Raw genomic sequence first — 57,671 nt, 5'->3', positions numbered from 1 at the left:
CGCCGGGCATGAGCCTCATGCGCATGCCGCTGTTCGCCTGGGCGATGCTCGTCACCGGATTGATGATCGTGTTCGCCTTCCCCGCGATCATCGCCGGGACCATCCTGCTGGAGATGGAACGCGCGTTCGACTGGCCCTTCTTCATCCCGGCGCGCGGCGGCGACCCGCTGCTGTGGCAGCACCTGTTCTGGTTCTTCGGGCACCCCGAGGTCTACATCATCTTCCTGCCGGCGGCGGGCATGGTCTCGATGCTGGTGCCCGCGATGGCGCGCACGCCGCTGGTGGGACACTCCGCCGCCGCCTGGGCCCTCGTGGGCGTGGGCGCGGTGAGCTTCCTGCTGTGGATCCACCACATGTTCACGGCGGGACTCGGGCCGCTCGCGCTGTATCTCACCTCGGCGGCCAGCTTCCTCGTCTCCATCCCGAGCGCGGTGCAGGTGTTCGCCTGGATCGCCACCTTCTGGAAGGGACGCGTGGGCCTGGAGTCGCCGACGCTGTTCCTGCTCGGCTTCCACTTCATCTTCGTCCTGGGCGGGCTCACGGGCGTGATGGTCGCCGTGCTGCCCTTCGACTGGCAGGTGCACGACAGCTACTTCGTCGTCGCGCACCTGCACTACGTGCTGATCGGGGGCATGGTGTTTCCGCTGTTCGCCGGCCTCTATTACTGGGCGCCGGTCGTCAACGGCCACCGGCTCTCCGAACGCGTCGGCCGCTGGAGCGCGGGACTGATGTTCGCGGGCTTCAACCTCGCCTTCTTCCCGATGCACATCGCCGGACTGGCGGGCATGCCGCGGCGTATCTACACCTACGACGCGGGACTCGGGTGGACGGCGTGGAACCTGCTGTCCACGGTCGGCGCTTATGTGTTCGCCGCCGGCGCCGTGCTGACGCTGGTGCACTTCGCGCGCAGCGCACGCAAGCCCGAACGCGAGCACGGCGATCCCTGGCAGGCGCACTCGCTCGAATGGCTGCCGGCGCAGGATTACGGCGTGCGCAGCATCCCGCAGGTGACCACCCGCTATCCGCTGTGGGAACAGCCGGGACTCGCGCAGGAGATCGTGCAGGGCCGGCACTGGCTGCCCGGCACCGCCTTCGGCGGGCGCGAGACGCTGGTGACGAGCCTGCGGCGGGCCGAGATCCGCTCGCTGTTCCGCATCGCCGGCGACGGCTGGCTGCATTTCGTCGCGGCGATGGCGACGGCGGGCTTCTTCCTCGCGCTCACCGTGTCCTGGATGCTGCCCGCCATGGCCTGCGGCCTCGTCGCCATCGCCGCCATCCTCGGCTGGCTGTGGCAACTCGACGAGCCACCCCCGCGCGCCACCGCGCAGATCGGCGACGGCGTGAGCGTGCCGGCCATCGCGCGCGGCCGCGGCTCGCCCTCGTGGTGGGCGATGGTGGTGCTGGCCGCCGTGGACGCGACGGTGTTCGCCTCGCTCGCCTTCGCGCATTTGCACGTGTCGATGAAGCTCGATGTCTGTCCGCCACCGGGCACGCAACTGGCCGGCGGCGGCGGGTGGGCCGCCGGCCTGCTCGTCGCGGCTTCGCTGCTGGTCTTCGCGGCCGGACGGCTCGTGCAGCGCCAGGGTTGGCTGCAGACAGCCATGCTGCTCGCGACGGCCTGTGGCCTCGCCGGTTTCGGCGTCGACCTCGGCGCGCACCTGCAGGCGGGACTGGCGCCGCGCGAACACGCGTGGGGCGCCACGGTCGCGGCGCTGCTCGCCTGGCAGGGACTGCACGTCGTGGTGCTGCTCTTCATGGGCCCCTATGTCCTCGCGCGATCGCTGGCCGGCAAGCTGCGCCCCGATGCGCGCGCGACGCTGGACAACAGCGCCTTCTTCTTCCACTACACCGTCGCGCAGGGCATCGCCACCATCGCGCTGGTGCGGCTGCTGCCGCAGTGGATGAACGCCTGAGCTGGCGCCCGCGTTTCGCGGCGCCCGCCTACAACACGCCTGGCGCGACGGCGGAAACTTCGAACATGAAGAACGCGAATCCCTACCTCCTGCTGCCCGTCGTCGCCGTCGCCGTGCTGACGGCCTGCGCCGCGGGCGTCATCGCGCAATCGGCGCTGTCCGGCACCGGGCCGAATCCGCCGCTGCCCGAACCGCACAAAAGCTGGCTGCCCACCGTGAGCGTCGCGCCGGCCAAGGGCTGGCCGGATGGCGCCGCGCCGCGCGCACCGGCGGGCTTTCGCGTGACCGCCTTCGCGAAAGGCCTCGATCATCCGCGCTGGGTCTACACGCTGCCCAATGGCGACGTGCTGGTGGCCGAAAGCAACAAGCCGGAGCCCGAGCCCGGCACGCGGAACGTGCATGCCGAGGGCATCAAGGGCAAGGCGATGAGCTTCTTCATGAAGCGCGCCGGCGCCGGCGTGCCCAGCGCCAACCGCATCACCCTGCTGCGCGATGCCGACGGCGACGGCGTGGCCGAAGTCCGCACCGTGTTCCTCGCCAACCTGGTGTCGCCTTTCGGCATGGTGCTGGTGGGCAACGAGCTCTTCATCGCCAATGCGAACGCCATCGTGAAGGTTCCCTACCAGCCGGGGCAGACCGCGATCCAGGCCACGCCGGTGAAAGTGACCGACCTGCCGGCCGGCACCAACCACCACTGGACGAAGAACATCATTGCCAGCGCCGACGGCAGCAAGCTGTATGCGACCGTCGGCTCCAACAGCAACGTGGGCGACAACGGCCTGGAAGCCGAACAGGGCCGCGCGGCGATCTGGGAGGTGGACCGCGCCACCGGCAACAAGCGCCTGTACGCCACGGGGCTGCGCAACCCCAACGGGCTCGGCTGGGAACCCCAGACCAGGACGTTGTGGACGGTGGTGAACGAACGCGACGAACTCGGCGACAACCTGGTGCCCGACTACCTCACGTCGGTGAAGGACGGCGCGTTCTACGGCTGGCCGTGGAGCTACTGGGGCCAGCACGTGGACGACCGGGCGCAGCCGGCGAACCCGGCGATGGTCGCCAAGGCGGTCGTGCCCGACTTCGGCCTCGGTTCGCACGTCGCACCGCTGGGCCTGACCTTCTCCGATGCGCGCATGCCGCCGAACTACGCCAGCGGCGCCTTCGTCGGCCAGCACGGCTCCTGGAACCGAAGGCCGCGCGCCGGCTATAACGTGGTGTTCATCCCCTTCGCGAACGGCAAGCCGGCCGGCCAGCCGATGGAATTCCTCGGAGGGTTCCTGGGCGACAACGGCGATGCGTATGGGCGGCCGGTGGGCGTGACGCTGGATGGCAAGGGCGCGTTGTTGGTGGCGGATGACGTGGGGAACACGGTGTGGCGGGTGGCGGCGGCACGATAGGGCGTCGTGCGTCGGGGTTCGGCGCTTCGCGCGCTCACCGCCGACCTACGGGGATCGAACCCGGTGGTTTTCGTAGGTCGGGGTGAGCCCGCAGGCGAACCCCGACGATCGGCCCACGAAGCCGAGCCATCCTGTCCTACACCCGTCGCATCACAAGGCCGACTTGGACACGTTTACAGACGATCGACAGTGTGCGGTAGTTGACAACATCCGCAACGGGAGATCACCAAATGCCCACCCAAGTCACCGAATGGAGCGACGCGATGTTCACGTCGCTGGCCGCGGCCATGGCGCTGCTGTTCTCGGCGATCCCGAAAATCATCGGCTTCCTGCTGATCATCGTCGCCGGCTGGTTCATCGCCTCGCTGATCGAACGCGGTCTCGCGGCAGTGCTGCGCTCCATCAAGTTCAACGACCTGTCCGAGCGCGCGGGCCTGAGCGACTTCATCCGCAAGATGGGCATGAACACCGATGCCTCCGGGATGATCGGCCTGGTGGTGAAGTGGTTCGTGCGGCTGATCGCGCTGGTGGTGGCCTTCGATGCGCTGGGCCTGCCGGCGGTGTCGGAGGTGCTGCGGCAACTGCTGCTGTGGCTGCCCAACGTGGTGGTGGCGCTGGTGGTGCTCGTCATCGGCGGACTGGCGGCCCGTGCGCTGAGCAACGTGGTGCGCGGCGCGGCCAACGAAGCGGGCCTCACGAACGCCAACTTCCTGTCCAAGGCCGCGGCGACGGTGGTGTGGGCCTTCGCGATCGTGGTGGCCGTCAACCAGCTGGGCATCGCGACCGAACTGGTGAACACGCTGTTCATGGCGGTGGTGGGCGCCCTCGCCCTGGGCCTGGGCCTTGCCTTCGGGCTGGGTGGCCGCGAGACGGCGGCCGAGATCCTGAGCAAGTGGTATTCGAAGGCGCAGGAGAAGTCGGGCGAGATGAAGCAGCTGGCGGAGAACATGGGCGACCGGATGCACGGCAACGAGCAGGCCAAGCCTGGCCAGTGGCCCACCGGCGGCTATCCGCAAGGCGGCGGTTCGCAGGGCGGGCCGGTGCCGGCCGACAAGCGCCACGACGCCGAAGGCGGCTGAGCACGCCGCGTCTTCCGCAGCAGGGCCCCGCACGGGGCCCTTTTTCTTTGCCACACTGGGACATGGCGTTCGAACCCGTGGTCCAGAGCCTGCTGGACACCGACCTCTACAAGTTCACGATGTGGCAGCCGCTGCTGCATCGGCACGCGCAGAACCAGGCCGCCTACCGCTTCGTGCTGCGCAACGAACCGCTGTATCCGCTGGCCGAACTCGTGGACGCCGTTAACGCGCAACTGGACCACCTGTGCCGCCTCTCCTTCACCGGCGACGAGCTGGACTTCCTGGCTGGCCTGCGCTTCATGCGCAGCGACTTCATCGACTTCCTGCGCATCTTCCGTTTCCAGCGCGACTTCGTCCGTGCCTGGGCGGAAGGCGACGCGCTGCGCATCGAGGCGCGCGGGCCGCAGGTGCACGTGATGGGCTTCGAGATCTTCGTGCTGGCGATCGTCAACGAGCTGTACTTCCGCCGCTTCGACCGTGACGCCGCCTGGACGGAGGGCCGGCGCCGCCTGAATGACAAGGTAGCGCAGCTACGCGCCTTCGGCGAGGAGCCACCGCTCGCGCATCCCTTCGAGTTCTTCGACTTCGGCGTGCGGCGCCGCTACAGCCGCGACTGGCAGCGCGAGGTGATCGCCACGCTCGCGAAGGAGTTGCCGCAATTCTTCAAGGGCACCTCCAACGTGCTGCTCGCGCGCGACCTCGACATCGTTCCGATCGGCACCATGGGCCACGAGTACCTGCAGACCTTCCAGGGCGTGGGCGTGCGGCTGCGCGACTTCCAGCGCGCGGCGCTGGAGGAATGGGTGCAGGAATACCGCGGAGACCTCGGCATCGCGCTCACCGACACGGTGGGCATGGACGCGTTCCTCGCCGACTTCGACCTCTACTTCGCCAAGCTGTTCGACGGCCTGCGGCACGACTCCGGCGACCCGGTCGCCTGGGGCGAGAAGGCACTGGCCCACTACGCCGCGCTACGGATCGACGCCCATTCCAAACGGCTGGTGTTCTCCGACAGCCTGGACGTCGACAAGGCGATCGCGCTGTACCGCCACTTCGGCGACCGCGTGCAGTTGGGATTCGGCATCGGCACCGGCCTCACCAACGACGTCGGCCTGAAGCCCCTCAACATCGTGATGAAGCTGGTGGAATGCAACGGCCAGCCGGTGGCCAAGCTGTCCGACGCGCCGGGCAAGACGCTGGCGACGGACGAGACTTTTTTGGCCTATCTGCGGCAGGTGTTCAAGGTGACCTGAATTTCGTCGTCCCCGAATGCGGAAGCCCTGGATTCCCGCCTACGCGGGAATGACACGGTACTCGTCATCCCCGCGCAGGCGGGGACCCAGAGCATTCAAGCGCCCGAAGGGCGCTCCACCGACACCGGCTTCGCAACGCCACGCCCCAAGTGCTCCCGCACCCTGTCGGCCTCGTCTCCAACCGCCGCCACCGCCTCCTTCACGTGCCTCTGGCTCACATTGAAATGCCGCGCCCAGGCGCACACGGCGTAATCATGGGTGATGTCGATGCGCTCTCTGCGCGGCGACTGCTGCTTCGTCTGCAGGGTGTGCATGGTGCTTCCGTCTGTTTTCGATACGAAGCGTCGATGCTAGGCAGCGCCCGCCGCCGCCGGTGTAGGACTTGGCGCAGCGCACCTGACGGTGCCGCATGCCCTGGCTCAGCAACGGCACCGAAATGCCCGCATTCCTGCAGCCCTCCCCCCGACCCGGGATAATGTCGTCCCCGGCTCCCCGAGCCGCGGCCCTGGCGCCCCCGGGCATTGCGCCCGCGACCGCCACCCCACGATCGCTCCCAGCATGGACACCCGTCAGGCACTCGTTCTCTTTTCCGGCGGGCAGGATTCCACCACCTGCCTGGCCTGGGCCCTGGACCGCTTCTCCCGCGTGGAGACGGTCGGCTTCGACTATGGCCAGCGCCATCGCATCGAGCTGGATTGCCGCGCCACCGTGCGCGAGCGCATCGCCGCCGCCTTCCCGGCCTGGGGCGAGCGCCTGGGCGACGACCACCTGCTGGAAATCGACGTGCTGGGGCGCATCAGCGACACCGCGCTCACTCGCGACGCCGAGATCGCGCTGCAGGCCGACGGCCTGCCGAACACCTTCGTCCCCGGCCGCAACCTGCTGTTCCTGACGCTGGCGGCCGCCCTCGCCTACCGGCGCGGCATGTCGGTGCTGGTGGGCGGCATGTGCGAGACCGATTACTCCGGCTACCCCGACTGCCGCGACAACACGATGAAGGCGATGCAGCAGGCGCTGACCCTCGGCACCGACCGCCCCTTCGAGATCGCGACGCCGCTGATGTGGCTGGACAAGGCCGCGACCTGGGAGCTGGCGCGGCGCCTCGGCGGCGACACGCTGGTGGACGTCATCCGCCAGGACACGCACACCTGCTACCTCGGCGAGCGCGGTGCACTGCATGCCTGGGGCCATGGCTGCGGACATTGCCCCGCGTGCGAGTTGCGCGCCCGGGGCTACGAAGCCTGGATGACGGGGAAGCAGCGATGACGTACGCCGTGAAGGAGATCTTCTACACGCTGCAAGGCGAAGGCGGCAACGCCGGCCGCGCGGCGGTGTTCTGCCGCTTCGCCGGCTGCAACCTGTGGTCCGGCCGCGAGAGCGACCGCGCCACGGCGCAGTGCCGCTTCTGCGACACCGACTTCGTCGGCACCGACGGCAGCGGCGGCGGCAAGTTCGCGAGCGCGGCGCAGCTGGCCGAGACGGTCGCCTCGCACTGGCCGGCCGGCACGCGCGGCCGCCGCCTGGTGGTGCTGACCGGGGGCGAGCCGCTGCTGCAGGTGGATGCGGCCCTGGTCGATGCGCTGCATGCGCAGGGCTTCGAGATCGCCATCGAGACCAACGGCACGCTGGAGCCGCCGCCGGGGCTGGACTGGATCTGCGTGAGCCCCAAGGCGGGCACCGAGCTGCGCATCCGCGCCGGCCACGAACTGAAGGTGGTGGTGCCGCAGGACGGCCTAGACCTGGAAGAACTGGCCGGCCTCGACTTCGCCCAGCACCTGCTGCAGCCCATGGACGGGCCGCTGCTGCGCGAGAACACGCAATGGGCGATCGCGCGCTGCCTGCAGGACCCGCGCTGGCGCCTGAGCGTGCAGACGCACAAGGTGGTGGGCATCCGATGAAGTACGAGATCTCGCAGCGCTTCTTCTTCGACGCCGCGCACACGCTGGAACGCAGGATCGAAACCGAGGGCAGCGCGCGCGTCCACGGCCACACCTACCAGGGCGAAGTGGCGGTGGCCGGCGAGCCGGACGCGAGCGGGATGGTGGTCGACCTCGGCCACCTGCGCCGCGCACTGGGCGAGCTGCGCGACAAGCTCGATCACCAGCTGCTGGACGACGTGCCGGGCCTGGGCAAGCCTACGCTGGAAAACCTGTGCCGCTTCGTGGCGGACCATGCGCGGGCGGCGGGCTTCCCGGTGAGCCGGGTGTCGATCTGGCGCGAGGGAATCGGGGATCGCTGCGACCTGCGGCTGGCCTGAGGCCAGCGAGGTGCTTGAGCGGGCGATGGGAATCGAACCCACGTCTTGAGCTTGGGAAGCTCAGGTCCTGCCATTGAACGACGCCCGCGGGACGGTGGGGATTCTACGCGGGATTGGCCGGCTGCTTTTAGGCGCCGGATACAGTCAAGGCGCTCTCGCGGATGCTTCGGAGCGCCGTGCTCAGGGTCCGATTCTGGCCGGGAGCGGACTTCCGCTCGGTTGCAACTGGGGCAGCAACGGCCTCTGGCTACCGCTTCTAACGGCCGGCAAGATCGACTGCTTTGCAGCGGTTGCGGTCGGTCGACGTTGGAAGGCTAGTTCACGATCTCTGCTCAAATGCGGTCATTGAGCCGCCCAGCGAGGCGCCGCCGACGTCGTCGTTGCTCGCAGGTGCAGCGGCTGTCAACTCGTGCCGCTATCCTAGAGTCGCAGCGGAGCCTACTGGCTCGACGGTGCTCATGGCGTAGCGTTGCTCCGTTGAAGGCGCAGCTTGATAGATGAACCAGTCTCGAGGCGACAGTAAAACTGAGGTGGTTGGAACCCAGGCATCGCCGTACGGAGGGCCTCAAGCGATACAGGCCTCGTCAGTTTCCTCGAGCCAGATAGAGCCATTACCGACGCCGAAGCGGCGCCGGCAAAGTAGCTCATAAATTCGGACTTACTGAGACCCGAGACACGCCCGTATTTGCGCCATACGGTACTTGGCGCGGCCGCATAGGTCGCTCCGACTGTCGCGAAACCAACCACTGCTCCGATCGGCTTTTTAACGTAGAGCCAAACGGTTGAGCCGGGTTCAACATGCATAGTTCTGCGTCTGAGCTCCACTTGCTTGCTACCTGCGAGGATGTTGGTTGCATGGCGCTCGTCAAGTGAAATGAGCACATGCTGGGTCGATTGCATCAAAGGCCCTTCTCTAGGATCGCCTGGACTTGTCCAGACGACAGTCGTTGGCTGGTAATGAGTTGGTGGGGCTCGCCGCACCCCATGCTTCTGAGTTCGCGCAGCGGAACAGGTCTCGGCAAGCGCAGCACATTGTCGAAGACGGTGATGGTCTTTGTTTTCGAGACCCCAATGCTTGAAAGTTGGCTGCTATCCAGCACAGAAGGGGCCAAGTCTCCAGCGTGCATCGCAGACTCGTCACGAAGGTAGGCGCGCAGTACACGCCCAACCGCGACGACGGCGCCGGCCCCCTTATTTTTTACGGATTCATAGAAGAACATCAGATCGCCGCGAGCAAAGTTCTTCAATGTCTTCTTGTCGCTCAAGTAGTGGCGCAAAGGAGCCAACTGGGCCTTTCCCCGAGGGAGGAGAGAGTCCTGGGGCGAGTCCGCCAAGAGGTGCTCTTCAAAGTGCTTGCGGATAGGGACCAATACGCCCTCTCGGCCCGGCAGGCAGAGGAGTATTGGTGCCAGCAGGGACTCCAACTTGTACAGAGGGACCAGCACCCTTTGGCCATCCGGTCGGATGACTGGAATTTGCTGATCCACATGTCGGAACACAGGGAGCGCATCGGGCAAACCGAGTTTGCCCACAGCTGCAAGCGAATCGCGGCCGGCAGTCCAGTTCCCTTCGGTCAAGCGCCTCTTGGCAACAATCTTCTGCAGGTCATTCGAACTCGATGGTGACGCGACATAGCCAAACGTGGCCGCCACTTCTCGCAGTGAGGCTTGGCGCGGTGGACAACTCAACCGTACATGGGCGACTTCGCCAGTCGTCACGATGCTCAGAATGTGCCGGAGCAATGACTGCGCTGTCTCACGCGCGTCTCTCTGGTTTTCGGCGACGGCGGCATAAGCGCGAATTTCATGACCTCGAATGTTCGCTGGCAATACAAGGTAGCCGGAAACCACACCGTTGCATCGCACCACGTATCGAAGGCACGCCGAACTGCCTGCGTCGGTTGCTGACCACTCGTTGACTTGAGTGGCCGTGTCGATGTTTAAGGCCGTCAGCACCCCCCGAATGGCCGCAGTGTCGCCATGCGACGCGGCTTGCATTTCAATGATGTCGGTGCTATGCGCTTCGTGAACTACTGGGTCTGTCGTGTGATCCGGCTCGACTTGAAACAGTTCTGGCGATATGGCGTCCACGCCGAACCGCTGTCTGAGCTCAGGCGCCCGCTCGAGGATTCGTCCATCGCTTGTTATAAGGCCTGGCAGGCCATGGTGAATGGCGGTTGCAAGATGCATCAAGTCAGATTTGTCGTTGTCCGAGAGGGAGCCCTGTCGCTCGGGAAACACTAGCGAGGCAAGCATCGGAGATAAACGAGCCCAATCCTCATCGGGCGGACTTGGGAACTTCGCGAGAGTTCCCGCCAAAGAGAGCATTGGATCCGTCTTGCCGCCGTGTGCAGTACGGTTCAACTCCGTTTCGATCTCGCTACTGACAGCAAGTGAGCAGGCCCGCATTCGTTCTGCTCTAAAGACGCTCATGGCCAGTTCATGTCGGGGCCGACGGGGGCCTAGGTCGAAAAGTACATTCAGATCCAGGAGATAAAGCGGTTTGGCCGCTCCTTCCATAGCATCCAAGCCAAGTGGATCTGCGGCGGTAATTCCGCTCGAACCAAAAAGTTGCGGCGTGTCGAGCTCATGGGCTCTAACCACGATCATGCGATTGCGGCTGGCCCCGCCCACGGTAACCCGTTGCGCATAAAACCCCTGCGCCTCCCAGAACATGTTGGCATCTCTTAAATCTTCAGCGACGCGTGCATGAATTGAAATGAACTGCCCCTCGGTAAGCATGTTCTTCATGGCGTTCAGCAGCGTCCTCCCGATGCTCCGCCCCCGATGTGCCCTCGAAACATAAATCTGCCGTACATGCGCCTTGGGGAAGCGAAGGTCAAACAAAAGGTGGCCCGCATAGAACTCGCCGGTACTGCCTGACGCCAGCGCTACAAACAATTGCCCCCTGCGGCAGAAGTCTGCATAGACGCTACGCGAGAAGAAGCCGAGGGCATCCCTTTCGCTGTCTGCGGCCTGCACCACCTCATTCAAGAATGCCGAGACGGAGCTTGGCTCCGTGAGCACCCTGGTCGGGCCTCCGTTAGTTGTCATGACTCCCTCCAGAACTATTGACAACTTTAACTGCAGATGTGGTCGAGGGCCTATGCGTGAAAAGAGGATTGGCGCACGGATTGGCCGCTCCACGTAGTGCCGACCATACAGGGTGCAGCGCGGTGTCGGAACAGTCCATCTTCACATTCGACGTCGCAGATCTGCCGCTCGAGCGATGCTCGAAGAAAGAGTCGGGGATGATTGGCGGGCTCTGCCGGCCGAAACCTAGGGTCACCATGGACGCCAGATTCCCGTGTTCAATCTGTGACTGCCTTTTTTCACCGACAGTCTGCGGCGAATTTCGACCGGCAGCATCCATTCTTGACCGATCCTTCCTCCCGCCTGCGCAAAGTACCGTTCATGACGTGGGCCGTTAGTTAGAACGCTCGCTCCGAACCTGAGCTCCATGGCCAGCCTTCGGCATCGCGCCGCGTGTGGTTGATAGTGGCACACCAACGGCCGACAAGCGCAATCTGGATGGCCCTGAACTCGATGGGAGACCATCATGGAAACCGAACGCAATGCCACTCATCGCGAGCCGTGGAACAAGGGCAGGATCGCCGGCCAGAAGGCGCCCTTCAAGCTGAAGGACATCTGGGCTCTGCGCGTCCGCTTGCAGATGGAAGGGCGGGTGCGAGAGCTCGCGCTCTTCAACTTGGGTATCGACAGCAAGCTTCGCGGATGCGACCTCGTCGCCCTCAAAGTCAGAGACGTGTGCCATGGCGATCAGGTGGCGCCACGCGCTATAGTCATGCAACACAAGACCCAGCGTCCGGTGCAGTTCGAGATCACAGCAGTGACCCGGGACGCCGTACAGGTGTGGATCAAGCATGCTGGGCTGAAGCCGGAGAACTTCCTGTTCCCTAGTAGGCTGCACGACTCGCCCCATCTCGGCACCCGGCAGTACGCACGGATCCTCCAACATTGGGTTGAGGATCTGGGCCTGGACCGTGCTGACTATGGCACGCACTCGATGCGCAGGACGAAGGCGACGCTGATCTATCGGCGCACCAAGAACCTTCGCGCTGTGCAACTGCTTCTCGGACACTCCAAGCTGGAGTCGACCGTGAGGTATCTCGGCATCGATGTCGATGACGCTCTCGAGATCTCCGAGCAGACGGAAATCTGAGGATGTCGCACGCGACCGCGGCGGACATACCGGAGCGGTCCCTCTCGACGGCTATCTGGCGTTAGAAGATTGGGCCCCCCGCCATCAACGGGCGTGGTCCAGGTCGACGAGCGTCAGGGTGCCGATGCCGCTGCGCGCCAGCGCCTCAGCGGCCCAGGAGCCGACGCCCCCCACGCCCACCACAACCACGTGCGCGCGCCGGACGGCGGCGGCCAGGGGCCAAGTCCATGAGACCGACCGGTCAAGGCGGGGTGCTGGCCGGCGGGTTTCAGCTCCGAATATTAGATGCAGCGGGTGCTGTCTGTCGCCGCGACTGTTCAATGGACGCCTTGCAGTCATAGGCCCGGCCTCGTTTGCTCCTGCACGGTTACGCTCTTGGACTCGCAAATCACCAGCCGAGGTACCACCGGCATTTGCTGGCGATGCCCTTGACGCAGGCCGGATCGCGGCGGCAGTGAACGCCCCAAACGATGACGCCGCGCGAGGAGTTCACAAACCCAAAGATCGCTTTGCACAGGGTCTTGCTGTTTTCATCGGAAAGCACGCGACGAGCTGTCGTCGGGTGATCGATTGAGGTGCAGGAACAGCGACTCTAGCTCACGGTCAACGATGAGGTCGTTAAACGCAGCCAGCCCCCGCCTGCGAAACTTTTCGAAGATGTCTTTCGCGCAAGACGTGCAGATCAGGTCGGCGCCACGGTGTAGCGGTCGACGATTTGCGCAGCATCGAGTCCGAAGTGCACCAGCGCTTCCACAAATCTGACGGCTGGCGCGAAGGTGGTGTCCCCGTAGACGACGGCCTTGGCGAATCCGTCGATGGCAACCTTCAGCTTCTGCAGCGACGCGACGTCCATGACACGCATGTTCGCGGCCGCAGATGCAGCCGGTCCGAACTTGCTGGACGGATGGACCAGGATGAGGTCGGCGATGACGCTGCCTTCGTACCGAGTCTTGAACCAGGACTCGGACCCCAAGAGCTGGTTACAAAAATCCTTCGAGATTGGCTTTGTCGGGTCGACGACCCCACTCTTGCATTCGATCACGGCAAACCGGGTGCCGCTCAGCGCCCACAGGTTGTCCGGGCCACCGTCCTTATAGCTCTTGTCAGGGCGTTGAGAACCAAACCCGAGGAAGTGGCCGAGGTCCTGCATCGCCGCCTCGAATTTGTCGGTCTTGTCCGGATCCCACGAAAGATCAGCGAGCAGCGCCTTGGCCCACAAGACAAGCGCGTTAGGATCGATAAAGCGCCCCCTGACGAAGTCTTCTGACGATTCTCCCTGGCTGCGCGTCGCCGTCGGGATACGCTTGTACGTTATGCCTTGGAGTGGCCTCAGGATTCGCGGGTTGTCGGCGATGCCGGCCAGCAGTAGCTTCTGAGCCTCGACAGGACTGTCGTGGTGCGTGAGCTCGGCGAGTTGCTGCTTGAGGTAGCCGCGGACGATGGGATCGTTCTCCGCGTGGATGGCCGGCTGCAGCGCGGCGGCGGCCGCAGACCATTGGCCCACCGAAGCATGGTCAAAGGCCTCGCGAGCGAGAGGAATCGATATGTCCACATGACTCGCAGCGCCCTCAGGGGCTTTTGCGACCCACTGGCGTCCCGCCAGCCACCACTTTGCGTCTTTGTTGATGCAGAGTTCAAGGGTGGGCCGCAGATCCTCGATCGGCTTGCCTTTGAGCTGCTTGGTGACCGCCTTGCCAAGGTCAATTTGTGCGAGCGTCGCTGCGGTAAACATTCGCCGAGCTTCAGGCATGTTAATGCGCTGGGCTAATCGAGCGCCGAGCAGCAGCACCGCACAGCGGTCCTCGCTCGAACGGACGCCACGGCCCATGCCCTGCTCGATGCGTTGAATCTGGCGAAGCAACAATAGCTCCGTGCCATCGAGAGTCAACGCTTCCAGCCGCTCGACTAGGTCGTGCACCTCGGGGATACCATCGACGATGAGCAATCGGCAGGCATTCTCCGGCAGATCTACGCCGTCGTACCGATTGACCAAGACGGTCAGCCCCATGTGCTTGTTTTTGAGCGCGGCCACTCCCTCGGCGATTGAGTCCTTGCTCAACGTCTGGTTCGCAACCGGCGCCCAGAAAGCGGCCCGCGCGAACGATGGCACCAAAACTACAACGTTATGTTGGACCGAGATAGACTTCGCCAGCGTCCTGACGTCTTCGTCGGTAATCTCAGGGTTAACCTCCTGAGGCACAACGATCATGCGGTCACCAATCTCGCCAGCGCCCTTGGGCTTGATCGGATCCGCGATCGCAGCCGGGTCCGCGTCGAGGTGGGTGATCAGGATGCCATCGTCCGCTAGCGTTGCGGTCATATAGATCCGCCGCTTTGCGCGGTCGAAAGCAGGAATCTGCGCGATGGGAAGGCAGCGGGGCTTGATCTGAAGCGCGTTCGCTCCGAACACGCAGGTGCACAACGGGATTACGCCCTTGAGCAACGGCCAGCTAAACTTCAGCTCATTCGATTCACGGTGCGCATCGAGGACCTCTAGCACCTGCTGGCTCTTATCCTGCCATGCCCAGAACGGTACGGCGATCAAGGCCTGAATGTCGTTGCGATCGAGCTCTATCCAGCCAACCATGGAGTACTGCTTCAGGTCGTCTTCGAATAGCTTGAGCAGCGCGGTGTGGGCGGCGTGCCCAGTGGGAATGTCAATGCTGAACTGGTCGGCCACAGCATCGAGACAAGCATGCGCATCGTCGATGACGACGCTGCCCAGCGGGACACGGACGTTTCCGGCGCCGACACCGAACTGCGACTTCCCATTGACCAGTTTGTCGATATTGGCGACCAAGATCGCCTGCCCGGCTAGGAAACCAACATGGTTGAGGTCGTTAGTGGCAGGGATGCCCAGGTCTTGCGCTTCCTTGAGCACCTGGGTCACCAAGTAGTTGTCCGGTGTGACGTAAATGGCCGGCCCGACCTTCTCATTCAGGCAGCTCTGTAACGCCAGCAGGCCCACCAGCATCTTGCCGGAGCCGGTGTTCATTTTGATTGTGTTGTCACGCCGTGCACGCTTCTCGTACCACTTGTCCAAGACCTCGCCTTGGTTGGCCGAGGGGAATTTGAACCGTGGATGGCGCGCCAACGTCGTAAAAATCTGCCGCGGCTCAACGATCTCCGTGGTGCCGCTGATTGCGCCACTCAGCGCATCAAAATCCAGCATCTCCCTCTCCCTATGGTGGGCTGCCGCCCATAACCTTCTCCAATATACTCGCACGACAGGCCAGCGGAGAACTTGGACGGGTCAAACAGTGATTCCCAGGCTCGCGTTAAGCTCGGCGGGGACGGGAAGCCGAGCGCGGTACTGATCCTTGCGTAAGTGCCGAGAGAGATGCGTTGGTCGCTGCCCCCTTGCATTCAATGATCGCTCCTCGTAGATGCTGCCGTTCGAGCGCAGGGTACTGGACGACGCACATCAGTCTCAAGCAGTCGCAGAGAGACGGCCGCTGCGCAGCGATTGCAGACCGTTGTTCCGGAGGCGTGGACTTACGCTAACCGCCATCATGGGACCATCAGCCCGGCCACGGAGTAGTGGCGGCGCCTGTTCTACGTGGCTCTCACGCGAGCGCGGAAGACCGTGACCCTCCAGACGCAGGTCGGGCGCGAGTCCACTTTCATCACTGAGCTACTGCAGGACTTCAAGGTGCCGGTGACGAACTTCCAAGGGGAGTCGACAAACCTGGAGGTGTGCCCTGGCTGTGGGCGAGGCTCGCTCGTGCAGCGGCGCGGCCGGGGGGCCATTCCTTGGCTGCAGCACTTAACCGGCCTGCGATTACACCCGCAACTCGGGGGATGAACAGGCCCCCGCTGCACCGCGAGTGACCCGCCGGCGCCGACGCTGATGACCTGCAGCGCTACGGCACGCTTGCAATGCCGGCGAACGCCTAGGCCGCCTGCGCCTGCGCGGCTTTGAAGCCGTACTTCGCGCGGTACACGTCGATGAAATCAGCGTCCAGGCACAAGCACGCTGGGGACTGGGTCTTCAACCGAGTCGTCCCGGGCTGCTCCGGGAATGTGTCCAGGAGGTCGAACTGGGTCATGGCGTGCGGCAGCCAGTTCGGGCGAGCCAACTCAGCTGCGAGCAGGATGCCCGCCAGCGCTGACTGGAACGCCATTGGCACTTCCGCATTGGCCTGGAGCGCAGCCTGGTGGAACTCCATGACCCTGCCGCCGCAAACGCCTTCGACATAGAGGTCGCGCAGTGGCCGGTTCTCGAACGGCAGGAGCTTCTCGATTTCAACCCCGGCTGCCGCCGCGACTCGCTCCAGGAACGCACGGTCAGTCGGCTCGTTCTTCTGCAGGCGCCGACGCACGTCTTCGATGACCGGCTTGTCGACCGGCAACTTCAGGGCTCGCACCACGAGCTCGTCCTCGTTCATGGGCGCTGCCTTCTTCGGCAGGTACAGGCATGCGAGGCAGGCCATATTGCCCAGGAACTGGTGCCTCGATACGCCTGCCACACTGAGCTGCGTCCAGGCGTTGAAGATGGTCCGGGGCAAGCTCGATTGAATCTCGATACGGGCTTTGGCCGTGTCCACGGCACTCAGGACGGTGTCCACCTTGTAGTCGGGGACAGTAGCGACGTGGTCCGCCCACTTCGACACGTGCCCTTCAACGGTGACGTCCTTGCGCACGGGGAACCAGCTCTTGGCCAGCGCAGCCTTTTCCGCGTCACGATTGGCGGCTTCGAGCATCACGTAGCGCTGCAGGTTGCTGTCCGTCACCTTCTCGTGGTCGACCACGTGCAACTGGCCGGTGCACTGCATCCGGCTGAGCGCCCAGAGGACGCCATTGCCGATGGCGCCGGCGCCGACCAGGTGAACGTCGTCAAGGTGGACCGTCCCGAGCGCCGGACTTTCCCCGCCGCCAAACGGTCGCATGGTCAGGAGCGAGAACGAGACCTCGTCATCCAGCTTGCCGCCTCCGAGCTCGGCTGCGAACACCGCCCTGAACACGTTCGCGGTGGCAACGCAGGCGGCGGCGCCTGCCCCAAGCGGATTCGCAGTCTTCCCGGAGCCTACAGGCGCTTTTCGCGACAGCTTCAGCACCCAGTTGTCCGACCCGACGTACCACGTGAAGCCCTGCGCCTTGGACTTGCCCTTGAAGGGGGTGGCACCAAAGACCAGCATCTTGGTCACCGCGTCCGGTGCGCTGACCAAGTCAATCTTCGGGTTGATGGCAGAGGCGAGCTTGCCTAGCGAGGAGACGAATGCCTTGCTCACACCCGCACCCGCGACGATGGCCAGCGTGGGATACAGGCGAGCGAGCATGCGCACCGTGAGGTCGACGGCGTGCTGCGCCTCGGGGCTATCCAGCACCGACTTGTCCACGATGATTCCAACGACTTCATTCTCGAGTCGAGCCGCGAGGGCGGTTGCATCGAAACCCTGAATCAGCGAGGCCGCTGCCTGGGCGTTGCGCGCGTAGTAATCAGGGAGTGCCATGGTCAGGTGACTGTGATGCGGTTGGGCTGCGCGCTTTCGTCGACTTCGTTCCAGATGCCGTTGGCATCGAGCCGGTACACAGCGCACTCGGAGAGCGCGTAGTCGATGACCGCAAAGTTCGGCACAACGATGGAGAACGAGCCGATGGTCGTCGCGATGGCGTACTGGTCGTCCGTGGTGGAGTGATAGGCCTCGGTCGGGTGGGTGTGGACCTGCGCGATGAGCTCCAGCGAATTGCGGTACAGGTACATGTTGAGCCGGCGCAGTTCGTCACCCTCCACGATGGCGCACACGCCGTCGGGCGTGCGCAGCCCCTTCTGCTTCGGCACGATGAGTTCCGTGACCGTGAAGCCCTGCCCGGCCTGAACACCTGCCCACAGGACCATTCCCTCCAGCTTCACCTTGCCGGCGCTGCGCATGAACTCGTAGCCGTCCAGCAGCACCTTGCCAGGCACCTGAATCTCGGTTGCTTGAGAGAGCTCCATCAGGCGAAGTTTAGGTTCGGCTGGATGAGGAACTCCCGGAACCCGAACGCCTGGTAGCTCATGTCCACAATCTGCTCGGTCCCGTACTTCGACAGCGTGTTGAGCAAGGTGACGATGCGCCCGGCGCCCATCGCGCGGTGGAGCCACCAGGAGTCGCTCGTGTGCCCAGGGTTGTCGTGGTACTCGCGCACGCCAGCAAGGCAGATGAACGGGTGGTCGTCGGCGGGACCCCAGAACTGCAGCAGATTGCCGGCAGGGCGCAATTGAACTTGAAACCCCTGCGGGGCAGCAGGCGGCTGCTCTGCCGCAGGCTCACCTGCGGGCGGCCTTTGGACCTGCACCGGAGCCTTGCTGACGACTTCGTACCGCGGGAACGCGTAATTCAACTCCGCGGCCGTCAGAGGCGCGCGGGTGAACGGGTTGACGAAGCGAATGGACGGCGGCTCCACGTCGTAGTTGCGCAGGTCCAAGAGGACGCCGTACGGCGCGACAGCCGGCTTGGTCTTCGGTGAGGCGAACGCAACGAGGAGCTCCGGGAAGATGTACTCCAGGACCCAGATGCCACGTGCGCGGTACTGGTCGATGTGCTCGACGTACTCCTTGAGCTCGCGCTCGACCTTGCGGCGCACAACAGCGGGGTCAGCGTACATCTGCCTGCCTCAGCCCACCACGCCCGCGTCCAGGGTCAACGCGATTTCCTCGTTCTTCTGGAAGCCGAAGCTGCCCACGGGCTTGTTCTTGTCCAGCGTCGCGCCTGCAGCGTTGGTGAAATTCCAGCGGTCCGGGTCGTTGCCGATGGCGACGTTCGCCTTCTCCAGCGTGAGCGCCACCAGCGCGCCCAGCAGGAGGTCCGGCGCTGCCTTCATGGACACGCCCTTGCCGTTGACCACCACCTTCAGGTGGATGTCCTTGTCGTCCTTGTCGTCGTTCTTGGCCATGCGAGGCTCCTTTAAATAAGTCGTTGAGTTGAGGCGTCGGGCAGAAGCTCTTCCAAATGCGTTCGCCTTCGTTGCCGGCCGGCGCCATGTACACGCCCGAGGCGGTCAGCAAGCCATAGAGCACAGTAACCGGAGCTTAGTGCTCGCACGTCCCCCAAGCAGGGGCAATCAAAAGTAGTCGCATCCTCGGACTGGCGTGCTTGAACGTCGGCTGCAACGTGGGGCAGATAGTGGCTGCTCCCGGCGAATGGAGGTCCATCGCGGCGCAAGTCCGGTCAAGTTCAGGTCTCGGCGCCAGCGGTCATCGGGCGACCAAACCCGACCGACCGCTCCCAGTCTGAAGCGGTCATCCACCGTCGCTGCATCTGGTCTGAAAGGATCCACCGGCGCAGTAGCGGCGTGATGGCTGCTTTCTACCCAAAGCAGTCATCCTGTTCAGACCAAGAGCCGGCCCTCCATCCCATTTCGCTGCGCGGCGGCGCGAAGGCCGTGGCCCGCGACGAACGCCGCGGGCCAATCCATGAGCAATCAGCTGTGGTCTGAAGCGTTGCCGCCTACTGCACGTTCGCACTCACAGACGCACTCCCATTAACCGTAAACGTACACGTCCTGGCCTTGTTGCCCCCACTGGAGCACGCCCCCGACCAAATCGCATCGCGCCCATTCGAGACGCTCAACACGAGCGAGGTCCCCGTGTTGAACGAGGCCGACCCGCTGCTGCCGACGCTGACATTGATGCCGGCCGGACTCGATGTCACCCGCTCGCCGCTGCGCCCCGTCGCCGTCACCGTCACCGTGGCTGTCTGCGCCGCAGGCGTCACCGTCAGGGACGCGGTTCGCGTCACCCCCGCGGCGCTCGCGGTGAGCGTCACCGGGGTCGGGAACGTGACGGTGCTGGTCCCGATCGTGAAGCTTGCGGTCGCCGACCCTTGCGCCACCGACACGCTGGCCGGCACCGTCGCCGCAATGTTGTTGCTCGAGAGCGAGACCGCGAACCCGCCCGCGGGCGCCGCCGACGTCAGGCCGACCGTGCCTTGCGAAGAGGTGCCGCCGGTCACGGTGGTCGGGTTCACTGTCAGCGTTGACAGCAACGGCGGCGCGGCGGTGCCGAGCACGGTGAGCGTTGCCGTCCGCGAGACACCGTTGGCCGTGGCGGTGATGGTCGTCGTCCTGTTCGTCGGGGCGGCCAGGGTCGTGATCGGGAAGGTACCGCTGCTCAGGAAGATGGTCGTCGTCGCCGGCACGGTGGCCGCGGTGGTGTCCGAGCTCGTGAGCGCGACGACCAGGCCGCCGGTGGGCGCCCCCGCCGACAGGAAGATCGTGCCGACCACGCTCGCGCCGCCCTCGACCGTCGCCGGGGACACGGACAGGGACGACGGAGTCACCGGCGGTGGCGGTGGCGGCGGTGGCGTCACGGTCAGCGATGCGCTGCGGGTGTTCCCACCGAAGGCCCCGGTGATGGTCACCAGGGTCGGCGCGGGGACCGGCGCCGTGCTGACCGTGAACGTCACGCTGGTGGCACCCGCCGCCACGGTGGCGCTTGCGGGAAGCGTGGCCACGCCCAGGTTGCTGCTTGACAGCGTCACGACCGCGCCGCCGGGGGGCGCAGCGGCCGTCAGCGTCGCGGTTGCCTGCGCGGTGTTGCCGCCTGCGACGCTCGTCGGGTTGAGCGCGATCGCCGAGAGCGTCGCCGGGACGGGCGCCGCGGCCTGCGGCGTGAAGCGCCGTGCGGCGGAGAACGGCCCGAACACGCCGGCCGAATTGCGCGCCCGCACCCGCCACCACAGGCGTTGCGCGGGCAGGCCGCCGATGCTCACCTGGGAAACGCCGACGGTCTGGTTCGCCCTGAACGGCGCTGCGAAGGTCGAACTGTCGTCCACCTGGATCTCGTAGCTCGTTGCGTTGGCCACATCGGTCCAGTCGAAAGCCACCGGTTGCCCCGGCGTTGCATCGTTGGCCGGGGAGAGCAGCGTCGGCGCCGCGGGCGTCGGAGGCGGTGGGACGCCCGTGGTGTTGATCAAGACCAGCAAGCCTGGGAAGGCGCCCGACTGGCCCAGCACGATGTCCGGCTTGCCGTCGCCGTTGAGGTCCGCTGCCACGATGTCGGCCCCACCGGCACTCGACATCGGGCCCGGTACTTGGTGGGCCACCGGCGCCTGGAACGTGCCGTCGCCGTTGCCGTTGCGGATGTTCATCAACCCTTGCAGGCCGTTGCCCATGCTGAGCGCCAGGTCCAGGAATCCGTCGCCGTTGTAATCGGCGACCGCCTGGTACTGGGGGATGTTGAGATTGGGATCGGTGAGGATCAAGGGTGTGCGGAACGTGCCGTCGCCGTTGCCGTTGCCGATCAGGATGGCCGTGCGGCTGCCATTGGTGGCGATGGCCACCACCAGGTCCTCGATGCCGTCGCGGTTGAAGTCGGCGACATCGATGTCCGTGCCGAGGACGAAGCCGGGGTCGGCGAGCAGCGTCAACGTCGGTTGCTGGATGAAGGTCCCGTCGCCGACGCCGAAAAGGCGGAAGACCCGCGCATCGCTGCCGGCGATCGCCAGGTCCTTGAAGCCGTCGCGGTTGAAGTCGCCGACGGCGATGGGGCCCGTGCCCCGGCCGACGACGATCTCGCGCGCAGGCTGGAAGGTGCCGTTGCCGTTCCCGAGCATCACCGAAATCGTTTCGGCGATGACGCACGGTGCGGTGAAGCAGGCGGCATTGTGGGAGAGGACGAGATCGAGCTTGCCGTCGTTGTTGAGGTCCGCGGCAACGACGTCCGGCGAGTCGAAACCGGAGGTGTTCGGGAGGCTCACCGGCGCGGCGAAGGTGCCGTCGCCCCTGCCCGTCAACAAGGAGACGCTGATGGTCGGGTCGTTGTGGGTGACGACGAGATCCAGCCTGCCATCGCCGGTGAAGTCACCCGCCACGATGTCCTGGGCGGCAACGGGCAAGGGGTACTCGACCAGCGCGCCGAACGTCCCGTTGTTGTTGTTCAACCGGACCGCGACGGCCTGCACCAGATGGGCTTGCCCCGCCAGGTCGGGAAATCCGTCGCCGTTGAAGTCCCCGACGACCTGGTGCCCGATGAAGGGGTAGTCGCTTCTTGCGAACGTCGGCGATTGGGCAAGGGCGCTGGCAAGCGCCAGCGACATGGCCAGGAAGGTGAACAGTGCGCGCAGGCGCACCCAGCCGGTGCGGTTCCCGAGGGTCATGATGGCCAAGCTCCTTCCCGTGTCTGGAGGACATCGCTTCTCCCATCCCGACCCGGGCGCAAAGTTGTCTTGCCGCTTGACCGCGGTGGAACTGTCGCCGCCACGAGGGTGTCGGCGCCCGCTCAGGCGTCGATTGTGTCACTCGTCGAACCGACGAGCAGAGCCGGCAAACGTTTTGTCGACTTGCTTTCCTTTCCCCGCCCGCGCCGATACACCACCCGCCCCGATCGCGCCTAGAGTGAGCCGCGATCCGGCTTGGCGAAGGGGGTGTCCCTTGATCTCCATCCAGAACACGCGGCACTGGCTCGCGCTGTCCGCGGCCGTCGTCCTGGCACTGTTGCTGCCGCCGATCGCGGCGGCCGGCAACGATGCGCAGCGCGCGCAGGTACTCGACGCCTACGGCAAGCTGCCCCTGACTTTCGTGGAGAACCAGGGCCAGGCGGATTCGCGGGTGCAGTTCTACGCGCGTGGCGCGCGCCATGCCCTCTTCTTCACCCGCCAGGAGATCGTGCTGTCCCTGGCCCAGGAGGGCTCCCTCGCGCTGCGCTTCGTCGGGGCCAACCCGCAAGCCGCCGTCGAAGGCGAGGAGCCGGCAGCCGCCCAGACCCACTACTTCCGCGGCAACGACCCGGCGCAATGGAAGACGGGCCTGCGGGGCTATGCGCAGGTCGTCTACCGCGACCTGTGGCCGGGCGTGGATCTCGCGCTGCGCGGACGGGCAGGCCAGCTGAAGTACGAGTTCCGCGTGCGCCCCGGAGCGCGCCCCGCGGACATCCGCCTCGCCTACGCCGGAGCCGAAGCCCTCGCGCTCGATGACGCCGGTGGCCTGAAGGTCCGGTCGGCCTTCGGAACCTTGCGGGATGCGGCACCGGTCGCCTGGCAGGACATCGCCGGCGTGCGGGTGCCGGTGCGCAGCGGCTACGCGCTGAAGGACGGGGGCGGCACCGAGTACGGCTTTGCCGTCGGCGCCGAATACCAGCCGGAGTACGCGCTGGTCATCGATCCGGCCCTGGAGTACTCCACGTTCCTGGGCGGCTCGGCCGACGAGTTCGGCAACGGCATCGCCGTCGATGCGGCGGGCAATGCGTACATCGTCGGCACGACGCAATCGCTCGACTTCCCCACCACCGCGGGGGTCTTCGACAGGACGCCCGGCAACACGATCAACACCCCCGACGCCTTCGTCGTCAAGCTCAATGCGAGCGGGACGGCGCTGGTGTATTCGACCTTTCTCGCCGGCTCGGGCGCGGACTTCGGCCGCGCCATCGCCATCGACGCCCAGGGCAACGCCTACGTGACGGGCAAGACGCAATCCTCGAATTTCCCGACCACGGGCGGCGCGTTCGACCGCACCCCGAACATCCCGCAGACGCCGCGCCCGCAGACCATCGACGACGGCTTCGTCGCCAAGCTGAATCCCACGGGCTCGGCGCTGGTCTATTCCACCTATCTCGGCGGCACCGACAACGACGAGATGCGCGCGATCGCGGTCGACGCGAGCGGCAACGCCTACGTGACGGGCGAAACGGCGTCCGTCGACTATCCGACCACGGCCGGCGCCTTCGACCGCACCCAGAACGGCGAGAACGACGTCTTCGTCACCAAGCTCAACGCCACCGGCACGGCCCTCGTGTATTCGACCTACCTGGGCGGCACGGTGAGCGAGATCGCGAATGCCATCGCGGTCAACCCGGCCAACGAGGCCTTCGTCGTCGGCTCGACGCGGTCGGCGAACTTCCCGACCACGCCGGGCGCATTCGACACCACGCACAACGGCAACTTCGACGCCTACGTCACCAGGCTGAACGCGGCGGGCTCCGCCCTGGTCTATTCCACCTTCCTGGGCGGATCCGACTGGGACGACGGTAACGCCATCGCGCTCGACGCGGCCGGCAACGCCTACGTCGCGGGGGGAGCGAGCTCGCCCGAATTCCCCACCACCGCGGGCGCGTTCCGCACCGTCCTTTCGCCGGGCGCGAGCGACGGCTTCGTCGCCAAGCTGAACCCTGCCGGCACCGGGCTGGTCTGGTCCACCTTCGTGCCGCGCGCCGGCATCACCGACATCGCCCTGGACGCGGCCGGCAATGTGTGGCTCACGGGCGTGACGAGCGCCGCGGATTTCCCGGTCACGCAGGACGCATTCGACACGTCGTTCAACGGCGTTTCGGATGCCTTCCTCGCCGGGCTGAATGCGAACGGCACGGCACTGATCTACGCCACCTTCCTCGGCGGCACCGCTTCGGAGATCGGCTTCTCCATCGCAGTCGATGCCAACGGCAAGATCTACCTCACCGGCACGACGCGATCGAGCGACTTTCCGACCACCCCGGGTGCGCTGGACCGGACCTTCAGCGGCAACGAGCTGATCTTCTGGGGGGACGCTTTCGTCGCCAGGTTCAGTGGCGTGGCCGGACCGCCGGCGGGAGCGACGCTGTCGGCGCTGGCGATCAGCCCGCCCAGCGTCCAGGGCGGCGCCCCGGCGACGGGAACAGTGAGCCTGAACGCACCGGCGCCCGCCGGTGGATCGGTCGTGGCGCTGTCCGACGATTCGGCCGCCACCACGGTGCCCGCCAGCGTGACCATCGCTGCCGGGGGCACGAGCGCGAGCTTCGCGGTCGGCACCACCGCGGTCACGGCAACGACCACGGCGACGATCTCGGCCATGCTCGCCGGCGTCACCCGCAGCGCCACGCTGACCGTCACACCGGCCGGCACCGGCACGCAGTTCACGCTGGCCGTCACGGCGACCGGCCGCGGCGGCGAGCGCGTGACGTCGAGCCCGGCGGGGATCAACGTCGCCGTGGGAAGCACGGGATCGGCAAGCTTCGCGGCCAACACGGCCATCACCCTGAGCGTGAGCAACGGCCGCGACGCCATCTGGTCCGGAAGCTGTTCGAGCGGCGGCAACAAGACCCGGACTTGCACGTTCACCCTGACCGGCAATGCCTCGGTGGCAGCCAACGTGCAGTAAGGCCTGCGCCTGGCCGCCGAGCGTCAGGCGGCCAGGTGCCCGAGCTTCTGCCGGGTGAGCACGGCCATCGCCGCCAGGAACTCCCCGGCATCGACGGGCTTGGCGAGATAGCAGTCGTAGCCGTCGCGCGATGCCCGCGCGCGATCTTCGGCCCGCGCGAAGGCGCTCAGCACCATCGCCGGGATCGTCGCCACGTCGGGGTCCTGCGTGCTGCGCACGCGGCGGATCAGTTCGAAGCCGTCGACGCCGGGCATGCCGATGTCGCTCACCAGCACGTGCGGCCGGTGCTGCGGCAGCAGCTGCAATGCTTCCTCGGCCCCCGCCGCGAGCACCACCTCGGCGCGGCATTCGCGCAGCAGCTGTCCGAGCATCTGCCGGGCGTCGGCCTCGTCGTCCACCACCAGGATCCGCTTTCCCGAGAGATCCAGGGATGCGAGCCGCTGCCTGGGCACGGCGCCGTCGGCAGCCGCGCGCCAGATGGGCACCGGCGTGTCGGCCTCCGCGGCCAGCGGCAGGCGCACCGAGAACGTCGCTCCCTGGCCGGCGCCGCGGCTGGACACGGCGACGGTGCCGCCGTGCAGTTCGACGAGCTGCCGCACGATCGACAGTCCGATGCCCAGGCCGCCGTGCACGCGCGTCGTGGAGGCATCCGCCTGGCGGAAGCGGTCGAACACATAGGGCAGGAAGGCGGCATCGATGCCGCTGCCGGTGTCCTCGACGACCGCCACCACGTGGCCGTCTTCCTGCGTGACGCGCACCGCGACCCGCCCGCCGGCCGGCGTGAACTTGATGGCGTTGGACAGCAGGTTCCACAGGATCTGGTGCAGGCGCGAGGCATCGCCCACGACCTGCTGCGCCGGGCCCTCGATGAAGGTGTCCAGCGCGATCTGCTTGGCGATGGCCGCGGGCTTGGCCGTCTCGATCGCCGCCTCGACGACCGCAGCGAGGTCGACGGCTTCCGACTCCAGCCGCACCTTGCCCGCGACGATGCGGCTCATGTCCAGCAGGTCCTCGATCAGCTTCGCCTGCAGGCGGGCGTTGCGCTCGATGGTCTCCAGCGCCTTCTGCAGCGTGGCCTCGTCGCGCTTCAGGCGCAGCAGCTGCACCCAGCCGAGAACCGCATTCAGCGGCGTGCGCAGTTCGTGCGACAGCGTCGCGAGGAACTGGTCCTTCAGCGCGCCCAGCCGCTCGGCCTCGACCCGGGCGGCGCTTTCCAGCTCCAGCTCCAGCCGGCGTTTGTCGGCGGCCCGCGAGTGCACTTCGAGGCGGGCGTCGAACACCGAGGTCAGGAGCGCGATGGCGAGCACGGCGAAGGTGGCGACGATCACCAGGGAAGCCAGTTCGCTCAATTGGAAGCGCCCGGTCGCCGCCAGGCAGACGCTGCCTGCCGGAAAGCCCGCGGCGGCCATGCCCGTGTAGTGCATGCCCACGATGGCCGCGCCCATCACCACCGCGGCGATGGCCCGGAAGCGCCAGACGTGCGGCGTCCGGTTGCGCAGCCGGAAGGCGATCCACAGCGACGCGCCGGCGGCGGCGATGGCGATCGCCACCGAGGCCGCGACGAGGCGAAGGTCGTAGGCGATCCCCGGATCCATCCGCATGGCGTGCATGCCGGCGTAGTGCATCGCGACGATGCCGCCCCCGAGCAGCAGCGCCGAGACGGCCAGGTGCTTCGCATCGGGACGCGGCCGCCGCAGTTGCCAGAGGGCGAGCGCCGAGACGAGCACGGGAATCGCCCACGACAGCAGCGTGATCCCGAAGTCGTAGCCGAGCGCGATCGGCAGGCGGAATGCCAGCATGCCGACGAAATGCATGGACCAGATGCCGGTGCCCATGGCGAACGCGCCGCCGGCGATCCACCATCGGGCCGCGGAAGGCCCCGAATGGGAAACGCGTTCCACCAGGTTGAGGGCGGTATACGACGCGAGGATGGCAACCAGGAACGAGGCGAGAACCAGCGAGCTCTCGTATTGGCCGTCGAGCATGGGCTCGTTTGTATCGGAGGAAACGGTCGCGCCACAAGGGCGATCCGGATGAGACGTGGCGCGGCGTCCACTCGGCGGTGCATCTGCTCGCGAAAATGTAGCGGGGCTGCGACGGGCGTCGCGAAAGGCGGGCGCGCCGCTGAGAACGTCCTTCGTACGCCCGTCAATGAAAGTCGCGGCTGCCGCCGATGCCGCCCAGGCGGCCGAGCAGCGGCGACAGGTCTTCCAGCCGTTCCGCGATCAGGTGGCGCACCTCGCCGCCGCTGTCGACGTCGCGCTGCCACACGCCGCGCACGGCCATCAGCTTCGAATGCAATAACGCTTCGCGCTGCTTCTCGCGCACGTGCTTCCACACGATCACGTTCACCGGCCCGGTCTCGTCCTCGAGGGTGACGAAGATGGTGCCGTTGGCCGTCTGCGGCTGCTGGCGCACGGTGACGATGCCGCAGGCGCCCACGCGCCGGTTGTGCGGCAGGTCGTGCAGCTGCTGCGCGGTGAGCAGCTTCATGCGCGCGAGCTTGGGGCGCAGCAGCGCCACCGGATGGCGCCGCAGCGTGAAGCCCATGGAGGCGTAGTCGAAGAAGATCTCCTCGCCTTCGCGCGCGGCCTGCAGTGCGAGCGGCTGCTCGTCGATCGGCGCCTGGCGCAGCATGCCCGGCGCCTTCTGCTGCGCGGAGGCTTCCCACACCTGCTGGCGGCGGTGGCCGGCGAGGGATTGCAGGGCGTCGGCGGCGGCCAGGGCGTTGAGGTCCTTGAGATCGAGCTGGGCGCGCAGGGCGAGGTCTTCGACGGTGGTGAAGGGCTTGTCGGAACGAGCTTCCATGATGCGTTGGCCGGCGGCTTCGGGGAGGGAGCCGACGAGACGCAGGCCGAGGCGCACTGCATTGTCATTGCGGCCTTGAGCCGCAATCCATGGGTCCCGGGTCAAGCCCGGGACGACAAGGGTCGAGTCCCAATCCGAGAAACACACATCCGGCGCCAGCACCTCCACCCCATGCCGCTTCGCGTCCTGGATCAACTGCGAAGGCGCATAGAAACCCATCGGCTGCGAATTCAGCATCGCGGCGAGGAAGCATTCGGGTTCGTGGCATTTGAGCCAGCTCGAGGCATACGCAAGCAGCGCGAAGCTGTAGGCGTGGCTTTCCGGGAAGCCGTATTCGCCGAAGCCCAGGATCTGCTGGAAGATCGCCTCGGCGAATTCCTTGCGGTAACCGTTGGCGAGCATGCCGCCGACCAGGTCCTTCTCGAACTTGTGCACGCCGCCGCTGCGCTTCCACGCGGCCATGGAACGGCGCAGTTGGTCGGCCTTCTCCGCCGAGAAGCCGGCGGCGATCATCGAGATCTGCATCACCTGCTCCTGGAAGATCGGGATGCCCAGCGTGCGTTCCAGCGCGGGACGCAGCGCTTCGTTCTCGTACCGCACCTCCTCGCCCTGGCGCAGCCGCTCGCGCGCCTTCAGGTACGGATGGATCATGCCGCCCTGGATCGGCCCCGGCCGGACGATGGCGACCTCGATCACCAGGTCGTAGAACTCGCGCGGCTTCAGCCGCGGCAGCATCGACATCTGCGCCCGGCTCTCGATCTGGAACACGCCGATGGTGTCGGCGCGGCAGATCATGTCGTAGGTGGCTTCGTCCTTCGCGGGAATGTCGGTGATCGCGAAAGGCTCGCCGCGCCGCCGCGCGACGAAGTCCAGGCAGCGGCGGATCGCGGTGAGCATGCCCAGCGCCAGCACGTCCACCTTCAGCAGGCCCATCTCGTCGAGGTCGTCCTTGTCCCACTGGATCACCGAGCGGTCCTTCATCGCCGCGTTCTCCACCGGCACCAGCCGCGTGAGCTTGCCCTGCGTCAGCACGAAGCCGCCCACGTGCTGGCTCAGGTGCCGCGGGAAGCCCGTCAGCTCCTCGGACAATTCCATCCACAGCGCGAGCGACTTGTCCGGCACCTGCACGCCCAAAGTCGCCGCCAGTTCGCCCAGCTTCTGCACGCGCAGGCCGCGTTCGTCGAACCAGAAGTGGTCCTTGGCGAAGGCGTCCACCAGCGGCTCCGGGATGCCCAGCGCCTTGCCGACATCGCGGATCGCGCTGCGCGTGCGGTAGGTCGCGACCACGGCGGCGATGGCGGAGCGCTCGCGTCCGTACTTCTTGTAGATGTACTGGATCACCTCCTCGCGCCGCTCGTGCTCGAAGTCGACGTCGATGTCCGGCGGCTCCTTGCGTTCGCGGCTGATGAAGCGTTCGAACAGCAGGTCGGAGCGCGTCGGGTCCACCGCCGTGACCTCCAGGCAATAGCACACCGCCGAATTGGCGGCCGAGCCCCGGCCCTGGCACAGGATGCCGCGCGAGCGCGCGAACATGACGATGTCGTGCACCGTCAGGAAGTACATCTCGTAGGCGCAGTCGGAGATCAGGTCCAGCTCGCGCACCAGCTGTTTGCGCACGCGCCACGGCACGCCGCCTGCATAGCGCCGGCGCGCGCCCTCGATCGTGAAGCGCCGCAAGGCCTGGCGCGGCGTGAGCCCCGCCGGCACCGTCTCCAGCGGGTACTGGTACTTGATCTCCTCCAGGCTGAAGGTGCAACGGTCCGACACCTCCAGCGTGCGTTCCAGCATGTCGGCGGGATAGACCGAGGCCAGCCGCATGCGATGGCGCAGGTGGCGTTCGGCATTGGCCTGCAGCGCGAAGCCGCATTCCGCCACGGTCTTGCCGAGGCTCACGGCCGTCATCACGTCCTGCAGCGGCTTGCGCGAGCGCGCGTGCATGTGCACGTCGCCGGCGGCCACCAGCGGGATGCCGGTGATGTCGCCCGCCTGCTGCAGCGTCTGCAGCCAGAGTTCGTCGCTGCCATCGAGCAGCAGTTCGGCGGCGAGCCAGGCGTGGACGCCGAAGCGTTGCTGCGTCCACTCGATGCGCTCGCAGAGTTCGTCGAGCGTGAGCGACTGCGCGGGGGCCAGCAGGATCTCGCATTCGCGCAGCAAGCCGAAATCGCTCTTGTCGCGCGTGCAGGCGTACTCGCCCTTCTCCGCCTCGCGCCGCGCCAGCGAGATGAACTCGCAGAGGTTGCCCCAGCCCTGCGCATTGCGCGCGAGCGCCACCAGCCGGAAGCCGTCGAGCGCGAACTCGGAACCGAGCAGCAGCTTCAGCCCGAGCTTCTTCGCTTCGCCATGGGCCCGCACCACGCCGGCGACGGAACATTCGTCGGTGATCGCGAGCGAGGTGTAGCCCAGGGCATGGGCACGCTGCACCAGTTCCTGCGGATGCGAGGCACCGCGCTGGAAGGAGAAGCTGGAGAGGCAGTGCAGCTCCGCGTAGTCGGGCAACCAGGACATGGTTCCCTCCTCACGCGTACAGGCCGTGCAGGAACCACTGCGCGCGGTCCTGGTCGGCGGCGAGCCGCTCGCGGTAGATCCACAGCAGGCCGGCGGCTTCGCTGCGGGCGATGAAGTAGTCGCGGAGGATGGGGTCCTTCACTCCGGTGTCCCACCAGGCGGCTTCGATGCGGCGGGCGCGGGTGAGGAGTTGGAGGGGGCCTTGGTAGAGGGGTTTGTCGTTCTTGACCTGGAGCCGCAAAGGGTCGCGAAGGAGCCATGGCGGAAGCAACGCGGCATCCTTGGTCTTCGTAGGCTGGGGTGCAACCCCAGCGCTTTCGCGCATCTCCTTCAACGCTGGGGTTGCACCCCAGCCTACGGTTGCACCCCAGCCTACGGAGTCCGCGGGTTTCCATTCCTGCATGCACTCGGGCCGGTGGTCCTGGATCGTCTCTGGCACCACCACATTCCCCTCCCCCAACCGCACACTCAACCTCTCCACCAGCTGGTGCAGCTTCTCCCCCGGCTTGTTGTCCTCCGGCAGCAGGCTGGTGCTCGCCCCGCCCCAGGGCACCGTCTCCAGCGACCGCAGCCGCAGGTGGTTGGCCGGCGCGGAGAGCGTCGTGCGCGCGAGTTGCTCCGAAGCCAGGCGGCGCAGGTGCTGCATGTCCTGCGTGGGTTGCGCGGTGCGCAGCTCCAGCTTTTCGGTGGACGGCAGCAGCTTGCCGTCGAGGCGGCGCAGGTCGAGCGTCCACTCCAGTTCCAGCGCCAGCACGCCGAGGTTGCGCCCCTGCAGCCACGCCTGCAGCAGCGTGAGCAGGTGCTGGCCCGCGAACAGGAGGTCCTGCGCGGAAGTGGCCAGCGCCACCAGTTCGACGTTCTGGTCGAAGCTCGCCGGCAGCGTGAGCCAGGGATAGCGCTCCGGCTTGTGCCCCAGCGCGCAGTCCAGCGCCTGCAGCAGGTCCGCGCCGAAGCGGCGGCTCAATCCGGCGCGCGGAAGCTGGCGCAACTGCCCGAGCGTGGTGCAGCCGATGCGCTCCAGCGTAGTCAGGTGCGGCAAGGCGGCGGTGAAGGTGGACAGCGGCAGGTCCTCGGGCACTTGCTGCGGCGCCTCCTGCCCGGCCCTCCGCATGCGCAGCAGCGACAAGGCGACCAGCGCCGTCGGGCCCGCCGCCCAGACGCGCGCCTGCAGTTCGCCCGACTCCTTCAGCAGCGTGCGCTGCAGCCGCCTGCGCCCGCCGAACAGGCGCTCCGACGCCGCCACTTCCAGCAGGATGGCTTCGTCGACGCGGGCGACACGGGGGGTGAACCGGAGGGCGCGCCATCCCCAGGCCGTGACCTCTTCATCCCGCGAGGCTTGCAGTGCGATCCAGTACATGCGATCCGGGGATGTCGATGGGGACGACGGACTGCCGGCGCACCTTGCGCGCGGCCAGCAGGGCGGACAGGCGCTGCGGCTGCGAAGGCAGCAGCAGCGGTTGCAGCAGCGGCGGGCCGCGGCGCTTGAGGATGCGCACTTCCATGGCCTCCACGCCTTCGACCATCAGCCGCAGCCGCGCCGGGGAAGACAGGCCTTGCGCCTGCATGCCGCGGAACACCACGAGCAGCTTCTCGCCGCCTTGCGCGCAGAGGTGCAGCCGCCGCAGGTCTTCCGCGCGCGATTGCGGCAGCCAGGCGAACACCGCACTCACGTCGGCGCAGCGCAAGGCCTGCTCCGCCGCCCACAGGCGCGCGGACGGCTTGTCCGCATGCACGCACAGCAGCTTCTCGGGGACGATGCCCTGCCCGCGCAGGGCCGGGCCGAAAGGCTGGTAAGGTGGATGCACCAGGACCGCGGGATCGCCGCGCAGGGTCTCCGCCAGCGCGGGGCCGAGCAGCTGCCAGACGTGCTGCTGCGCTTCGTGCTGCAGCACTTCGACGAGGTTGCCCAGCGGCCAGCCGCCTCCCGGCAGTTCCGCATCGAGCGCGGCATGGCCGGTGGCCACGGTCTTCTCCCGCGCCTGCGCCAGCTCGCGCCCGCGCCAGACGTGCTGCGGCAGGTCGTCGAGGAAGGCGGGAGAGGCGGTCATGGCAGGTCTTACGACTGTCTGTTTATACAGTAGTTTTCCGCGCCCGGAAAACCCTCCTGCGCGACTACGCACGCCGCAAGTCGGATTCCGTTAAAACTCCCGGTCCCGTCCCCGGCGCGGACCTCTTCCACTGGAGCCTTTCGTTTGTACCGGCTGTTCGAAAAACTGCTGCACCCCTACCCGGAGGCCGAACCTCCCGAGCTGCCGAAGAAGTTCTTCTCCTTCGTCTGGGCCTGCACCGCCGGGCTGCGCGGCTATCTCGTGCTGCTCGCGATCCTCAGCGCCGCCGTCGCGGTGTGGGAAGCCTGGCTGTTCGCCGTGCTCGGGCAGGTGGTCGACTGGATGACCAGTTCGGCGCCCGCCACGCTGTGGGAGCGCGAGCGCGGCACCATGCTCGGCTTCCTGCTGCTCCTGTTCTCCAGCATCGCGCTGGTGGGCTTCCACACCTTCGTGAAGCACCAGACGCTGGCGATCAACCTGCCGCTGCGGCTGCGCTGGAACTTCCACCGCATGATGCTCGGGCAGAGCATCGCCTTCTATTCCGACGAGTTCGCCGGCCGCATCACCACCAAGGTGATGCAGACCGCGCTGGCGGTGCGCGAGATGCTGTTCACCACCACCGAGGTGATCATCGGCATCGGCGTCTACTTCATCACCATCGTGGCGCTCGCGGGCAGCTTCGATGCGCGGCTGACGATCCCCTTCGTGGCCTGGCTGGCGCTGTACGGCATCTCCTGCACCTGGTTCGTGCCGCGCCTGGGCCGCATCGGCAAGGCGCAGGCCGACGCGCGCGCGATGATGACCGGCCGCATCACCGACGCCTACACCAACATCTCCACCGTCAAGCTGTTCTCGCACACGCAGCGCGAGGCCGGCTTCGTGCGCCAGGCCATGACCGAGTTCATGACCACCGGCTACCGCCAGATGCGGCTGGTGAGCAGCTTCGAGATCGTCAACCACGCGCTGGTGGTGACGCTGATCGTCGCCTCCTGCGGCTACGGCATCTGGCTGTGGACCCAGGGCCAGGTCGGCATCGGCGCGGTCGCGGCGGTCACGGCGATGACGCTGCGCATCAGCGGCATGTCGCACTGGATCATGTGGGAGATGGCGTCGCTGTTCGAGAACATCGGCACCATCCAGGACGGCATCGGCACCCTCACCCGCCCGCGCATGGTGCTGGACCCGCCGCAAGCGCAGCCGTTGCATGTGGCGCGCGGCGAGGTCCGCTTCGAGCACGTGCGCTTCGGCTACGGCAAGGCGCAGCCGGTGATCGACGACTTCACGCTCACGGTGCGCCCCGGCGAGAAGGTGGGCCTGATCGGCCGCTCCGGCGCCGGCAAGTCGACGCTGGTGAACCTGCTGCTGCGCTTCTACGACGTGGAAGGCGGCCGCGTCCTGGTCGACGGCCAGGACATCGCCCGGGTCACGCAGGACAGCCTGCGCGCGAACATCGGCATGGTCACGCAGGACACCTCGCTGCTGCACCGCTCGGTGCGCGACAACATCACCTACGGCCGGCCAGCGGCGGACGACGAGGACATGGTGCGCGCGGCGCAGCGCGCGCAGGCGCATGGCTTCATCGCCGGCCTGAGCGATCCGCAGGGCCGCACCGGCTACGACGCGCACGTCGGCGAACGCGGCGTGAAGCTCTCGGGCGGACAGCGCCAGCGCGTCGCGATCGCGCGCGTGATGCTCAAGGACGCGCCCATCCTGCTGCTGGACGAAGCGACCAGCGCGCTCGACTCCGAAGTGGAAGCGGCGATCCAGGCCAGCCTCACCGAACTGATGCAGGGCAAGACGGTGATCGCGATCGCGCACCGGCTCTCCACCATCATGGCGCTGGACCGGCTGGTGGTGATGGACCAGGGCCGCATCGTGGAGGAAGGCGATCACCGCACCCTGCTCGCGCGCGGCGGCCTGTACGCGCGCCTGTGGGCGCACCAGAGCGGCGGCTTCCTGGGCGAGAGCACGGTGGACGAGGCGGACGATGTCGAAGCGGCTGCGTCCTAGGGACTTCGAAGGGGACGCATTGGACGTGGCGCAGGCGCTGATCGGCGCCGTGCTGCTGGTCGACGGGGTGGGCGGGCGCATCGTGGAAACGGAGGCCTACGACCGCGAGGATCCGGCTTCGCACAGCCACTCCGGTCCGACGCCGCGCAACCAGGCGATGTTCGGCCCGCCGGGCCGCGCCTACGTGTACCGCTCCTACGGCATCCACTGGTGCCTCAATTTCGTCTGCCGCGAGGAAGGCCACGGCGCCGGCGTGCTGATCCGCGCGATCGAACCGCTGGCGGGCATCGAGGAGATGTGCGCGCGGCGCGGATTGCACGACGTGCGCCTGCTGTGTTCCGGGCCGGGCCGCGTCGGCGAGGCGCTCGCGATCCAGCATGCATTCAACGGCCACCGGCTGGACCAGCGCCCTTTCGCGGTGACTGCGCGAGACAGGCACTACGACGTCGTGGTGGGACCGCGCATCGGCATCAGCAAGGCGGCCGACGTGCCGTGGCGTTTCGGCCTGGCGGGCTCGAAATACGTGAGCCGGCCTTTTCCGCGCGACGCGGCGATCGTCCGGGCGTGAACACCCGCCGTTGCCCTGGTGTATCGGAGGTGACCCGTAGGCTGGGGTGCAACCCCAGCGCTTCGCGCGTTGCTGGGGTTGCACCCCAGCCTACGCACGACAGCGTGCCCTCGCGATGAGGGTCAGGGACGGATCACGCGCTCGATGATGGTGATCGGCGGGTCGCGCATCTCGGTGATCACCGTGTTGCCGCGCCGCGCCGGGCCCGCGCCCAGGGCCGTGGTGTCGGGGGCGCCGTTCGCACGGGCGAGCGCGGTGTCCGAGGGGATCACGCTGAAGGTCGGCATGTGCACGCGGGCTGCGGCGGAAGCCGGCACCACCACGATGTCGCCGGCCACCACGGTGTGCGGCAGGCCATTGCGCGCGGCCGTCTCGCGATCGGTCAGCAGCGGCGCGGCGCTCGAAGGCGAGAGCTGGCGGCCGGTGCGTTCGGAACGGATGGTGTTCACCGGCACCATCCCGCCGCTCGGACGCGCCACCTGCGCGAGGTTCACCGGCGTGCAGGTCGCGGCCTGGTCGAACACCAGGCTGGACCCCTGCGGGAAGCGCTGCGCCACGGCCTCGTGCAGCGGCAGGCTCATGTCCACGGGCGTTTCCACGCCGCGGTAGACGACGCGGTTGTTGCCGTCGTAGACGGTGTAGCACGCCATCGCGTTGGCGCCGGAAAGGAGCAGGCCACAGAGCAGTGCGAATTTCGGTTTCATGTCTTGCCCTCGTGCCGCCACCGGCGGCTTGCTTGGTCCAGCGGATGTTGAGCAAGCCCGCGTCGCACGAACGCAGGCCAAGCCCATCATCCGCTGTCAGCGACCATCCCGCAATCGCGGTATCCGTGTCGGACCTTACCAGCGCGGCGGCGAGTCGCCAGGACGCACCGACGGCCGGGACCAGCCCGCCGGTGTACGGCCGAGCTGGGCGCTGTGCCGGGTGGCACGCAGCGCACCGAAGGCCGAGTCCACCAGCCTACGACAGGAGCTTGACGCCCGTCTTCGACTGCAGCAACTCGAACGTCACGCCCGGAGCGAGCTCGGCGACCTTCAGCCCCTGGTCCGTCACGTCCATCACCGCGAGGTCGGTGATGATGCGGTCGACCACGCCCACGCCCGTCAGCGGCAGCGTGCACTTCGGCAGGATCTTCAGGTCCTCGGTGCCGTCCTTCTTCTTGGCCACGTGCTCCATCAGCACGATCACGCGCGGCACGCCGGCCACGAGGTCCATGGCGCCGCCCATGCCCTTGACCATCTTGCCGGGGATCATCCAGTTGGCGAGGTCGCCCTGCTCGCTCACCTGCATGGCGCCGAGGATCGACAGGTTGATCTTGCCGCCGCGGATCATCGCGAAGCTGTCGTGGCTGCCGAAGATCGACGAGCCCTTGATGGTGGTGACGGTCTGCTTGCCGGCGTTGATCAGGTCGGCGTCGACTTCCTGCTCGGTCGGGAAGGGGCCGATGCCCAGCATGCCGTTCTCCGACTGCAGCCAGACTTCCTTGTCGCCGGTGAAGTTGGCCACCAGCGTCGGGATGCCGATGCCGAGATTGACGTAGAAGCCGTCCTTCAGTTCCTGCGCCGCGCGCGCGGCCATCTGGTCTTGGGTCCAGGGCATGTCTTTCTCCTCAGGAACGGACGGTGCGCTTCTCGATGCGCTTTTCGGGACTGGCGTTGTGCACGATGCGGTGCACGTAGATGCCGGGCAGGTGGATGTCGTCGGGCGCGAGCTCGCCCACCTCGACGATCTTCTCCACTTCCACGATGCAGACCTTGCCGGCCATCGCGGCGGCCGGATTGAAGTTGCGCGCCGTCAGGCGGAAACGCAGGTTGCCGCTCTTGTCGGCGACGTCGGCCTTCACCAGCGCGACGTCGGGCACCAGCGAGCGCTCCATCACGTAGGTCTCGCCGTCGAACTCGCGCAGTTCCTTGCCTTCGGCCACGATGGTGCCGACACCGGTCTTGGTGAAGAAGGCCGGGATGCCGGCGCCGCCCGCGCGCAGCTTCTCGGCCAGCGTGCCCTGCGGCGTGAATTCCAGTTCCAGCTCGCCCGCCAGGTACTGGCGCTCGAACTCCTTGTTCTCGCCCACGTAGGAGGAGATCATCTTCTTGATCTGCCGCGTCTGCAGCAGCTTGCCCAGGCCGAAATCGTCGACGCCGGCGTTGTTGGAGATGGCCGTCAGGTCCTTCACGCCGCTGGCCTTGACCGCGTCGATCAGAGCCTCGGGGATGCCGCACAGGCCGAAGCCGCCGACGGCGAGCAGCTGGCCGCTCTTGACGACGCCATCGATGGCCGCCGCGGCGCTGGGGTAGATCTTGTTCACGGGACTCTCCTGCTTGCAGACACGAGCCTTGGGGATGCGGCCCGGCTGGACGTTACGATACTACCTACCATGCTACGTAGTACTCCCTAAAGGATAGCCCGATGGAAGTCGATTACCGGCTCGCCTTCGAGCACGCCCCCGTGGGACTCTGCGTGTCCCGCAATCGCGTGATCGTAGACTGCAACGCCCGGCTCTGCGAGATGTTCGGCTGGTCGCGCGAGAACCTCGTGGGCCAGTCCTTCCTGGTGCTCTATCCCAGCGCGGAGGAATACGAGCGCCTGGGCGCCCGCATGGTGCCGATCCTCAACGCCAAGGGCCACTACTCGGACGACCGCATCATGAAGCGCGCGAGCGGCGAGGTGTTCTGGTGCCACGTGACCGGCAGCGCGCTGAACCGCCAGAAACCGCACGAATCCGGCATCTGGGCCTTCGAGGACCTGAGCTCGCAGCGGCCGGTGAAGGCGGAGCTGACCGCGCGCGAGCGGGAAGTGGCGGCGCGCCTGCTGGACGGCCTGACCTCCAAGGAAATCGGCAAGACGCTCAACATCAGCCACCGGACCGTGGAGATCTACCGGGCGCGGCTGATGCGCAAGTACCGGGCGAACACCACGGCGGATCTGGTGCACAAGCTGATGGCGGGGGCGTAGGCGCGGGGACGGTGGGCAAGCGAGCTTGCCCACCCTACAGGAACCATGTGAATCGGCGTAGGGCGTAGGGTGGGCAAGCTTGCTTGCCCACCATCTCAAAACTCCGCGAACAACTGGCTGCGCCGGTGCGCATACCAGGCCCGCAGGCAGCCTTCGTCGCCGCGGCAGGCGGAGCGTTGCGCGAGCGCCTGCTGCTGGCGCCGCTGCATGCCGGCCGGATCGCGCGAGACGCGCCGCGCCTGGGCATAGAGGCGGTCGAGGTCGGCATCGACCTGGCCCAGGTTTTCGTCGTGCATCGGGGGCCGGCTGGCGAGCGAGCTGCGCGCCGATCCCATGCGGGCCGTGTCCGGGGCGATGGGCAGGGGCGCCGGGGGTTGCATCGAGGGAGCGGCCACCACCACGGTGCGCGGGTGGGTGACGGCGCTCCCGGGCTCGCGCAGGGCGGCCAGGCGGCGCTCCGCCATCTGCGTCTTGGAGGCATTCTTGCCGAGTGCTCCTGCGTAGACCGCCGCGCTTTCCGAGTAGAGGGCCGAGGCGCGCTGCAGCAGCGCCTCGCGGGAGACGCCATCGCCTTCACGCGCCGCGAGGCTCGCGTAATGCTGGCCCAGCTGCGACTTGATGTCGGCGAGCGGCGCCGATTGCGCGCCCGCGCTCTTCTCCGCGACGTGGCAGGCGGCCATCAAGGCGACTTCGGCGTCGCGCACGTGCCCTTGCTGCTGCGCCTCGCGGGCGACCGCGAGGAAGGCCGCGGGATCGGTGACCGTGCCGCCCAGGGCGGGCTGCAGCGCGAAGAGGCCGTCACCGCGCGCACCCGGCTCGGCCAGTGCCTCGCTCGGGCAGGTAGGTGCAGGCGGCGCGACGGCCACCGGCATGGGCGCCGCGACCGGCCCACCCGGGCGCACCACCGCCGGGGCGGCGGCCACCGGCATTGCGGCGGCCGGCTCGGCGGACGGCTTGACCCGATAGCCGCCGAGGTAGGCGGCCAACACCACGGCGGCCGCGACCAGCACGCCGGCCGTGACCATCAACCTGCTGCGCTCTGTCGCATCCATGGCCCACCATAACGGGCGGCAGCGCTGCCGGGGGCTGCCGTTCACAGCTCGCGGCAGCGTTCACATTTCGCCACGCCAGAGTCGAGGCAGCGGATGGGCCCGCGGGTGCTACCTGGCGTCGATGACTTCGGAGCCGATGCGGAACGCATCCAGCGACGCCGGGAAGCCGCAATACACGCTGGCATGCATGAAGATCTCCTGCAGCTCTTCCGGCGTGACGCCGTTGTTCAAGGCGCCGCGCACGTGGATCTTCAGCTCGTGCGTCTTGCCCAGGGCGACCAGCATGGACACGGTGACGATGCTGCGCGTCTTCAGGTCGAGGCCTTCGCGCTGCCAGGTGTTGCCCCAGGCGTGCTTGGTCACCAGTTCCTGCAGAGGCGCGGTGAAGGGCGTGACGCGGCCCAGCGCCGCGTCCACGTAGGCGTCGCCCAGCACCTTGCGGCGGGTGGCGAGGCCGGCTTGCGTTTCGGGATCCTTCGAGAGTTCCATCGTGTCTCCTCGTGCGCGAAAGGCGGGAGCATACGCCGGAGTCCGTCACCCCCGCGCAGGCGGGGGCCCAGCGCATCCCGTATTCTTGGAAGCCCTGGTTTCCCGCCTCCGCGGGAAGGACGGAGTCGAAGATGCACCGTTATCCCTCCCCCGAACTGAAGGACCTCCCCGAGGACATGCGACAGCGCATCCTCGAGGTGCAGGAAAAGAGCGGCTTCGTGCCCAACGTCTTCCTCGCGCTCGCGCGGCGCCCGGCGGAGTGGCGCGCCTTCTTCGCGTACCACGACGCGCTGATGCAGAAGGAAAGCGGCTCGCTCACCAAGGGCGAGCGGGAGATGATCGTCACCGCCACCAGCGCGGCGAACAGCTGCCTGTACTGCGTGGTGGCGCACGGCGCCATCCTGCGCATCCACGAGAAGAAGCCCCTGGTGGCCGACCAGGTGGCGGTGAATTACCGCAAGGCCGACATCACCCCGCGCCAGCGCGCGATGCTCGACTTCGCGATGAAGGTCTGCCTGCGCTCGCACGAGATCGACGAAGCCGACTTCCAGGCGCTGGCCCCGCACGGCTTCGACGACGAGGACATCTGGGACATCGCGGCGATCACGGCCTTCTTCGGCCTGAGCAACCGCATGGCCAGTTTCTCGAACATGCAGCCCAATCCGGAGTTCTACCTGCTGGGGCGGGTGCCGCGGGAAAAGAAGTAGCCAGGGATTAAGCGAGGCCTAAGGGGCGGATCGCAGACTGCGGGCATCCCACTCCAGGAACCCGCACCATGCCGCTCTCTTCCCGCCGTGTCGCTCCCCTCGTCCTGGCCCTCGCCGGCGCCGGCATCATCGGCGGCGCCGGGGTGGAGCTCCTGCACCGCCACGAGGCGCATGCGCAGGTCCCTCCCACCCTCACTGCTCCCGCGCCCGTCGCCGCCCCCGCCGGCGCGCCCGACTTCGCCCGCATCACGGAGCAGCAGGGCCCCGCGGTCGTGAACATCACCGTCACCGGCATGCGCAAGGCGGCAGCGGCGCTCGACGACGACGAGGTGCCCGAATTCTTCCGCCGCTTCGGCATTCCCGGCATGGGCGCGCAGCAGGACGTGCCGGTGCAGGGCTCCGGCTCCGGCTTCATCGTGGACCCGAGCGGCGTCATCCTCACCAACGCCCACGTCGTGCAGGACGCCAGCGAGGTGACGGTCAAGCTCACCGACCGCCGCGAATACCGCGCCAAGGTGCTGGGCAGCGACCCGAAGACGGACATCGCCGTGATCAAGATCGACGCGAAGGACCTGCCGGTCGCCCGCGTCGGCCAGGTCAAGGACCTGCGCGTGGGCGAATGGGTGCTGGCCATCGGCTCGCCCTTCGGCTTCGAGAACACCGTCACGGCCGGCGTGGTGAGCGCCAAGGGACGCTCGCTGCCCGACTCGGGCGGCGTCGGCTTCATCCAGAGCGACGTCGCGGTCAACCCCGGCAACTCGGGCGGCCCGCTGTTCAACGCGCGCGGCGAGGTGGTGGGCATCAACTCGCAGATCTACAGCCGCTCGGGCGGCTACCAGGGCGTGTCGTTCGCGATCCCGATCGACCTCGCCGTGCGGGTGAAGGACCAGATCGTCGCCCACGGCAAGGTGGACCACGCGCAGCTCGGCGTGGTGGTGCAGGAGGTGAACCAGGCGCTCGCCGATGCCTTCGGCTTGAAGCAGCCGGCCGGCGCGCTGGTGGCGCAGGTCGAACCGGGCAGCGCCGCGGCCAAGGCGGGGCTGCGGTCGGGCGACGTGATCGTGTCGGCCGACGGCCAGCCCATCGTCGCGTCCAACGACCTGCCGGTGCTGCTCGCGACGCTGAAGGCGGGCGACCGCGTGCAGCTGGGCGTGTGGCGCGGCGGCAAGGAGGAACGGCTCAGCGCGCAGCTCGAAGGCAGCCGCACGCGCAGCGTGCAGGCGCGCTCGGGCGATGCGCCGGCGCAGGGCGGCAGGCTCGGCCTGGCGCTGCGGCCCCTGGAGCCCGGCGAAGCGCCGCGCGGCACCGGTGGGCTGGTGGTGGAAGACGCCTCCGGGGCCGCGGCGCGCGCCGGCGTGCAGCAGGGCGACCTGCTGGTCGCCGTGAATGGCGTGCCGGCCACTTCGGTGGACGCGGTGCGCGGCGCGATCGACAAGGGCGGCCGCTCGGTGGCGCTGCTGATCGAGCGCGGCGGCCAGCGGCTGTTCGTGCCGGTGCGCGTCGGTTGAGTCCTTCCTAGAATCGGTCGCATGCGCGTGCTGCTGGTCGAAGACGACGCCATGATCGGCGAGGCGGTGCTGGACGCCCTGCGCGCCCAGCACTACGCCGCCGACTGGGTGCGCGACGGCGCGCTGGCCGAGACCGCCCTGCGCGACGGCAACTACGACCTCGTGGTGCTGGACCTCGGGCTGCCCCGACGCGACGGCCTCACGGTGCTGCGGGGCCTGCGCGACCGGGGCGTGCACATCCCCGTGCTGGTGGCCACCGCCCGCGACGCGGTGAGCGACCGCATCGCGGGCCTGGACGCCGGCGCCGACGACTACGTGCTCAAGCCCTTCGACATCGACGAGCTGCTGGCGCGCATGCGCGCCCTCATCCGCCGCAGCGCCGGCCGCGGCGAGCCGGTGTTCCAGCACAAGGGCGTGGCACTCGATCCCGCGACGCGCGAAGCAAGTGTCGACGGCGTGCCCGTGACGCTGTCCTCGCGCGAATGGGCGGTGCTGGAGCCCATGCTGCTGCGCCCGGGCGTGGTCTTCTCGCGCCGGCAGCTGGAAGAGAAGCTCTACGGCTGGAAGGAAGACATCAGCAGCAACGCGGTGGAGGTGTACGTGCACGGCCTGCGCAAGAAGCTGGGGGCCGACCTGATCCAGACGGTGCGCGGTCTCGGGTATGTGGTTCCGCGTGCTTGAAGGCGGGCCGTCGCTGCGGGCGCGGCTGCTGGTGCTGCTGCTGGCGGCGATCACCGTCGTCACCGCCATCCAGGCCGGCACGGCCTACCGCGCCGCGCTGGGCAATGCCGACGCCCTGTTCGACGCCCAGCTGCAGCAGTTCGCGCAGTCGGTGGGCGCCGGCATGCCGCTGGCGCCGTCGGACGCGCGGCTGTACGAGTTCTCGATCCAGGTGTGGGGCCCGGGCGGCCTGCGCGAATACCGCTCGCACGGCGTCGAGCTGCCGGACGCGGGCGTGCTCGGTTTCTCCGACGCCGCCATCGACGGCGTGAACTACCGCATCTACCTGCTGCGCACGGGCGGCCGCACCATCCAGGTCGCGCAGGACCTCGACGCGCGCCGCGACCGCGCGCGGGACCTCGCCCTGCAGGCGGTGCTGCCCGTGGTGCTGCTCGCGCCGCTGCTGATGCTGGCCGCCTGGTGGATCATCCAGAACGCGCTGCAGCCGCTGGACCGCATGCGCCGCCAGGTGGCGCACCGGCCGGTGGAAGACCTCTCGCCGCTGCCCGAAGCCGGCGTGCCGCAGGAAGTGCTGCCGCTGGTGCAGGAGATCAACCAGCTGTTCGGGCGCGTGGACACGGCCTTCGCGTCGCAGCGCCACTTCGTCGCCGACGCCGCGCACGAACTGCGCTCGCCGCTGACGGCGCTCAAGCTGCAGGCGCAGGCCCTGCGGCGCTTGCCGCCGGGAGACGAGCACGACCACGCGGTGCGGCAACTGGAGGCCGGCACCGAGCGGGCGATCCAGCTGCTGTCGCAGCTGCTGGCACTGGCGCGCGCCGAAGGCGACGTGGCGCGCGAGGAGGCGCCCTGGGAAGCGGTGGACCTCGAGGCGCTCTGCCGCGCGGCAGTCGGCGACGTGCTGCCGCAGGCGCACGCGCGCGGCATCGACCTCGGCGTGCAGGCGCCCGAGGAGCGCATCGAGGTGCGCGGACAGTTCGATCCGCTGCACATCCTGCTGCGCAACCTGCTGGACAACGCGGTGAAGTTCACGCCGGCGGGCGGCCGGGTCGACGTCACCGTCGCGCGCAGCGGAGAAAACGTGGTCCTCGCCGTGGAGGACAACGGGCCCGGCATCCCCGAGGCGGAACGGCAGCGCGTGTTCGACCGTTTCTACCGCGGCGAAGGCGGCAACACGGCCCCGGGAAGCGGCCTGGGCCTCGCGATCGTGCAGGCGATCGCGAGGCGGCACGGCGCGACCGTCCGGCTGGACCGGTCGCAGCGGCTGGGCGGGCTGCTGGTGGAAGTGACCTTGCCCGCCCACCCCGTACGAGTTACGGGAAGCGTGGCTGCAGGCGCGATGGTCCAGGCACCGGGAACGGGAAGCCCAGCTTGACGGACTGTCCGCGCACCCGGTTCTGCGCCTGGCACTTCGACGTGCAGGGCGCCGCCGGCGGCGCGACCTCGATCGCGTCCTCGCCCGTCACGAAGCCCATGCGCCCGCCGCTGGCCACCGCCCAGATCGAGCGGCCGCCGCAGTGCTGCACGATCGCGACGCCGCCGGTGCGCGTAGCGATGCGATTGGTGCAAGCCGCTTCGCTGATCCGCCGCGCCACCTGCGGACTGTCGCGCGCGACGAAGCGCGGCGAGAAGTCGTTGGCGATGTTGATGCGGGCGGTGACCACCACCGTGGTGTCCTTGTAAGGCACGGTGTCGCCTTCGCGCGCGCGGAAGTTCGGGTTGTCGAAGTAGAACGGCTGCAGCACGCTCCCCGGGGCATTGGCCAGGGTGTGCGTGATAAAGGTCTCGGTGCCGTCCGCGCGCTCGGGTTCCATCTGGAACACCCCGCCGTTGGCGCAGTCCTTGGCCTGGATCTTCATGGACAGGCCGGGGCCCAGGCGCTGCAGCTCGAGCACCTCCGCGTCGATGGAGAGCTCGATCCCGGAGTTCAGCACCAATCCGCGGTGGTCCGGGGTCTTGCTCGCCCACACGGGCGTGACCATGTTGCTGGTCATGTCCAGGGGATTGTTCGTCGGCAGGAACTGGTGGTTCTCGATCGCGAAGGTGGCTGCGACCACCTCGAAGCGCTGGAACTTGCCCACCACGGTGAACCTGGCGGGCACGCTGGATGCCGGAATGGTGTCGTCGAACACCCCGGTGTGGCCGAGCACGGTGAAGCCACCCCCTTCGCAGCCCGCCGAAGTGGCGGCCATGGCGGGCAGCGCCAGCAGCCCGGCAAGCAACAGGGAGGTGCATCGGGTCACACGCAGAAACCGTTCTGCGCGCGATGGCGAAGTTTTGCGGAAAGTCATTCGAGGTCTCCCAAAGACGAGGGGATCGCACGAAGCGCCATGCGGGGCGGCGCGTGCAGGAAAGGCACGGCGATCGATTGTGGGAGCGCGGGTCTGCCCGGCCGGGACTCGAACCTCGCAAGCTTCGCTACGGAACGTGCGAGAGGACCCATTTACGTCCGCTCACACAGGACGCGAAAATCAACAGATGACCCACGCCGCGTGCAGCTTCAGCGGTGCGCGTGGATCGAGGCGAGGATGCCCAGCGTGAACAGCGCGACGGCCGCCGCCTGCGCCGGCGTCGGCCAGCGCCCGTCCCAGGCGAAGGAGTAGGCGAGCGCGAACAGCGTTTCGCTCACGATCAGCTGGCCACAGAGGCTGGCCGACAGGCGCCGGCTCGCGATGTTCCAGAGGATGGTCGCCAGCCACGCGGAGCCGGCGCCGGTGGCGAACGCCAGCGCGAGGAACAGCGGCGCGTCGGGCTGCGAGCGCAATGTCTGCACATCCGAGCCCGCGGCGAGCCACAGCGCGATCGCGCCCAGGCCGGTGGCCAGTCCGAGCCAGTTGGCCCAGTCGGTGGCGCGCACTTCCGGATGCCGTTTCAGCCAGGCGGAATTGAGCAGTGCGAACGCGGTCCAGCAGGCGAGCGAGGCGCAGGCGAAGAGGATGCCGCGCAGGTAGTGCGGGGACTGCCCCCACCCCAGCCCTCCCCCGGAGGCGGAGGGAGAGATCATCAGGAACAGGCCGACGGCGGTGAGCAGGATGCCGGGGACGAGTGCGCCCCAGCGCAGGTGGCCGGGCTTGCCGAGCAGCATCACCCAGATCGGGATCGTGCCGATGATCAGCGTCGGCACTTCCGTTCCCGCGTCGCGGATCGCGAGCACCAGCAGCAGGTAGTAGCCGGTGAAGCCCAGCAGGCTGAAGCCGGCGGCGGCGAGGGCCTGCCGCGCGCTCGGCAGCGGGCGCCGCACCCACGCGCACACCGCCAGGGCGACGACGCCGTACGCGACGAACCGCCCCGCCGCCAGGTCCACCGAGCCGTAGCCCGAGACCATGCGCGGCGCCACGAACACGAGGCCCCACAGGGCGCCGGCCGCGAGGCCGGCCAGCACACCGGTCAGCATCCGCGCGGATGCATCACAGGCTGAAGCCGTCGTCGGCGGAGATCACCGCGCCGTTGATGAAGTGGCTCTGGTCCGAGGCCAGCATCAGCAGCAGGCCTTCGAGGTCGTCCGGCCGGCCCACGCGCTTGCGCGGCAGCATCTGCACCAGCTTCTGGCCCTGCTCCGTCTGCCAGTGGTGGTGGTTGATCTCGGTGTCGATGTAGCCGGGGCAGATCGCGTTGACGTTGATGCCGAAGCGGCCCCACTCCAGTGCGAAGGCCTTCGTCATGTGGATCACCGCGGCCTTGCTGGTGGCGTACACGCCGATCTGCGGAAGCACGCGCAGGCCGGCAGCCGACGCGATGTTGATGATGCGCCCGCCCGTGAAGGAGCCGGGCGCCGCGCCCCTGGAACGGGCCAGCATGCGCTTGCCCACTTCCTGCGCGACGAAGAAGGCGCCCTTCACGTTGGTGTCGAAGACGTAGTCGAAGTCCTCCTCGCCCACTTCCTGGATGCGCTGCGTGGTGCTCACGCCCGAGTTGTTCACCAGGATGTCGATGGAGCCCATCTCCGTCTCGGCATGCGCCACCGCGGCGCGGATGCTCCCGACGTCGGTGACGTCGCAGCCGACCACGTGCGCGTCGCCGCCCTCGCCCTCGATCTGCGCGCGCAGGTCCTTCAGCTTTTCGATGCGGCGCGAAGCCAGCACGACCGCGGCGCCGGCGCGCGACAGCGACCGGGCGAACTGCGCGCCGAGGCCGCTCGAAGCGCCCGTAACGAAGGCGACACGGCCGGACAGGTCGATGCTGTAAGCCACTGGGCAATCCTCTCTAGAATCGAAAACGAACGGTCGTTCGCGGCGCCGGGGCCCACGCATAGAATGCGGCTGCCTCGAGAGCACGCGCCGCGCAACGCTCGCGACAGCGAACCATTATCGACGAGACCCCATGACGCAAGAAGAAATCCTGGCCCAGTTCGGACCGCGCGAAGCGATGGAATACGACGTGGTCGTGGTCGGCGGCGGACCCGCCGGACTGGCCACCGCGATCCACCTCAAGCAGCTCGCGCAGCAGGAAGGCAAGGAAGTGTCGGTGGTCGTGCTCGAGAAAGGCTCGGAGCCCGGCGCGCACATCCTGTCGGGCGCGATCATCGACCCGATCGCGTTGACCGAACTGATTCCCGACTGGAAGGAAAAGGGCGCGCCGCTGAACGTGCCCGTGACCGAGGACATCTTCCTGTTCCTCGGCGAGAACGGCGGCAAGCGCGTGCCGAACTTCCTGCTGCCGCCCAACTTCGGCAACCACGGCAACTACATCGCGAGCCTGGCCAACGTCACGCGCTGGCTCGCGCAGCAGGCCGAGGGGCTGGGCGTCGAGATCTTCCCCGGCTTCCCCGCCGCCGAAGTCCTCTACAACGAGGACGGGTCCGTGAAGGGCGTGGCCACCGGCAACATGGGCGTCGGCAAGGCGGGCGAGCCCACCGAGAACTTCCAGCTCGGCATGGAGCTGCATGCGAAGTACACGATCTTCGCCGAGGGCTCGCGCGGCCACCTGGGCAAGCAGCTGATCGCGCGCTACAAGCTCGACGACGGCCGCGACCCGCAGAGCTACAGCATCGGCATCAAGGAGATCTGGGAGATCGATCCCTCGCGCCACCAGGCGGGCCTGGCGCTGCACAGCGCCGGCTGGCCGCTGGACGAGATGACCTACGGCGGCTCGTTCCTCTACCACATGGAGAACAACCAGATCGCGATCGGCTTCGTGGTCGGCCTCGATTACCAGAACCCGTACCTGTCGCCGTTCGAGGAGTTCCAGCGCTTCAAGACGCACCCGAACATCCGCTGGTACTTCGAGGGCGGCACGGCCAAGCGCCTGGCCTACGGCGCGCGCGCGCTCACGGTGGGAGGCCTGCTGTCGCTGCCCAAGACGGTGTTCCCCGGCGGCGCGCTGGTGGGCTGCGATGCCGGCTACCTCAATGCCTCGCGCATCAAGGGCAGCCACGCCGCGATCAAGACCGGCATGCTGGCCGCGCGCGCCGCGTTCGACGCGGTGACGGCCGGCCGCCAGCACGACGAACTCGCGGCGTATCCGGAAGCCTTCGAGAAATCGTGGCTGTACGAGGAGCTGAACAAGGCGCGCAACTTCAAGCAGTGGTTCAAGAAGGGCCGCTCGGTGGCGACCTTCATGACCGGGATCGAGCAGTTCCTGCTGCGCGGGAGCATCCCGTGGACGATCCACCGCGACAAGCCGGACCACGTGTACCTGAAGCCCGCGGCCGAGTGCAAGCCGATCGTGTACCCGAAGCCGGACGGCAAGCTCACCTTCGACAGGCTGTCGTCGGTGTTCATCTCCAACACCAACCACGCCGAGGACCAGCCCTCGCACCTGACGCTGAAGGACGCTTCGGTGCCGGTGCAGGTGAACCTGCAGAAGTACGCCGGCCCGGAAAGCCGCTACTGCCCCGCCGGCGTCTACGAATTCGTGGAGGCCGACGGCGGCGCGCCGCGCCTGCAGATCAACGCGCAGAACTGCGTGCACTGCAAGACCTGCGACATCAAGGACCCGACGCAGAACATCGTGTGGGTCACGCCGGAAGGCGGCGGCGGGCCGAACTATCCGAACATGTAGGGCACCGTCATCCCCGCGCAGGCGGGGATCCAGGGCATCCTGCAAGCGCCACCTCGACGCCCTGGATTCCCGCCTCCGCGGGAATGACGAATCGCGAGGATGACGGCAAGCTGACGCTGCTCGTCCGTAAAATCCCGGTGGTCAGGCCACTTGACCGCGGGCATGATCGGCGGGTTTTGCCGCCCATTCCACTGGAGACCCGTCCCATGAAGTTCACCCATTCGTTCGCCGCCCTGGCCATCGCCATGCTCGCGGCGGGCGCCGCCCAGGCGCAGACCGTGCTGAAGATCGGCTACGCCACGACCAAGGAGTCGCACTACGGCGTCGGCTCCACCGTGTTCTGCGACGAGGTCGAGAAGGGCACCCAGGGTCGCTACAAGTGCCAGCACTTCCCCAGCTCCGCGCTGGGCGGCGAGCGCGAGCAGATCGAGGCCGTGCAGCTCGGCACGCAGGATCTCGTGAACACCTCCACCGGCCCCGTCGGCAACTTCGTGCCTGAGGTCAAGATCGTCGACATCCCCTTCCTGTTCCGCGACTACGACCACGCGCGCAAGGTGATGGACGGCCCGATCGGCCAGGACATCCTGGCCAAGTTCCCCTCCAAGGGCATCATCGCCCTGGGCTGGACGGAGAACGGCTTCCGCCACATGACGAACAGCAAGCGCGACATCGTCAAGCCGTCCGACGCCGCCGGCCTGAAGATGCGCACCATGGAAAACAAGGTGCACATGGACGGCTACAAGACCTTCGGCATCCTGCCCACGCCCATGGCCTTCCCCGAACTGTTCGGCGCGCTGCAGCAGGGCACCGTCGACGGCCAGGAGAACCCGATCCCCGTGATCCTGTCGTCCAAGTTCTCGCAGGTGCAGAAGCACCTGTCGCTGACCGGCCACGTGTACTCGCCGGCGCTGCTGCTGCTGTCGCCCAAGACCTGGAACAAGCTGTCCGACGCCGACAAGAAGGTGTTCACCGCGGCGGCCAAGAAGGGCGGCGAGGCCCAGCGCAAGAAGGTCAACGAGGACGAGGCCAACGGCATCGCCCAGCTGGAGAAGGACGGCATGAAGGTCGTGCGCAAGGTCGACGGCAACGCCTTCCGCGAGGCGCTCAAGCCCGCCTACGTGAGCTACGCGAAGGAATTCGGCGCGGACAACATCCGCAAGATCCAGGACGTGCGCTGATCCGCACGGCGCCCGCGAGACACCGCCTGCGGGCGGTGTTTTTTTGGGCGCCGCGCATCGAGAGACAAGAGAACCATTACGACATGAAAACTTTCGAGCGCTGGTTCCTGGCGGCCAACCGCTGGACCCTGATCCTGCTGCTGGCGGCCATGGCCGTCATCATCTTCACCAACGTGGCCCTGCGCTACCTCACGAACCAGTCGATCGAGTGGGCGGAGGAAGTGTCGCGGCACATGATGATCTGGCTGACCTTCCTCGGCGCCGGACCGGTGCTGCGCTACGGCGGCCACATCGCCGTCGAGAACCTGCAGGACGCCGTGCCGCGTCGCCTCGGCGTGGCCATGCGCCTTCTGGTGGCCCTGCTGCTGTTCGCCTTTTTCCTGTTCATGATCTGGTACGGCTGGCTGTACATCGAGCGCACGCGCTTCCAGCTCACCGCCGCGACCCAGGTCTCGTTCGCGTGGATCTACAGCGCGATGCTCGTCGGCGGCGTGCTGCTGTGCGTGCACTTCCTGCTGATCGCCCGCGGCTACGTCGCCGGGCGCACCTTCGCGACCGACGCGCACTTCGACGCGGCAGCGGCGGCGGCCCTATGAGCGCCAGTCTCGTCCTCGTCCTCTCCGCCTGCGTGTACCTCGCCATCGGCGTGCCGGTCGCCTTCGCGCTCGGCATCGCCACGGTGACCGCACTGCTGACGGCCGACAGCTACCCGCTGTTCGTGCTGCTGAAGGAAACCTTCACCGGGATCGACAGCTTCCCGCTGATGGCGGTGCCCTTCTTCGTGCTCGCGGCCGAACTCATGAGCGGCGGCTCGCTCACCGAGGTGCTGCTGCGCTTCGCCGGCCAGTTCGTCGGCCATCGCCGCGGCGGCCTGGGCTACACCAACGTGGTGTCGCTGACCTTCTTCTCCGGCATCTCCGGCTCCGCGCTCGCCGACGCCGCGGGCCCGGGCTCGATGCTGATCAAGATGATGGACAAGGCCGGCTACGACCGGTCCTATGCCGCGGCGCTCACCGCGTCCACCGCGATCGTCGGGCCCATCATCCCGCCGTCGATCACCATGATCATCTACGCCCTGGCGGAGGACAACGTCTCCGTCGGCGCGCTGTTCGTGGCGGGCATCCTGCCGGGCATCGTCATCGCGGTGGCCATGTGCGTGGTGAACTGGTGGGTGTCGAAGCAGCGCAACTACAAGGGCGACGGCGAAACCCCGTCGCTCGCGGAGATCCTGAGCACCACCTGGAAGGCGCTGCCCGCGCTGCTGCTGCCGGTGGTGATCCTCGGGGGCATGCGTGCCGGCTGGTTCACGCCGACGGAAGCGTCGGTGGTGGCGGTGTTCTACGCGCTGGTGTGCGGCAAGTTCCTGTACCGCACGCTGGAGTGGAAGATGCTGCCGGACATCCTGGCGCGCTCCGCGCTGCTGTCCGCCTCGGTGCTGATCATCATCGGCCTGTCGGCGTCGTTCGCCTGGGTGCTGACCATCGAGGGCGTGCCGCAGGCGATGGCCGACTGGATCATCGCGCTGAAGCTGTCGCCGTGGATGTTCCTGATCCTGGTCAACGTGCTGCTGCTGGTGTTCGGCATCTTCATCGAGCCGCTGCCGGGCGTGATGGTGCTGGCGCCGATCCTGGCGCCGGTGGCGATCAAGCTGGGCATCGACCCGATCCACTTCGCGATGATCGTGATCTTCAACCTGACGCTGGGCATGATCACGCCGCCCGTGGGCGGACTGCTGTTCGTCACGTCGAACGTGTCGCGCGTGCCGCTGGGGCCGCTGATGCGGGAGCTGAAGCCCTTCCTCTACGCGCACGGCATCGTGCTGGTGCTGCTGACGTTCGTGCCGGCGTTGAGCACCTGGCTGCCGCACGCGCTGGGGTTCAAGTGACCACGCGGGTCATCCCCGCGTAGGCGGGGATCCAGGGCTTCCTGTCTTGAAGCGGCGCTGTTGCGCCGCTTCCCGCTTTTGAGCAGCGGGGTGCGTCGCGTCAGGCGGCGCGCGGTGTGGACCCGCTGGGGCGGCGTCCCCCTCGCATTCGCTTCGGGGGCAAACCTGAAAGTCGAATCCCGGCGGCGCGCGCGAAGAACTAGTCTGGAGTTTGGCCGCGCACGGCCAAACTCCAGACGTCGAACAGCTTCGCGAGCCAGAAACGGTCGCACGGCTCGATACGCGCTACGCGCTCTCGTAGCCGTGCTGCGCCACCAGGATCCGACTTTCAGGCGCCGCCCCTTGATGCGGGCCCACACCGCGCACCGCCTGCCGCGACGTTCAGAGCTCTGCTTGATCGAGGACGTCGTGATCCCTGTAGGGTGGGCAAGCTTTGCTTGCCCACCATGCGGCGCCGCGATGAAACGGTGGGCAAGCGAGCTTGCCCACCCTACGGCGATCACGCGGACGACGGCAGTGGCAACGAACAATGCGCCACCGCCCTGCCCTGCTGCCAGCCCCCGTGCGGGCGGGGCCGGGGTCGCGCATGAAGGCATGGCGCCTGCGAGGACCGGGCAGGCGGCCCAGCGCGGCTACGAGAGCCCGTAGGGCGTATCGAGCCACGCGTACGTTTCTGACTCGCGACACCGGTGTCTGAGCGGAGTGTTTGACCGCGCGCGGGCAAACACGCAGCGAGTTCGGTCGCGGGGGCCGCCTGCCCGGTTCTCGCAGGTTTGCCGAAGCGCCGCAAGGCGCTGAAGGACGCCATGCCAGCGCGACTCCGGCCCCGCCCGCGCGGGGGGTGGCAGCCGGCGCGATGCGAAAAAGCGGGAAGCGGCGCGAAAGCGCCGCTTCGAAGACAGAAAGCTCTGGGTCCCCGCCTACGCGGGGATGACGACGCCTGGGATGACGACGCCTCTGCAGCGACGACGACTCAGAGCCGTCCCAGCGCCGACAGCAAGGCCTTGCGCACCGTCGGGAACTGGTGCACGTCGCTGTGCCCGGCGCCGGTCACCCGCAGCAGTTCGGCCTTGCGCATGGACTTGTACAGGGTCTCGCTGTGGTGGATGCCGATCAGTTCGTCCTTCTCGCCGTGGATCAGCATCACCGGGCCCAGCAGCTTGGCCGCGTGTTCCAGCGTGTGCAGCGGATAGCGCAGCACCTGCATCGGCACCCAGGGATACAGCTCCGCCGCGAGCGCCTGCATGCTGCTGTAAGGCGAGACGAGCAGCGTGAGGTCCGGCGCGTGCCCGTCGGAGCACAGTTGCGCGGCCAGGCCGGCCGCGAGGCCGGTGCCGAGCGACTGGCCCGAGATCACCACGCGCTTGCCCTCGTACATCGGCGCGACGTGGTGCCACACCGCCGCCACGTCGGAACGCAGCTGGTCCTCGCTCTCGATCTGGCTGGTGCTCTTGCCGAAGCCGCGGTAATCGAACATCACCACGTCGAAGTTGGCCTGGCGGAAGGCCTCGAGCTCCACGAACCATTTCTTCAGGTTGCCCGAGTTGCCGTGCAGGAAGAAGAACACGCCGCGCGGATCGGGCAGCGCCATGTGGGCGACGGACAGGCGCGCGCCCGGGACGTCGACGAAGTACTCGCGCGTGTCGCAGTCGTCGCAGATCGGCTCGTCGGCCGGCAGCGGGGCCGGTTCGAACAGCAGCCGTTCCTGCCGGAAGTAGAGCCATCCGATGGCGCCGGCATAGATCGCGCCGATGGCCAGCAGGACGGAGGCGGAGAAGATCGCGTAAACCATGTTGCCTCCCCCTCGCAGGGTCCTAGCGATTGCGTTTGGCATCGGGATCGCTCGGGCCGTTGCGGTCGGACATCCCGGCGTTGGGCGCACCGAGGTCACCCGCGTCGCTGGGGTTCTTCTCGTTCCAGGTCCGGCCCGCTTCGGTCACCTTGCCGCGCGGGTGGACCATGTCGGTGCCGTCGTCGAAGTCCAGCGAGCCGCCGGCCGAGGGGGCATCGTCGGCGGCGCCATGGTCGCGCTGGTTGACGCCCGACGGCGCCACCAGGTCGGGCTGCTCGTCGCTGGTGAGGCCGATCTTGCCGGGGCCGTCGCCGCGGTCTTCCTGGCGGGCCGGATCGCCGGTGGCGACCGGAGAGCGCTCCACGTCCGGGGACGGTCGGTCCTGATCCTTGCGCGGCATCCCGTCTCGGGATTGTTCCTGGTTGGGCATCGCGGACTCCTTTGCTCTTTGCAGATTCTTCGGCCGGCTTTCGCCTGCCATGCCATGGAGTGTTCGCCCGCCGCCACTGCAGACCTGTCGGTTCCGCCCGGAGCGTTGCGTAGGAGGCTGGCGCGCCGCGCGTCAGGAAAGCAGGGGACCGGCGACAGGGCCAGCTTGCGCGCGGGCGAGGCGCCTGCCATCCCTCCGGCGGGCTAGCAAGGATTTGCTACGGACGGTACAGCGACCGCAGGCGGGCGCGCTCGGCTTCGCGCAGCTGCAGGCCCTCGCGGAAGTAGCCTTCCAGGGAACCGTAGCGGGTGTCGACCTCGTCGAGCGCGGCCAGCAGGAACGCCGGCTGCACCCGCCACAGCACCTGCATGGCTTCGCGCGGCAGCGCCGAGCGCGACACCTCGGGCAGCAGCAGGCGGTCGTTGGTGAGGAGGTAGTCCTGCATCACCTCCTCGTCCGGCGCGCCGAGCGCCTTCAGCAGCAGCGCGGCGGCGAAACCGGTGCGGTCCTTGCCCGCGGTGCAGTGGAAGACGGTCGGTTCGCCCGAAGCGAGCAGGTGCCGGAAGAACTCGGCGAAGCGCGGCGTGTTGTCGCGCACGAAGCCGCGATAGGTGTCCTGCATGTGCGCGGCCACGTCGGCGGCGGTGGGCCGGTGGCCGCCGGCCAGCAGCCCGGAGAGCTTTAGCACGATGGTGGGCTCGATCGGCAGCGAATGCACCGTCACGCCGGTGAGCCGGCAGGCCGCGCAACTGCGCTCCTGCACGCCGCGGAAGTCGAGCACGCGGGTGACGCCGAGCGCGCGGATCTGCGCGGCATCGGCAGCGTCGAGGGCGCCGAGGTGGTCGGAACGGTACAGGTTGCGCAGCGCGGCACCGTCGGCGCCGACACCGCGAAAGTTGGAGGAACTCGCAAAGCGCATTCCGCCATTCTGCAAAAAAAATGCCTGGCGGCTCGCGCCGACCAGGCATGGCCCCCGTGCGGGCCTACTTGCTCTTCGACGAGCGGCTGCTGCTGCTGCGGCTGGAGGGAGAGGAAGAACGGCTGCTGCCCTTGGCGCTGGCGCGCTCGCTCTTGCCGCTGCTGGAGCTGCGGCTGCTGGACGCGCTGGCGCGGCTGCTGCTGCTACGCGACGGCGACGATTTGGACGGCGAGGACTTGGACGAGGAAGAAGAACTGCGAGATGCCATGGCTTGCTCCTTTTTGGTGGCGATTGCTGTCAATGAACGAATCTAGGCAGCCCCGTCGCGCGGACTGTCGGCTCGCACAGGCCGCGCACGTAGGAATCGCCCTGCCTCCGGCGAATCCTCCAGCTTGCCGGTCCGGGCGTTGACGCGGCCGCACGGGCCATGCACGATGGCGCGGCGCTGCCCGGCGGCGGCGCGGCACAACGAGACAGGGAGGTAGCCCCATGGCACCGACGATCGCCACCCGCGCGGGGCGTTCGGTCGTCCAGCGCGTCCTGAACGCCCGACGCGACACGCTGGACTTCCGCGACCGCCTGTTCGAGCCCACCCTCATCGAGGTCCCCACGCACATCCCGCTGGCGGACTACCGCGCGTGGAAGGTGCCGGTGCTCGACCAGGGCAGCGAAGGCGCCTGCACCGGCTACGGCCTGGCCACCGTCGCCAACTACCTGCTCACCCGCCGCAAGGTGATGCCCGACCCCTCGCCGGTGAGCCCGCGCATGCTCTACGAGATGGCGCGCCGCTACGACGAGTGGCCGGGCGAGGACTACAGCGGCTCCAGCGCGCGCGGCGCGATGAAGGGCTGGCACAAGCACGGCGTGTGCGGCGAGACGGAGTGGACCTCCGGCCACCGGACGCGCAAGGGCGCCGGCCGCCTGAACGACGCGCGCACGGCGGACGCGCTGCGCCGGCCGCTGGGCGCCTACCTGCGCGTGAACCATTGCGACCTCGTCGCGATGCACAGCGCGCTGGCGGAGGTCGGCATCCTGTATGCCACCGCCGACGTGCACGCCGGCTGGGAACAGGTCACGGCGGAAGGCACCATCCCCTACCCCGCGCCGACGGCTGGCGCGCATGCCTTCGCCATCGTGGCCTACGACGCGCAAGGCTTCTGGATCCAGAATTCGTGGGGACCGAAGTGGGGCCGCGAAGGCTTCGCGCGCATCGGCTACGACGACTGGCTGGCCAACGCCACCGACGTCTGGGTGGCGCGGCTGGGCGCGCCGGTGACGCTTCGGCTGAGCGAATCCTCGGCGATCGCGCACGCGCCCACCGCCGGCCGCTCCAGCGCGTATTCGTATGCCGACCTGCGGCCCCACATCGTGAGCCTGGGCAACGACGGGCGCCTGCGCACCTACGGCGACTACGGGACCTCGGCCGACGAAGTGCGCGAGATCTTCGAAGTGGACATGCCGCGCGCGATGAAGGACTGGCCGGTCAAGCGCGTGATGCTGTACGCGCACGGCGGCCTGGTCGACGAACGCAGCGCGATCCAGCGCCTGGCCGACTACCGCGGCGCGATGCTGGACGCGCAGGTCTACCCGATCTCCTTCATCTGGCACAGCGACTACTGGTCGACCATCACCAACCTCCTGGAAGATGCGATGCGCCGGCGCCGCCCCGAAGGCGCCCTGACGTCGGCCCGGGACTTCCTGCTGGACCGGCTGGACGACACCATCGAGCTGCTGGCCCGCGGCTTCACGGGCAAGGCGGGCTGGGAGGAGATGAAGGAGAACGCGCTCGGCGCCAGCGAGGCGCACGGCGGCGCGAAGCTCGCCCTGCAATACCTCGCCGAACTGCACGCGCGCATGCCGCTGCAGGTGCACGTGGTCGGGCACAGCGCCGGCTCGATCTTCATGGCGCCGGTGGTGCGCATGCTGGCGGCGGCCGCGGGCCGCATCGAGTCGGGCTATCTGTCGGGCCAGACGGGATTCGGCGTCGGCGTCTCCACCTGCACGCTGTGGGCGCCGGCGGCCACGGTGGACCTGTTCAAGCAGGCCTACGTGCCGGCGGTGAAGGACGGCTCGATCGGGCGGCTGTCGCTGTACGTGCTCAGCGACAAGGCGGAGCAGGACGACAACGTGGCCCGCATCTACAACAAGTCGCTGCTGTACCTGGTGTCGCGCGCCTTCGAGGCGCGGCGCTACGGCGAAGGCACGCCGATCGTGGGCATGGAGAAATGGATCGCGCGCGACGAGGCGCTGCGGCAGCTGTTCACCGGCGGCGCGGCGGACCTGGTGTTCTCGCCGAACGACGTGCCGTCCGGCGCCATCAACGCCTCGCGCAGCACGGAACACGGCGCCTTCGACGACGACCTCGCGACGGTGCAGTCCACGCTGGCGCGCATCCTCGCGGCCTCGCCGGCGGCGAAAGCAGCGCCGGTGGAGAGCATGGCCTTCGAATTCCATCGTTCGAGTTCGTCGCTGCGCACGCGCCGGGAGGCGATCGATCGGCAGACGCAGTTGCGGACGTGAGTGCCCGTCATCCCCGCGGAGGCGGGGATCCGGGGCTTTGGGGTATTTCTCCCTCTCCCCTCCGGGGAGAGGGTTGGGGTGAGGGGCACGCTCTGCCTGATCGAGCAAGTCATGTCCGCTGTAGGGTGGGCAAGCATTGCTTGCCCACCATGACGGCCCACGGTGAAACGGTGGGCAAGCGAGCTTGCCCACCCTACGCCACAACACCAAGACCCATGGCGGTGGTGATGGCAACGGATCGATGCGCCACCGCCCTCCCCTGCTGCCAGCCCCCGTGCGGGCGGGGCCGGGGTCGCGCATCAAGGCATGGCGCCTGCGAGGACCGGGCAGGCGGCCCAGCGCGGCTACGAGAGCCCGTAGGGCGTATCGAGCCGTGCGTACGTTTCTGGCTCGCGAAGCTGTTCGAGTCTGGAGTTTGCCCGCGCGCGGGCAAACTCCAGAGGAGTTCTTCGCGTGGCGGCGCCGGGATCCGACTTTCAGGTTTGCCCCCG

General features: G+C 67.7%; 46 protein-coding genes, 1 tRNA gene and 1 pseudogene (1 of these 48 running past the window's edge). 22 read left to right on the top strand and 26 right to left on the bottom strand.

Annotated elements, in window-relative coordinates:
• From VF522_RS08915 to pncB, 4 genes are all read left to right on the top strand, one after another.
• Window positions 1-1,913: the 3' portion of a cbb3-type cytochrome c oxidase subunit I gene (locus tag VF522_RS08915; protein ID WP_330907889.1), read on the top strand. The gene continues 721 nt to the left of window position 1, outside the view; the window shows 1,913 of its 2,634 coding nt (coding positions 722-2,634); its start codon lies off the left edge, out of view; the stop codon is at window positions 1,911-1,913.
• Window positions 1,914-1,978: 65 nt separating this feature from the next.
• Complete coding sequence (locus VF522_RS08910; RefSeq protein ID WP_330907888.1) at window positions 1,979-3,310, top strand: sorbosone dehydrogenase family protein; 1,332 nt, start codon at window positions 1,979-1,981, stop codon at window positions 3,308-3,310.
• Window positions 3,311-3,540: 230 nt separating this feature from the next.
• Window positions 3,541-4,389: a mechanosensitive ion channel family protein gene (locus VF522_RS08905; protein WP_330907887.1), complete on the top strand. Its 849-nt coding sequence runs from the start codon at window positions 3,541-3,543 to the stop codon at window positions 4,387-4,389.
• Between the two features lie 62 nt (window positions 4,390-4,451).
• The gene (gene pncB / locus VF522_RS08900; RefSeq protein WP_330907886.1) at window positions 4,452-5,642 is read left to right on the top strand and encodes a nicotinate phosphoribosyltransferase; all 1,191 of its coding nucleotides are present in this window, start codon (window positions 4,452-4,454) and stop codon (window positions 5,640-5,642) included.
• Window positions 5,643-5,737: 95 nt separating this feature from the next.
• Here pncB and VF522_RS08895 read toward each other — a convergent pair whose 3' ends face one another.
• The gene (locus tag VF522_RS08895) at window positions 5,738-5,956 is read right to left on the bottom strand and encodes a DUF3606 domain-containing protein (RefSeq protein ID WP_330907885.1); all 219 of its coding nucleotides are present in this window, start codon (window positions 5,954-5,956) and stop codon (window positions 5,738-5,740) included.
• A 244-nt stretch (window positions 5,957-6,200) separates the two neighbouring features.
• On the opposite strand from VF522_RS08895, the gene queC reads away from it, so the two are divergent.
• From queC to VF522_RS08880, 3 genes are read left to right on the top strand one after another with little or no spacing between them, the layout of a single operon-like run.
• Window positions 6,201-6,908: a 7-cyano-7-deazaguanine synthase QueC gene (gene queC, locus VF522_RS08890; RefSeq protein WP_330907884.1), complete on the top strand. Its 708-nt coding sequence runs from the start codon at window positions 6,201-6,203 to the stop codon at window positions 6,906-6,908.
• Window positions 6,905-7,540, top strand: a complete 636-nt coding sequence (gene queE / locus VF522_RS08885; protein WP_330907883.1) for a 7-carboxy-7-deazaguanine synthase — start codon at window positions 6,905-6,907, stop codon at window positions 7,538-7,540. The genes queC and queE overlap by 4 nt, the downstream gene beginning before the upstream one ends.
• Window positions 7,537-7,899, top strand: coding sequence for a 6-carboxytetrahydropterin synthase (locus VF522_RS08880; RefSeq protein ID WP_330907882.1), 363 nt, complete (start codon window positions 7,537-7,539; stop codon window positions 7,897-7,899). Before queE ends, VF522_RS08880 begins: the two co-directional genes overlap by 4 nt.
• 17 nt (window positions 7,900-7,916) lie before the next feature.
• Here the strand turns inward: VF522_RS08880 and VF522_RS08875 are convergent.
• Together VF522_RS08875 and VF522_RS08870 are read right to left on the bottom strand one after the other, a co-directional pair.
• Window positions 7,917-7,987, bottom strand: a tRNA-Gly gene (locus VF522_RS08875).
• An 811-nt stretch (window positions 7,988-8,798) separates the two neighbouring features.
• Entirely contained in the window at window positions 8,799-10,952 is a 2,154-nt protein-coding gene (locus tag VF522_RS08870) for a GNAT family N-acetyltransferase (RefSeq protein WP_330907881.1), read from the bottom strand.
• Between the two features lie 505 nt (window positions 10,953-11,457).
• On the opposite strand from VF522_RS08870, the gene VF522_RS08865 reads away from it, so the two are divergent.
• A complete protein-coding gene (locus tag VF522_RS08865) occupies window positions 11,458-12,081 on the top strand; it encodes a tyrosine-type recombinase/integrase (RefSeq protein WP_330907880.1) in 624 nt (207 codons plus the stop codon).
• Between the two features lie 93 nt (window positions 12,082-12,174).
• Here VF522_RS08865 and VF522_RS08860 read toward each other — a convergent pair.
• From VF522_RS08860 to VF522_RS08825, 8 genes and pseudogenes are all read right to left on the bottom strand, one after another.
• A pseudogene (locus VF522_RS08860) lies at window positions 12,175-12,297 on the bottom strand (ThiF family adenylyltransferase); the annotation flags it as partial.
• Window positions 12,298-12,469: 172 nt separating this feature from the next.
• The gene (locus VF522_RS08855) at window positions 12,470-12,625 is read right to left on the bottom strand and encodes a hypothetical protein (RefSeq protein WP_330907879.1); all 156 of its coding nucleotides are present in this window, start codon (window positions 12,623-12,625) and stop codon (window positions 12,470-12,472) included.
• Between the two features lie 138 nt (window positions 12,626-12,763).
• A complete protein-coding gene (locus tag VF522_RS08850; RefSeq protein WP_330907878.1) occupies window positions 12,764-15,253 on the bottom strand; it encodes a helicase C-terminal domain-containing protein in 2,490 nt (829 codons plus the stop codon).
• A 721-nt stretch (window positions 15,254-15,974) separates the two neighbouring features.
• Complete coding sequence (locus tag VF522_RS08845) at window positions 15,975-17,534, bottom strand: E2 ligase fold family C protein (protein WP_330907877.1); 1,560 nt, start codon at window positions 17,532-17,534, stop codon at window positions 15,975-15,977.
• Between the two features lie 2 nt (window positions 17,535-17,536).
• Window positions 17,537-18,019 (bottom strand): hypothetical protein, encoded by a 483-nt coding sequence (locus VF522_RS08840; RefSeq protein WP_330907876.1) that lies wholly within the window; start codon window positions 18,017-18,019, stop codon window positions 17,537-17,539.
• Entirely contained in the window at window positions 18,019-18,669 is a 651-nt protein-coding gene (locus VF522_RS08835; protein ID WP_330907875.1) for a putative metal-binding protein, read from the bottom strand. Before VF522_RS08835 ends, VF522_RS08840 begins: the two co-directional genes overlap by 1 nt.
• A gap of 9 nt (window positions 18,670-18,678) precedes the next feature.
• Complete coding sequence (locus VF522_RS08830) at window positions 18,679-18,957, bottom strand: DUF2604 domain-containing protein (RefSeq protein ID WP_330907874.1); 279 nt, start codon at window positions 18,955-18,957, stop codon at window positions 18,679-18,681.
• A gap of 554 nt (window positions 18,958-19,511) precedes the next feature.
• Complete coding sequence (locus tag VF522_RS08825; RefSeq protein WP_330907873.1) at window positions 19,512-22,160, bottom strand: VCBS repeat-containing protein; 2,649 nt, start codon at window positions 22,158-22,160, stop codon at window positions 19,512-19,514.
• A gap of 274 nt (window positions 22,161-22,434) precedes the next feature.
• Between VF522_RS08825 and VF522_RS08820 the strand changes: the two genes are divergently transcribed.
• Entirely contained in the window at window positions 22,435-25,131 is a 2,697-nt protein-coding gene (locus VF522_RS08820; protein ID WP_330907872.1) for an SBBP repeat-containing protein, read from the top strand.
• A gap of 23 nt (window positions 25,132-25,154) precedes the next feature.
• Here VF522_RS08820 and VF522_RS08815 read toward each other — a convergent pair whose 3' ends face one another.
• The 4 genes from VF522_RS08815 to imuA all read right to left on the bottom strand — a co-directional run bounded on the left by VF522_RS08815 (window position 25,155) and on the right by imuA (window position 32,492).
• A complete protein-coding gene (locus VF522_RS08815) occupies window positions 25,155-27,116 on the bottom strand; it encodes an MHYT domain-containing protein (RefSeq protein WP_330907871.1) in 1,962 nt (653 codons plus the stop codon).
• A 163-nt stretch (window positions 27,117-27,279) separates the two neighbouring features.
• The gene (locus VF522_RS08810; protein WP_330907870.1) at window positions 27,280-30,444 is read right to left on the bottom strand and encodes an error-prone DNA polymerase; all 3,165 of its coding nucleotides are present in this window, start codon (window positions 30,442-30,444) and stop codon (window positions 27,280-27,282) included.
• Between the two features lie 10 nt (window positions 30,445-30,454).
• Entirely contained in the window at window positions 30,455-31,801 is a 1,347-nt protein-coding gene (locus VF522_RS08805) for a DNA polymerase Y family protein (RefSeq protein ID WP_330907869.1), read from the bottom strand.
• On the bottom strand, window positions 31,767-32,492 hold the full coding sequence (imuA, locus tag VF522_RS08800) for a translesion DNA synthesis-associated protein ImuA (protein ID WP_330907868.1): 726 nt from the start codon (window positions 32,490-32,492) through the stop codon (window positions 31,767-31,769). Before imuA ends, VF522_RS08805 begins: the two co-directional genes overlap by 35 nt.
• Window positions 32,493-32,636: 144 nt before the next feature.
• On the opposite strand from imuA, the gene VF522_RS08795 reads away from it, so the two are divergent.
• Entirely contained in the window at window positions 32,637-34,502 is a 1,866-nt protein-coding gene (locus VF522_RS08795) for an ABC transporter ATP-binding protein (RefSeq protein WP_330907867.1), read from the top strand.
• The gene (locus VF522_RS08790; protein WP_330907866.1) at window positions 34,480-35,070 is read left to right on the top strand and encodes a DNA-3-methyladenine glycosylase; all 591 of its coding nucleotides are present in this window, start codon (window positions 34,480-34,482) and stop codon (window positions 35,068-35,070) included. Before VF522_RS08795 ends, VF522_RS08790 begins: the two co-directional genes overlap by 23 nt.
• A 122-nt stretch (window positions 35,071-35,192) precedes the next feature.
• Here VF522_RS08790 and VF522_RS08785 read toward each other — a convergent pair whose 3' ends face one another.
• The 3 genes from VF522_RS08785 to VF522_RS08775 form a co-directional block, all read right to left on the bottom strand.
• Entirely contained in the window at window positions 35,193-35,774 is a 582-nt protein-coding gene (locus VF522_RS08785; protein ID WP_330907865.1) for a hypothetical protein, read from the bottom strand.
• A gap of 256 nt (window positions 35,775-36,030) precedes the next feature.
• The gene (locus VF522_RS08780; RefSeq protein WP_330907864.1) at window positions 36,031-36,669 is read right to left on the bottom strand and encodes a 3-oxoacid CoA-transferase subunit B; all 639 of its coding nucleotides are present in this window, start codon (window positions 36,667-36,669) and stop codon (window positions 36,031-36,033) included.
• A 10-nt stretch (window positions 36,670-36,679) separates the two neighbouring features.
• A complete protein-coding gene (locus VF522_RS08775; RefSeq protein WP_330907863.1) occupies window positions 36,680-37,375 on the bottom strand; it encodes a CoA transferase subunit A in 696 nt (231 codons plus the stop codon).
• A 101-nt stretch (window positions 37,376-37,476) separates the two neighbouring features.
• On the opposite strand from VF522_RS08775, the gene VF522_RS08770 reads away from it, so the two are divergent.
• On the top strand, window positions 37,477-38,022 hold the full coding sequence (locus VF522_RS08770) for a LuxR C-terminal-related transcriptional regulator (RefSeq protein WP_330907862.1): 546 nt from the start codon (window positions 37,477-37,479) through the stop codon (window positions 38,020-38,022).
• Between the two features lie 95 nt (window positions 38,023-38,117).
• On the opposite strand, the gene VF522_RS08765 is transcribed toward VF522_RS08770, so the two are convergent.
• Window positions 38,118-39,074: a hypothetical protein gene (locus tag VF522_RS08765; protein ID WP_330907861.1), complete on the bottom strand. Its 957-nt coding sequence runs from the start codon at window positions 39,072-39,074 to the stop codon at window positions 38,118-38,120.
• Window positions 39,075-39,182: 108 nt separating this feature from the next.
• Window positions 39,183-39,563 (bottom strand): carboxymuconolactone decarboxylase family protein, encoded by a 381-nt coding sequence (locus tag VF522_RS08760; RefSeq protein ID WP_330907860.1) that lies wholly within the window; start codon window positions 39,561-39,563, stop codon window positions 39,183-39,185.
• A 131-nt stretch (window positions 39,564-39,694) separates the two neighbouring features.
• On the opposite strand from VF522_RS08760, the gene VF522_RS08755 reads away from it, so the two are divergent.
• The 4 genes from VF522_RS08755 (at window position 39,695) to VF522_RS08740 (ending at window position 43,831) form a co-directional block, all read left to right on the top strand.
• A complete protein-coding gene (locus VF522_RS08755; RefSeq protein WP_330907859.1) occupies window positions 39,695-40,270 on the top strand; it encodes a peroxidase-related enzyme in 576 nt (191 codons plus the stop codon).
• Window positions 40,271-40,338: 68 nt separating this feature from the next.
• Complete coding sequence (locus VF522_RS08750) at window positions 40,339-41,778, top strand: Do family serine endopeptidase (RefSeq protein ID WP_330907858.1); 1,440 nt, start codon at window positions 40,339-40,341, stop codon at window positions 41,776-41,778.
• Between the two features lie 21 nt (window positions 41,779-41,799).
• Window positions 41,800-42,459, top strand: coding sequence for a response regulator (locus VF522_RS08745; protein ID WP_330907857.1), 660 nt, complete (start codon window positions 41,800-41,802; stop codon window positions 42,457-42,459).
• On the top strand, window positions 42,440-43,831 hold the full coding sequence (locus VF522_RS08740) for an ATP-binding protein (protein WP_330907856.1): 1,392 nt from the start codon (window positions 42,440-42,442) through the stop codon (window positions 43,829-43,831). The genes VF522_RS08745 and VF522_RS08740 overlap by 20 nt, the downstream gene beginning before the upstream one ends.
• Here the strand turns inward: VF522_RS08740 and VF522_RS08735 are convergent.
• The 3 genes from VF522_RS08735 to VF522_RS08725 form a co-directional block, all read right to left on the bottom strand.
• Entirely contained in the window at window positions 43,770-44,699 is a 930-nt protein-coding gene (locus VF522_RS08735; RefSeq protein WP_330907855.1) for a hypothetical protein, read from the bottom strand. The genes VF522_RS08740 and VF522_RS08735 overlap by 62 nt on opposite strands.
• A 257-nt stretch (window positions 44,700-44,956) precedes the next feature.
• Window positions 44,957-45,850: a DMT family transporter gene (locus tag VF522_RS08730; protein WP_330907854.1), complete on the bottom strand. Its 894-nt coding sequence runs from the start codon at window positions 45,848-45,850 to the stop codon at window positions 44,957-44,959.
• 13 nt (window positions 45,851-45,863) lie between these two features.
• A complete protein-coding gene (locus VF522_RS08725; RefSeq protein WP_330907853.1) occupies window positions 45,864-46,646 on the bottom strand; it encodes an SDR family oxidoreductase in 783 nt (260 codons plus the stop codon).
• A gap of 130 nt (window positions 46,647-46,776) precedes the next feature.
• Between VF522_RS08725 and VF522_RS08720 the strand changes: the two genes are divergently transcribed.
• From VF522_RS08720 to VF522_RS08705, 4 genes are all read left to right on the top strand, one after another.
• Window positions 46,777-48,456, top strand: coding sequence for an electron transfer flavoprotein-ubiquinone oxidoreductase (locus tag VF522_RS08720; protein WP_330907852.1), 1,680 nt, complete (start codon window positions 46,777-46,779; stop codon window positions 48,454-48,456).
• Between the two features lie 206 nt (window positions 48,457-48,662).
• Window positions 48,663-49,634 carry a TRAP transporter substrate-binding protein gene (locus tag VF522_RS08715; RefSeq protein ID WP_330907851.1) on the top strand — a complete coding sequence of 324 codons (972 nt, stop codon included), beginning with the start codon at window positions 48,663-48,665 and terminating at the stop codon, window positions 49,632-49,634.
• An 83-nt stretch (window positions 49,635-49,717) separates the two neighbouring features.
• Complete coding sequence (locus tag VF522_RS08710) at window positions 49,718-50,230, top strand: TRAP transporter small permease (RefSeq protein ID WP_330907850.1); 513 nt, start codon at window positions 49,718-49,720, stop codon at window positions 50,228-50,230.
• A complete protein-coding gene (locus VF522_RS08705) occupies window positions 50,227-51,519 on the top strand; it encodes a TRAP transporter large permease (protein ID WP_330907849.1) in 1,293 nt (430 codons plus the stop codon). Before VF522_RS08710 ends, VF522_RS08705 begins: the two co-directional genes overlap by 4 nt.
• 973 nt (window positions 51,520-52,492) lie before the next feature.
• Here VF522_RS08705 and VF522_RS08700 read toward each other — a convergent pair.
• The 3 genes from VF522_RS08700 to VF522_RS08690 form a co-directional block, all read right to left on the bottom strand.
• Entirely contained in the window at window positions 52,493-53,311 is an 819-nt protein-coding gene (locus VF522_RS08700) for an alpha/beta hydrolase (protein ID WP_330907848.1), read from the bottom strand.
• Window positions 53,312-53,333: 22 nt separating this feature from the next.
• Complete coding sequence (locus VF522_RS08695) at window positions 53,334-53,711, bottom strand: hypothetical protein (protein WP_330907847.1); 378 nt, start codon at window positions 53,709-53,711, stop codon at window positions 53,334-53,336.
• Window positions 53,712-53,958: 247 nt separating this feature from the next.
• The gene (locus VF522_RS08690; protein ID WP_330907846.1) at window positions 53,959-54,660 is read right to left on the bottom strand and encodes a tyrosine-protein phosphatase; all 702 of its coding nucleotides are present in this window, start codon (window positions 54,658-54,660) and stop codon (window positions 53,959-53,961) included.
• A 68-nt stretch (window positions 54,661-54,728) separates the two neighbouring features.
• Here VF522_RS08690 and VF522_RS08685 point away from each other — a divergent pair, with 68 nt between their 5' ends.
• Both VF522_RS08685 and VF522_RS08680 read left to right on the top strand, forming a co-directional pair.
• Complete coding sequence (locus tag VF522_RS08685) at window positions 54,729-54,974, top strand: hypothetical protein (protein WP_330907845.1); 246 nt, start codon at window positions 54,729-54,731, stop codon at window positions 54,972-54,974.
• 175 nt (window positions 54,975-55,149) lie between these two features.
• Window positions 55,150-57,180, top strand: coding sequence for a C1 family peptidase (locus tag VF522_RS08680; protein WP_330907844.1), 2,031 nt, complete (start codon window positions 55,150-55,152; stop codon window positions 57,178-57,180).
• Window positions 57,181-57,671 lie beyond the last annotated feature (491 nt).

Origin of the sequence: Ramlibacter sp. (assembly GCF_036383835.1) — a bacterium.
Lineage (GTDB): Bacteria > Pseudomonadota > Gammaproteobacteria > Burkholderiales > Burkholderiaceae_C > Ramlibacter.
This window is presented reverse-complemented; position numbering and strand designations above follow the sequence as displayed.

Coding starts and splice junctions, on each gene's coding strand:
- VF522_RS08910 (WP_330907888.1), top strand. CDS start 1,979: ATGAAGAACGCGAATCCCTACCTCCTGCTGCCCGTCGTCGCCGTCGCC.
- VF522_RS08905 (WP_330907887.1), top strand. CDS start 3,541: ATGCCCACCCAAGTCACCGAATGGAGCGACGCGATGTTCACGTCGCTG.
- pncB (WP_330907886.1), top strand. CDS start 4,452: ATGGCGTTCGAACCCGTGGTCCAGAGCCTGCTGGACACCGACCTCTAC.
- VF522_RS08895 (WP_330907885.1), bottom strand. CDS start 5,956: ATGCACACCCTGCAGACGAAGCAGCAGTCGCCGCGCAGAGAGCGCATC.
- queC (WP_330907884.1), top strand. CDS start 6,201: ATGGACACCCGTCAGGCACTCGTTCTCTTTTCCGGCGGGCAGGATTCC.
- queE (WP_330907883.1), top strand. CDS start 6,905: ATGACGTACGCCGTGAAGGAGATCTTCTACACGCTGCAAGGCGAAGGC.
- VF522_RS08880 (WP_330907882.1), top strand. CDS start 7,537: ATGAAGTACGAGATCTCGCAGCGCTTCTTCTTCGACGCCGCGCACACG.
- VF522_RS08870 (WP_330907881.1), bottom strand. CDS start 10,952: ATGACAACTAACGGAGGCCCGACCAGGGTGCTCACGGAGCCAAGCTCC.
- VF522_RS08865 (WP_330907880.1), top strand. CDS start 11,458: ATGGAAACCGAACGCAATGCCACTCATCGCGAGCCGTGGAACAAGGGC.
- VF522_RS08850 (WP_330907878.1), bottom strand. CDS start 15,253: ATGCTGGATTTTGATGCGCTGAGTGGCGCAATCAGCGGCACCACGGAG.
- VF522_RS08845 (WP_330907877.1), bottom strand. CDS start 17,534: ATGGCACTCCCTGATTACTACGCGCGCAACGCCCAGGCAGCGGCCTCG.
- VF522_RS08840 (WP_330907876.1), bottom strand. CDS start 18,019: ATGGAGCTCTCTCAAGCAACCGAGATTCAGGTGCCTGGCAAGGTGCTG.
- VF522_RS08835 (WP_330907875.1), bottom strand. CDS start 18,669: ATGTACGCTGACCCCGCTGTTGTGCGCCGCAAGGTCGAGCGCGAGCTC.
- VF522_RS08830 (WP_330907874.1), bottom strand. CDS start 18,957: ATGGCCAAGAACGACGACAAGGACGACAAGGACATCCACCTGAAGGTG.
- VF522_RS08825 (WP_330907873.1), bottom strand. CDS start 22,160: ATGACCCTCGGGAACCGCACCGGCTGGGTGCGCCTGCGCGCACTGTTC.
- VF522_RS08815 (WP_330907871.1), bottom strand. CDS start 27,116: ATGCTCGACGGCCAATACGAGAGCTCGCTGGTTCTCGCCTCGTTCCTG.
- VF522_RS08810 (WP_330907870.1), bottom strand. CDS start 30,444: ATGTCCTGGTTGCCCGACTACGCGGAGCTGCACTGCCTCTCCAGCTTC.
- VF522_RS08805 (WP_330907869.1), bottom strand. CDS start 31,801: ATGTACTGGATCGCACTGCAAGCCTCGCGGGATGAAGAGGTCACGGCC.
- imuA (WP_330907868.1), bottom strand. CDS start 32,492: ATGACCGCCTCTCCCGCCTTCCTCGACGACCTGCCGCAGCACGTCTGG.
- VF522_RS08790 (WP_330907866.1), top strand. CDS start 34,480: ATGTCGAAGCGGCTGCGTCCTAGGGACTTCGAAGGGGACGCATTGGAC.
- VF522_RS08785 (WP_330907865.1), bottom strand. CDS start 35,774: ATGAAACCGAAATTCGCACTGCTCTGTGGCCTGCTCCTTTCCGGCGCC.
- VF522_RS08780 (WP_330907864.1), bottom strand. CDS start 36,669: ATGCCCTGGACCCAAGACCAGATGGCCGCGCGCGCGGCGCAGGAACTG.
- VF522_RS08770 (WP_330907862.1), top strand. CDS start 37,477: ATGGAAGTCGATTACCGGCTCGCCTTCGAGCACGCCCCCGTGGGACTC.
- VF522_RS08765 (WP_330907861.1), bottom strand. CDS start 39,074: ATGGATGCGACAGAGCGCAGCAGGTTGATGGTCACGGCCGGCGTGCTG.
- VF522_RS08760 (WP_330907860.1), bottom strand. CDS start 39,563: ATGGAACTCTCGAAGGATCCCGAAACGCAAGCCGGCCTCGCCACCCGC.
- VF522_RS08755 (WP_330907859.1), top strand. CDS start 39,695: ATGCACCGTTATCCCTCCCCCGAACTGAAGGACCTCCCCGAGGACATG.
- VF522_RS08750 (WP_330907858.1), top strand. CDS start 40,339: ATGCCGCTCTCTTCCCGCCGTGTCGCTCCCCTCGTCCTGGCCCTCGCC.
- VF522_RS08745 (WP_330907857.1), top strand. CDS start 41,800: ATGCGCGTGCTGCTGGTCGAAGACGACGCCATGATCGGCGAGGCGGTG.
- VF522_RS08740 (WP_330907856.1), top strand. CDS start 42,440: ATGTGGTTCCGCGTGCTTGAAGGCGGGCCGTCGCTGCGGGCGCGGCTG.
- VF522_RS08730 (WP_330907854.1), bottom strand. CDS start 45,850: ATGCTGACCGGTGTGCTGGCCGGCCTCGCGGCCGGCGCCCTGTGGGGC.
- VF522_RS08720 (WP_330907852.1), top strand. CDS start 46,777: ATGACGCAAGAAGAAATCCTGGCCCAGTTCGGACCGCGCGAAGCGATG.
- VF522_RS08715 (WP_330907851.1), top strand. CDS start 48,663: ATGAAGTTCACCCATTCGTTCGCCGCCCTGGCCATCGCCATGCTCGCG.
- VF522_RS08710 (WP_330907850.1), top strand. CDS start 49,718: ATGAAAACTTTCGAGCGCTGGTTCCTGGCGGCCAACCGCTGGACCCTG.
- VF522_RS08705 (WP_330907849.1), top strand. CDS start 50,227: ATGAGCGCCAGTCTCGTCCTCGTCCTCTCCGCCTGCGTGTACCTCGCC.
- VF522_RS08700 (WP_330907848.1), bottom strand. CDS start 53,311: ATGGTTTACGCGATCTTCTCCGCCTCCGTCCTGCTGGCCATCGGCGCG.
- VF522_RS08695 (WP_330907847.1), bottom strand. CDS start 53,711: ATGCCGCGCAAGGATCAGGACCGACCGTCCCCGGACGTGGAGCGCTCT.
- VF522_RS08690 (WP_330907846.1), bottom strand. CDS start 54,660: ATGCGCTTTGCGAGTTCCTCCAACTTTCGCGGTGTCGGCGCCGACGGT.
- VF522_RS08680 (WP_330907844.1), top strand. CDS start 55,150: ATGGCACCGACGATCGCCACCCGCGCGGGGCGTTCGGTCGTCCAGCGC.